Origin of the sequence: Rhodococcus sp. G-MC3 (assembly GCF_030063335.1) — a bacterium.
GTDB lineage: Bacteria > Actinomycetota > Actinomycetes > Mycobacteriales > Mycobacteriaceae > Rhodococcoides.
On record NZ_JASISW010000001.1, the window covers coordinates 173014 to 230684 of the forward strand.

General features: G+C 62.5%; 59 protein-coding genes (2 of these 59 only partly in view). 9 read left to right on the top strand and 50 right to left on the bottom strand.

Annotation, left to right across the window (positions count from 1 at the left end):
- The 14 genes from QMK17_RS00830 to mqo form a co-directional block, all read right to left on the bottom strand.
- Window positions 1–687: the 5' portion of an MFS transporter gene (locus tag QMK17_RS00830; RefSeq protein WP_442972664.1), read on the bottom strand. The gene continues 816 nt to the left of window position 1, outside the view; the window shows 687 of its 1503 coding nt (coding positions 1–687); its start codon is at window positions 685–687; its stop codon lies beyond the left edge, outside the window.
- 11 nt (window positions 688–698) lie between these two features.
- On the bottom strand, window positions 699–1931 hold the full coding sequence (gene cobA, locus QMK17_RS00835) for a uroporphyrinogen-III C-methyltransferase (RefSeq protein ID WP_283506447.1): 1233 nt from the start codon (window positions 1929–1931) through the stop codon (window positions 699–701).
- 10 nt (window positions 1932–1941) lie between these two features.
- A complete protein-coding gene (locus QMK17_RS00840) occupies window positions 1942–3624 on the bottom strand; it encodes an ABC-F family ATP-binding cassette domain-containing protein (protein WP_283506448.1) in 1683 nt (560 codons plus the stop codon).
- A 15-nt stretch (window positions 3625–3639) separates the two neighbouring features.
- The gene (locus QMK17_RS00845) at window positions 3640–5304 is read right to left on the bottom strand and encodes a DUF7800 domain-containing protein (RefSeq protein ID WP_283506449.1); all 1665 of its coding nucleotides are present in this window, start codon (window positions 5302–5304) and stop codon (window positions 3640–3642) included.
- 45 nt (window positions 5305–5349) lie between these two features.
- Window positions 5350–5550: a DUF3224 domain-containing protein gene (locus tag QMK17_RS00850; protein WP_283506450.1), complete on the bottom strand. Its 201-nt coding sequence runs from the start codon at window positions 5548–5550 to the stop codon at window positions 5350–5352.
- Between the two features lie 245 nt (window positions 5551–5795).
- Window positions 5796–7400, bottom strand: coding sequence for an ABC transporter permease (locus QMK17_RS00855; RefSeq protein WP_283506451.1), 1605 nt, complete (start codon window positions 7398–7400; stop codon window positions 5796–5798).
- Window positions 7385–8158: an ABC transporter ATP-binding protein gene (locus QMK17_RS00860; protein WP_283506452.1), complete on the bottom strand. Its 774-nt coding sequence runs from the start codon at window positions 8156–8158 to the stop codon at window positions 7385–7387. The genes QMK17_RS00855 and QMK17_RS00860 overlap by 16 nt, the downstream gene beginning before the upstream one ends.
- Window positions 8159–8192: 34 nt before the next feature.
- Entirely contained in the window at window positions 8193–9044 is an 852-nt protein-coding gene (locus QMK17_RS00865; RefSeq protein WP_283506453.1) for an LLM class F420-dependent oxidoreductase, read from the bottom strand.
- A gap of 18 nt (window positions 9045–9062) precedes the next feature.
- Complete coding sequence (locus QMK17_RS00870; RefSeq protein WP_283506454.1) at window positions 9063–9425, bottom strand: cobalamin biosynthesis protein; 363 nt, start codon at window positions 9423–9425, stop codon at window positions 9063–9065.
- The gene (locus tag QMK17_RS00875) at window positions 9418–10827 is read right to left on the bottom strand and encodes a cobyrinate a,c-diamide synthase (protein WP_283506455.1); all 1410 of its coding nucleotides are present in this window, start codon (window positions 10825–10827) and stop codon (window positions 9418–9420) included. Before QMK17_RS00875 ends, QMK17_RS00870 begins: the two co-directional genes overlap by 8 nt.
- Complete coding sequence (cobO, locus tag QMK17_RS00880) at window positions 10821–11441, bottom strand: cob(I)yrinic acid a,c-diamide adenosyltransferase (RefSeq protein ID WP_283506456.1); 621 nt, start codon at window positions 11439–11441, stop codon at window positions 10821–10823. The genes QMK17_RS00875 and cobO overlap by 7 nt, the downstream gene beginning before the upstream one ends.
- Before the next feature lie 10 nt (window positions 11442–11451).
- Window positions 11452–13422, bottom strand: a complete 1971-nt coding sequence (locus QMK17_RS00885; RefSeq protein ID WP_283506457.1) for a magnesium chelatase subunit D family protein — start codon at window positions 13420–13422, stop codon at window positions 11452–11454.
- Between the two features lie 202 nt (window positions 13423–13624).
- A complete protein-coding gene (locus QMK17_RS00890) occupies window positions 13625–14101 on the bottom strand; it encodes a GNAT family N-acetyltransferase (RefSeq protein WP_283506458.1) in 477 nt (158 codons plus the stop codon).
- Between the two features lie 12 nt (window positions 14102–14113).
- The gene (gene mqo / locus QMK17_RS00895) at window positions 14114–15718 is read right to left on the bottom strand and encodes a malate dehydrogenase (quinone) (RefSeq protein ID WP_283506459.1); all 1605 of its coding nucleotides are present in this window, start codon (window positions 15716–15718) and stop codon (window positions 14114–14116) included.
- 162 nt (window positions 15719–15880) lie between these two features.
- Here mqo and QMK17_RS00900 point away from each other — a divergent pair, with 162 nt between their 5' ends.
- Window positions 15881–16921 carry an alpha/beta hydrolase gene (locus QMK17_RS00900; RefSeq protein WP_283506460.1) on the top strand — a complete coding sequence of 347 codons (1041 nt, stop codon included), beginning with the start codon at window positions 15881–15883 and terminating at the stop codon, window positions 16919–16921.
- Window positions 16918–18306 carry a mycothione reductase gene (mtr, locus tag QMK17_RS00905; RefSeq protein ID WP_283506461.1) on the top strand — a complete coding sequence of 463 codons (1389 nt, stop codon included), beginning with the start codon at window positions 16918–16920 and terminating at the stop codon, window positions 18304–18306. The genes QMK17_RS00900 and mtr overlap by 4 nt, the downstream gene beginning before the upstream one ends.
- A 70-nt stretch (window positions 18307–18376) precedes the next feature.
- On the opposite strand, the gene QMK17_RS00910 is transcribed toward mtr, so the two are convergent.
- From QMK17_RS00910 to map, 3 genes are all read right to left on the bottom strand, one after another.
- Window positions 18377–18943 (bottom strand): alpha/beta hydrolase, encoded by a 567-nt coding sequence (locus QMK17_RS00910; protein ID WP_283506462.1) that lies wholly within the window; start codon window positions 18941–18943, stop codon window positions 18377–18379.
- Between the two features lie 82 nt (window positions 18944–19025).
- Window positions 19026–20534, bottom strand: a complete 1509-nt coding sequence (locus QMK17_RS00915; protein WP_283506463.1) for a cobyric acid synthase — start codon at window positions 20532–20534, stop codon at window positions 19026–19028.
- Window positions 20531–21406, bottom strand: coding sequence for a type I methionyl aminopeptidase (gene map, locus QMK17_RS00920; RefSeq protein WP_283506464.1), 876 nt, complete (start codon window positions 21404–21406; stop codon window positions 20531–20533). The genes QMK17_RS00915 and map overlap by 4 nt, the downstream gene beginning before the upstream one ends.
- Before the next feature lie 101 nt (window positions 21407–21507).
- Here map and QMK17_RS00925 point away from each other — a divergent pair, with 101 nt between their 5' ends.
- Window positions 21508–22389 (top strand): LuxR C-terminal-related transcriptional regulator, encoded by an 882-nt coding sequence (locus QMK17_RS00925; protein WP_442972669.1) that lies wholly within the window; start codon window positions 21508–21510, stop codon window positions 22387–22389.
- 13 nt (window positions 22390–22402) lie between these two features.
- Here the strand turns inward: QMK17_RS00925 and QMK17_RS00930 are convergent, their stop codons facing one another.
- The 5 genes from QMK17_RS00930 to dxr form a co-directional block, all read right to left on the bottom strand.
- Window positions 22403–24217: a penicillin-binding transpeptidase domain-containing protein gene (locus tag QMK17_RS00930; RefSeq protein WP_442972665.1), complete on the bottom strand. Its 1815-nt coding sequence runs from the start codon at window positions 24215–24217 to the stop codon at window positions 22403–22405.
- A 90-nt stretch (window positions 24218–24307) separates the two neighbouring features.
- Entirely contained in the window at window positions 24308–25144 is an 837-nt protein-coding gene (locus QMK17_RS00935) for a GNAT family N-acetyltransferase (RefSeq protein ID WP_283506467.1), read from the bottom strand.
- Between the two features lie 129 nt (window positions 25145–25273).
- On the bottom strand, window positions 25274–26413 hold the full coding sequence (gene ispG, locus QMK17_RS00940) for a flavodoxin-dependent (E)-4-hydroxy-3-methylbut-2-enyl-diphosphate synthase (protein WP_283506665.1): 1140 nt from the start codon (window positions 26411–26413) through the stop codon (window positions 25274–25276).
- A 62-nt stretch (window positions 26414–26475) separates the two neighbouring features.
- Entirely contained in the window at window positions 26476–27690 is a 1215-nt protein-coding gene (locus QMK17_RS00945) for a M50 family metallopeptidase (protein ID WP_283506468.1), read from the bottom strand.
- 7 nt (window positions 27691–27697) lie between these two features.
- Window positions 27698–28885, bottom strand: coding sequence for a 1-deoxy-D-xylulose-5-phosphate reductoisomerase (gene dxr, locus QMK17_RS00950; RefSeq protein ID WP_283506469.1), 1188 nt, complete (start codon window positions 28883–28885; stop codon window positions 27698–27700).
- A gap of 70 nt (window positions 28886–28955) precedes the next feature.
- Between dxr and QMK17_RS00955 the strand changes: the two genes are divergently transcribed.
- On the top strand, window positions 28956–29447 hold the full coding sequence (locus tag QMK17_RS00955) for a DUF1990 family protein (RefSeq protein WP_283506470.1): 492 nt from the start codon (window positions 28956–28958) through the stop codon (window positions 29445–29447).
- Here QMK17_RS00955 and puuE read toward each other — a convergent pair.
- Complete coding sequence (gene puuE, locus QMK17_RS00960) at window positions 29444–30346, bottom strand: allantoinase PuuE (protein ID WP_283506666.1); 903 nt, start codon at window positions 30344–30346, stop codon at window positions 29444–29446. The two genes, QMK17_RS00955 and puuE, sit on opposite strands and share 4 nt — an antisense overlap.
- Before the next feature lie 191 nt (window positions 30347–30537).
- On the opposite strand from puuE, the gene QMK17_RS00965 reads away from it, so the two are divergent.
- Complete coding sequence (locus QMK17_RS00965; protein ID WP_283506471.1) at window positions 30538–30807, top strand: DUF2631 domain-containing protein; 270 nt, start codon at window positions 30538–30540, stop codon at window positions 30805–30807.
- A 66-nt stretch (window positions 30808–30873) separates the two neighbouring features.
- On the opposite strand, the gene rlmN is transcribed toward QMK17_RS00965, so the two are convergent.
- On the bottom strand, window positions 30874–31938 hold the full coding sequence (gene rlmN / locus QMK17_RS00970) for a 23S rRNA (adenine(2503)-C(2))-methyltransferase RlmN (RefSeq protein ID WP_283506667.1): 1065 nt from the start codon (window positions 31936–31938) through the stop codon (window positions 30874–30876).
- Window positions 31939–32186: 248 nt separating this feature from the next.
- Between rlmN and QMK17_RS00975 the strand changes: the two genes are divergently transcribed.
- Together QMK17_RS00975 and QMK17_RS00980 are read left to right on the top strand one after the other, a co-directional pair.
- Window positions 32187–32609, top strand: a complete 423-nt coding sequence (locus QMK17_RS00975; protein ID WP_283506472.1) for a LapA family protein — start codon at window positions 32187–32189, stop codon at window positions 32607–32609.
- Window positions 32610–32714: 105 nt separating this feature from the next.
- Complete coding sequence (locus tag QMK17_RS00980; protein WP_442972666.1) at window positions 32715–33566, top strand: HpcH/HpaI aldolase/citrate lyase family protein; 852 nt, start codon at window positions 32715–32717, stop codon at window positions 33564–33566.
- On the opposite strand, the gene QMK17_RS00985 is transcribed toward QMK17_RS00980, so the two are convergent.
- The 6 genes from QMK17_RS00985 to rpsB form a co-directional block, all read right to left on the bottom strand.
- Entirely contained in the window at window positions 33563–34276 is a 714-nt protein-coding gene (locus QMK17_RS00985) for a class I SAM-dependent methyltransferase (protein ID WP_283506473.1), read from the bottom strand. The genes QMK17_RS00980 and QMK17_RS00985 overlap by 4 nt on opposite strands.
- Window positions 34273–35256, bottom strand: coding sequence for a phosphatidate cytidylyltransferase (locus QMK17_RS00990; RefSeq protein ID WP_283506474.1), 984 nt, complete (start codon window positions 35254–35256; stop codon window positions 34273–34275). Before QMK17_RS00990 ends, QMK17_RS00985 begins: the two co-directional genes overlap by 4 nt.
- Window positions 35257–35287: 31 nt before the next feature.
- Window positions 35288–35845: a ribosome recycling factor gene (gene frr, locus QMK17_RS00995; protein WP_283506475.1), complete on the bottom strand. Its 558-nt coding sequence runs from the start codon at window positions 35843–35845 to the stop codon at window positions 35288–35290.
- Window positions 35846–35921: 76 nt separating this feature from the next.
- Window positions 35922–36650, bottom strand: a complete 729-nt coding sequence (gene pyrH, locus QMK17_RS01000) for a UMP kinase (RefSeq protein WP_283506476.1) — start codon at window positions 36648–36650, stop codon at window positions 35922–35924.
- 212 nt (window positions 36651–36862) lie between these two features.
- Window positions 36863–37687 (bottom strand): translation elongation factor Ts, encoded by an 825-nt coding sequence (tsf, locus tag QMK17_RS01005; RefSeq protein WP_283506477.1) that lies wholly within the window; start codon window positions 37685–37687, stop codon window positions 36863–36865.
- A 107-nt stretch (window positions 37688–37794) separates the two neighbouring features.
- Complete coding sequence (rpsB, locus tag QMK17_RS01010; protein WP_283506478.1) at window positions 37795–38715, bottom strand: 30S ribosomal protein S2; 921 nt, start codon at window positions 38713–38715, stop codon at window positions 37795–37797.
- 336 nt (window positions 38716–39051) lie between these two features.
- Here rpsB and QMK17_RS01015 point away from each other — a divergent pair, with 336 nt between their 5' ends.
- Window positions 39052–39549 (top strand): M23 family metallopeptidase, encoded by a 498-nt coding sequence (locus tag QMK17_RS01015; RefSeq protein WP_283506479.1) that lies wholly within the window; start codon window positions 39052–39054, stop codon window positions 39547–39549.
- A 44-nt stretch (window positions 39550–39593) separates the two neighbouring features.
- Here QMK17_RS01015 and QMK17_RS01020 read toward each other — a convergent pair whose 3' ends face one another.
- The 15 genes from QMK17_RS01020 to QMK17_RS01090 all read right to left on the bottom strand — a co-directional run bounded on the left by QMK17_RS01020 (window position 39594) and on the right by QMK17_RS01090 (window position 54128).
- Window positions 39594–40874, bottom strand: a complete 1281-nt coding sequence (locus tag QMK17_RS01020) for a MinD/ParA family ATP-binding protein (RefSeq protein ID WP_283506480.1) — start codon at window positions 40872–40874, stop codon at window positions 39594–39596.
- A gap of 268 nt (window positions 40875–41142) precedes the next feature.
- Window positions 41143–42069 (bottom strand): tyrosine recombinase XerC, encoded by a 927-nt coding sequence (locus QMK17_RS01025; protein WP_283506481.1) that lies wholly within the window; start codon window positions 42067–42069, stop codon window positions 41143–41145.
- A gap of 67 nt (window positions 42070–42136) precedes the next feature.
- Window positions 42137–42913, bottom strand: coding sequence for a siderophore-interacting protein (locus QMK17_RS01030; protein ID WP_283506482.1), 777 nt, complete (start codon window positions 42911–42913; stop codon window positions 42137–42139).
- Window positions 42914–43063: 150 nt separating this feature from the next.
- Entirely contained in the window at window positions 43064–43963 is a 900-nt protein-coding gene (locus tag QMK17_RS01035) for a hypothetical protein (RefSeq protein ID WP_283506483.1), read from the bottom strand.
- A 318-nt stretch (window positions 43964–44281) separates the two neighbouring features.
- Window positions 44282–45403: a DNA-processing protein DprA gene (gene dprA, locus QMK17_RS01040; protein ID WP_283506484.1), complete on the bottom strand. Its 1122-nt coding sequence runs from the start codon at window positions 45401–45403 to the stop codon at window positions 44282–44284.
- Window positions 45403–46911: a YifB family Mg chelatase-like AAA ATPase gene (locus tag QMK17_RS01045; protein WP_283506485.1), complete on the bottom strand. Its 1509-nt coding sequence runs from the start codon at window positions 46909–46911 to the stop codon at window positions 45403–45405. Before QMK17_RS01045 ends, dprA begins: the two co-directional genes overlap by 1 nt.
- Window positions 46911–47264, bottom strand: coding sequence for a YraN family protein (locus QMK17_RS01050; protein ID WP_283506486.1), 354 nt, complete (start codon window positions 47262–47264; stop codon window positions 46911–46913). Before QMK17_RS01050 ends, QMK17_RS01045 begins: the two co-directional genes overlap by 1 nt.
- Window positions 47265–47518: 254 nt before the next feature.
- Window positions 47519–47857, bottom strand: coding sequence for a histone-like nucleoid-structuring protein Lsr2 (locus QMK17_RS01055; RefSeq protein ID WP_283506487.1), 339 nt, complete (start codon window positions 47855–47857; stop codon window positions 47519–47521).
- A gap of 202 nt (window positions 47858–48059) precedes the next feature.
- Window positions 48060–48218 carry a hypothetical protein gene (locus tag QMK17_RS01060; RefSeq protein ID WP_283506488.1) on the bottom strand — a complete coding sequence of 53 codons (159 nt, stop codon included), beginning with the start codon at window positions 48216–48218 and terminating at the stop codon, window positions 48060–48062.
- A 9-nt stretch (window positions 48219–48227) separates the two neighbouring features.
- Window positions 48228–48533 (bottom strand): DUF2469 domain-containing protein, encoded by a 306-nt coding sequence (locus QMK17_RS01065; protein ID WP_019664254.1) that lies wholly within the window; start codon window positions 48531–48533, stop codon window positions 48228–48230.
- A 41-nt stretch (window positions 48534–48574) separates the two neighbouring features.
- Window positions 48575–49315 (bottom strand): ribonuclease HII, encoded by a 741-nt coding sequence (locus tag QMK17_RS01070; RefSeq protein ID WP_283506489.1) that lies wholly within the window; start codon window positions 49313–49315, stop codon window positions 48575–48577.
- Between the two features lie 33 nt (window positions 49316–49348).
- On the bottom strand, window positions 49349–50131 hold the full coding sequence (gene lepB / locus QMK17_RS01075) for a signal peptidase I (protein WP_283506490.1): 783 nt from the start codon (window positions 50129–50131) through the stop codon (window positions 49349–49351).
- 145 nt (window positions 50132–50276) lie between these two features.
- Window positions 50277–50618 (bottom strand): 50S ribosomal protein L19, encoded by a 342-nt coding sequence (gene rplS / locus QMK17_RS01080; RefSeq protein WP_115960939.1) that lies wholly within the window; start codon window positions 50616–50618, stop codon window positions 50277–50279.
- 221 nt (window positions 50619–50839) lie between these two features.
- Window positions 50840–51670 (bottom strand): hypothetical protein, encoded by an 831-nt coding sequence (locus tag QMK17_RS01085; protein WP_442972667.1) that lies wholly within the window; start codon window positions 51668–51670, stop codon window positions 50840–50842.
- A 61-nt stretch (window positions 51671–51731) separates the two neighbouring features.
- Window positions 51732–54128, bottom strand: coding sequence for a Tex family protein (locus QMK17_RS01090; RefSeq protein ID WP_283506491.1), 2397 nt, complete (start codon window positions 54126–54128; stop codon window positions 51732–51734).
- A 79-nt stretch (window positions 54129–54207) separates the two neighbouring features.
- On the opposite strand from QMK17_RS01090, the gene QMK17_RS01095 reads away from it, so the two are divergent.
- Window positions 54208–55152, top strand: a complete 945-nt coding sequence (locus QMK17_RS01095; RefSeq protein WP_283506492.1) for a hypothetical protein — start codon at window positions 54208–54210, stop codon at window positions 55150–55152.
- A gap of 27 nt (window positions 55153–55179) precedes the next feature.
- Here the strand turns inward: QMK17_RS01095 and trmD are convergent, their stop codons facing one another.
- From trmD to QMK17_RS01120, 5 genes are all read right to left on the bottom strand, one after another.
- Entirely contained in the window at window positions 55180–55860 is a 681-nt protein-coding gene (trmD, locus tag QMK17_RS01100; RefSeq protein ID WP_283506670.1) for a tRNA (guanosine(37)-N1)-methyltransferase TrmD, read from the bottom strand.
- Between the two features lie 5 nt (window positions 55861–55865).
- The gene (gene rimM / locus QMK17_RS01105; RefSeq protein WP_283506493.1) at window positions 55866–56396 is read right to left on the bottom strand and encodes a ribosome maturation factor RimM; all 531 of its coding nucleotides are present in this window, start codon (window positions 56394–56396) and stop codon (window positions 55866–55868) included.
- A 20-nt stretch (window positions 56397–56416) separates the two neighbouring features.
- Window positions 56417–56659, bottom strand: a complete 243-nt coding sequence (locus QMK17_RS01110) for an RNA-binding protein (RefSeq protein ID WP_283506494.1) — start codon at window positions 56657–56659, stop codon at window positions 56417–56419.
- On the bottom strand, window positions 56656–57168 hold the full coding sequence (gene rpsP, locus QMK17_RS01115) for a 30S ribosomal protein S16 (RefSeq protein WP_283506495.1): 513 nt from the start codon (window positions 57166–57168) through the stop codon (window positions 56656–56658). The genes QMK17_RS01110 and rpsP overlap by 4 nt, the downstream gene beginning before the upstream one ends.
- A gap of 200 nt (window positions 57169–57368) precedes the next feature.
- Window positions 57369–57671: the 3' portion of a CPBP family intramembrane glutamic endopeptidase gene (locus QMK17_RS01120; protein WP_283506496.1), read on the bottom strand. 141 nt of this gene lie beyond the right edge of the window; 303 of the gene's 444 nt are visible here — the last part of the coding sequence; its start codon lies off the right edge, out of view — the gene reads right to left on this strand; it ends in the stop codon at window positions 57369–57371.

The window sequence follows — 57671 nt, forward strand, 5'->3', positions numbered from 1 at the left end:
CAGCGCGAGCACCACACCGGTACAGCCCAGCGTGCCGAGGATCGCCCCTGGAAAATCGAGCGCGAGGCGAAAGCTTCTGCTCTCCTCGAGCGATACGATAGCCAGAATCGCAATGATGATACCGATCGGAACGTTGATCAGAAAGATCCAACGCCACGACACCTGAGTCAGCGCACCGCCGATGATGAGGCCGGCAATGGAGCCGACTCCCGTCATCGCGGCATAGATCGCGATGGCTTGGTTCCTGACCGGACCGGGCGCGAAGGTCGTCGCCACGAGCGCGAAGGCCGTTGGCGACGCGACCGCAGCACCGACGCCTTGCAGAGCACGCGCGGCGATGAGGGTCGTTTCGTTGACCGCCAGCCCACAGAGCAGAGACGCCACCGTGAACACAACAACACCGCCGAGAAACATTCTTTTCCGGCCGAACGCGTCGCCCAGTCGCCCACCGAGCAACATCAGTCCGCCGAATGCCAACGCGTACGAAGTCAGCACCCAATTTCGGCCCGCGTCGCTGAGGCCGAGATCGGCCTGAAGCGGAGCCAACGCCAGGTTGGCGACGGTGCCGTCGAGGACCACCATGAGCTGAAGACCACTGAGCACGATGATGGCCAGGCCGAATGCCCTGGTCGTCACCGGGTAGACGATCTGCGTTGCGGGCGCTGAGGGCTGCGAGTGGTCAGGCACGGGGGTTCACGTTACCGAGAGTTCACAGAAAAACCAGCAACGGTTCCGATTACGATGATCGCCGGTGGACGTATTCCCTCGTCTTTCACTTTCTGCGCCACGGTGTCGAGGTCAGCACGCAATTCGCGTTGGGTTCGCATCGTGCCTTCCTGGACGACGAGAACGGGCGTCGTCGCCGGCCGACCTCCGTCGATCAGAACCTTCGCGAACTTGTCGATGCGCTCGACGGCCATGAGCAACACGATCGTGCCCTTGAGTCTGGCCAGTGCAGCCCAGTCGACGAGCGAGTCGGGATGATCCGGGGCAACGTGGCCGCTGACGACGACGAACTCGTGTGTCACGCCGCGGTGGGTGACCGGCACGCCTGCCGCGGATGGAACGGAAATCGCGCTGGTAATTCCCGGAACGACGGTGACCGGAACACCGGCGTCCGTCAGCGCCTCCAGTTCCTCGTAGCCTCGCCCGAACACGTAGGGGTCGCCTCCCTTGAGGCGGACGACGAATTTACCGGCCTTCGCGCCGTCGATGAGCGCCTGGTTGATCGCCTCTTGGGCCATCGCACGGCCATACGGAATCTTGGACGCGTCGATCACCTCGACATGCGGCCCGAGTTCTGCCAAAAGTTCCGGGGGTGCCAAACGGTCGGTGACGACCACATCGGCGTACGCGAGAAGTCGGCGGCCGCGGACGGTGATCAGATCGGGGTCGCCGGGCCCGCCGCCGACCAGCGCGACCCCGGTGAGTGGCGCATGGGCGGAATCGGTGATGACACCGGACTGCAGGGCCTCGACGACGGCGTTGCGCACCGCCGCCGAACGCCGGTGCGCGCCGCCTGCCAGCACACCGAGCGTCAAGCCGTCCCACTCGGCCGAGGCCGGAGTCACAGCGGTCCCGTCCCTGGCGACGTCGGCGCGAACACAGAAAATCCTGGAACGCTCCGCTTCAGCGACGATCGCTGCGTTGGTATCGGCCTCGTCGGTGCAGGCGATCGCGTACCAGGCGCCATCCACATCGCCGTCGCGATAATCACGCAGTTCCATGCTCACCTGGCCACCGGTGGCCATCGCTTCGACCGCAGGCGTCGCCTCTCGGGTGATGACGTGTACCAGCGCGCCCGACGAGATCAGCAATGGGAGTCGTCGCTGCGCTACCGTTCCGCCGCCGAAGACGACGACGCGTTTCCCGAGGAGGTTCAGACCGACGAGATACGGAGAATCAGTCGCATCGGACTCGTTTGAATACACGGGGGAAACGCTACCGCGCCCGCTTCACGCGCGTTTCGTCCCATACCGGCTCACCCGATTCGTACACCTGTCCATCGGATCCGAAGACCAGAAACCTGTCGAAACTCCTAGCGAACCAACGATCGTGCGTCACCGCAATCACCGTTCCTTCGAACGCTGCGATCGCATCCTGAAGCGCGTCCGCCGAAAGCAGATCGAGGTTGTCGGTCGGCTCATCCAAAAGAAGCACTGTCGCCCCCGACAGTTCGAGGAGAAGAATCTGCACCCTGGCCTGCTGACCACCGGACAGCACGTCATAGGACTGCTCGGCTGCACGGGCCAATCCATAACGATCGAGAGCCCTGCTTGCCGCCTCCCGGCCCATTCCGTCACGGTGTTCGTTGCCGAGATGCAGGATATCGAGCAAGGTCTTGCCCGCGAGATCGGGGCGAGTGTGTGTCTGGGCAAACAGCCCCGGCCGCACTCGCGCGCCCAGTACCGCCTTGCCGGTGTGCGGGACCGGATCGAGTGCCAACTCTTGAACTGGCAAGTGCTCACGTTCCGGATCGGTGCCGCCGCCCGCGAGCAACCTCAGGAAGTGCGACTTACCCGAGCCGTTGGATCCCAGCACCGCGACGCGGTCGCCGAACCAGACTTCGGCGTCGAACGGTTTCATCAATCCAGTCATTTCGAGGCCGGTGCAGACGAGCGCACGCTTGGCGGTGCGGCCACCATGCAATCGCACCGTGACGCTCTGCTTCACCGGCACTGCCTCCGGCGGACCTGCATCCTCGAAGCGAGCCAGCCGCGTCTGAGCCGCGTGGTACCGCGCGGCGACGCCGTCGTTGAACTTCGCCTTCTCACGTAGCCGCAGAACGAGCGCACGCAGCTTCACTCGCTCCTCGTCCCATCGGCGACGGAGTTCGTCGAGGCGAGCGTTTCGATCATCGCGAGCGTCGTAATAGCTGTCGAAGCGGCCACCGTGCACCCATGATGTCGCTCCGTTGTAGCCGGGCTCGAGCGTCACGATTCTGGTCGCGGCGTTGGCAATGAGTTCACGATCGTGACTGATGAACAGCACCGACTTGTCCGAGTCGCGAATGGTTCTCTCCAACCATCGTTTTCCCGGTACATCGAGATAGTTGTCGGGTTCGTCCAGAAGGAGCAGCTGATCGTTTCCCGCGAACAGTGCCTCCAGCACCAGGCGCTTCTGCTCGCCTCCGCTCAGCGTCGATGCTGCGCGCCACTTCGCGCGGTCGAATGGCATGCCGAGGGCCGACATCGTGACCTTGTCCCAGAACGGCTCCAGGTCATAACCACCGATGTCTCCCCAGTCCGACAAAGCCGTCGCATACTTCAGCTGGGTTTTCTCGTCGTCGGTCTCGATCATGGCGTTCTCGGCATCATCGAGCGCTGTGGCTGCCGTTCGCACCGCAGGCGCGGATACCGACAGTAAGAGATCGAGGACAGTCGAGTCGTCTCGGAGCTGGCCGACGAACTGGCGCATCACGCCGAGCGAACCCGACCGTGTGACGGATCCTTCGTCGGGCGTGATGTCGCCGGCAACGATTCGGGTGAGCGTGGTCTTGCCGGTTCCGTTCGGACCGATCAGGGCAGTCTTGACGCCGTCGCCCACCCGAAAACCGACGCCGCTCAGAAGCTGCCGCCCGTCGGGGAGGAAGTAGTCGATGTCGGTCAAGTCGAGGTGAGCCACACGCTCAAACCTATGTCAGTGCGTCAGGGTCATCTCGTGCGTGGTGGTCAACGTCTGCTTGCCTCCTTCGTCGACGTGCGCGTGCTCGACGCGAAGGTGTGCCGCATCTCCCTCCGTAGTCAGCAGCATCACTCCGTTGTCGAACCACGGACCCGCGTCGGCATCCCAGCTGAACCCGGCGGGCGCTACTTTCGCCGCCTTCGAGAGTCGAGAAAGAATCTTCGCGACGCGCTTCCTGATGGCGAGACGATTGACCGCGCGGATCGGCAGGTTCAGGGGATTACGGAAAGGTGACATCGTCAGCTGATAAGTGGCGGGCGTGTCGCCGCCGACCCCGAATTCTGCGCGGGCGACGTACGAGCAGTGCACGTCTCCCGAGAGCCACAAGATCGACGACGGTGATTTGGGAGAACGGGAGAGTTCGCGTGTCAGAGTGGCCATGTCCGCAAACGATTTACCAAAGGCTGCCCAATGTTCGAGATCGAGTTCGATGCGGAGCTTCTCCCCCACCTTGGACGCGAGCTTTCCCCAGCTTCCCTGTGCCACAGCCTCGTTCCACTGTTCGAGGTGATGCAGCGCGGGCAGCATGAGGTACGGCAACGAAGATCCGAACAACAGATGCCTCGGCGAGGATTCCAAGGCGCGCTCCCGAACCCACGTCCACTCGACGTCGTCGACCATTCTGCGGTCTTCTGGATCCAGGCGCCGTGAGCAGCGAGAATCGATCATGATCAGTCGGGTGTCACCGAAGTCGCGGTAGAAGCTCCATCTACCGGTGTCGGGGTCGGAGTCGATCCGGAGGGAGAAATCCGCGAGTATGCGCTCACGCTCGGCGTCGGTCGCCGCCTGTCGAACGGTCCTGTACAACTCATCGCCTGCAAGTTCCTTCGGCGACAGGTTGCCGAGATGCTGGTACACCCAGTACGACGAAAATGCCCCGACGACGCGGTCCTTCCACCACGGCCTGGTTTCGATGTCGGCTCGCCACGACGCCGATGAATTCCAGTCGTCCCGAAGATCGTGGTCATCCAGGATCATGCAGGAGGGCACGCTGGCCAGCAACGTCCGTACCGGTTCGACTCCCCACGACTCGTGGTAGAGCCAGGAGTACTCCTCGAAATCGCAGATCTCGTTCTCCGCGTCGGTCCCGCGTGCGGCCACCGGACCGTCTCCTGCTCGACGCCTCGACTGCAATCGCTCGACAATCTCCGGTGACGGATCGTCCGCGTACACCTGGTCGCCGAGCAACAACAGCGCCTGTGGCCATTCACCTGGATTCTGCTGAAGCATCCTAGTACCAAGTCCTGCGAGCGCGTCTGCGCCGATTCGCTGCAACGACTCGTCGCTGTAGTTGTCTCCCCGTCGACAGGACCCGAACGCGAATGTGACCAGGCCGTGCTCGTCGACGGTGTGGATCGCTGCAGTGGCGCCCGACTTCGGCCAGACGACTTCCTCACCGAACTGCACGTCGTAGGTGATCGACGTATTCGCCGGTAGACCGGTGAGTGCCACCAGGGCGTAGTGGTGGCCGTGCACTCCCCACGTCTCGGCCTGCCCGGACGGGCCCGCGTCCGTCTGTACGACCACCGTCCCCGGGGCGTCGAATTCGAACCAGAAGGTCGCATCGGTCGAGCCCACGTAGCGAACGAGCGGGCCGAGTACGAGAGAAGAAGACGTCACGTCCTCACCTTGCACTCCGAACCGCCGTAACGCCACTGTCGCCGGTCACGTGTCGTACATCAGCGTGATCCCGTAACGGTTGGGCGACTGACCCTGGATCGAAACGACGGCGTCGCCGGTCACCGTTTCCAGTGCACCGGCGCCGAGACCCTCGACTACAACCAATCTGGCATCGACGGAGTCTGCACCCTGTGTCCCCTCGCGGCGAAAGACGAGAGATCCCTCGTGTCCGTCGATCGATCCCACGAAGCGCAGGCGACGGTACCGGTCCCCGTGATCGCCCCCGCATAGCGGTAAGACACGTCCGCGCGGGTGAAGCCCCGAGCCGGAAAATACCTGTCGTCGTCCGGCTCTGGGTCCTTGTCCTCGTCGGAGAGGACGTGCTCTTCCCAGGAGGCGATGGTGAACTTGGCTGTTGTCCGGCGTGAATAGGTCGTGTGATCGCTGAATCGCTCGGATCTACTTCGATTGGGGATGTGCGCCAACACCGGCTATCGCGCGGTCACCGAAACGAGAACCCGGTCTGCTTCCATCTCGAAACGGCTGCCCGCGATACGACCTCCCCACCAGAAGCCCAATCCGGAAACGACGAGAGCGACCGGAATAGCTAGGTACGACAGCGCCCCTGGCAAGAGGAGACCCATCAGAAGCGCTGGGACTGCAGCCACGACAACCACCAGCAAGCCTGCCAGCGTCAACAGAAATGACGAGCCGTTGAACGATCCACGAAAGTTCATCGATAACGCATTCTTTTGCTCGGGCACCGGATACGGCGCGGAAACCGATATCCACGCAACGACGCCCGCACCTACTCCTAGCGAGGATGCGGTCACCGCGATCGGCACGGCGAGCCTGTCGGCGCCGAGGTCCCCGAAAATTCGAATTACCGCCACGGACGCCAGTGCGAACGGCAACACGATCACACACCATGCGATCTGCCTGCCACGAACGTCAGCGCGAGCCGCCTCGGGCGTCATGACCAGATGCCACATCGAACTTCCGTCGTATCCATACAGATTCACGCCAGATCCGACAGCGGTGACCAGGACGAACCACGCACCCCATGCTGCCGTGAACGGTATCGACGCGGACAGCAACGGACCGACCCCGGACAGGATCGCGCTCACCACAAGGGAGACGAGTTGTGTACGCCGGTTCAGTTCACCGCGCCAAAGCGACAGTTCACGGACGACGACAGCACCCGTCGGGCTCGTGCGCCAGCGCGTGTCCTCCACACCCCGACGACGTCGACGCTGCGTCGCAGCGACGTTCGAGGATCCATCCCCGCCGACGGGTGACCCGTCGAACTGCCGAATCACCAGACGTTTCCACGCCCACAACAACACCACGTCCAGCAGCAGCAGAGCTATCGACGCACCCGCTGCGATCGCCCACGCACCCCGGGCAGCGGCGTCCACGCCCGCGGCCCCCCAGGCGAACGGAACCGCATGCGCAAAGGTCGTCGGCCACGTGATGCCGCTGTCGACGACGAGATCGAGGTTGTTCAGGATGGGAAACTGAAGCATGTAGACGCCGGCGAACAAGGTTCCGAACATTAACACTGCGAGCTCCCGACGCTTACGCGTACGCAACAATCCCGACATCGTCAGCGTCGCTACGCGCGATGCGGCGATGAAGAGGAGAACTGTTGCAGGCCAGGCAATCAGAGCTACGGGTAGCGCTGCGAGCGATCGAGTTGCAGCGCTGATCGGAAGAACGGCAACGGCCACGATCGTGATCGGAACGACCATTCCGACGGTGGACGATACGAACAATGCGTGTGCGAGCTTGGTCGGCTCGATCGGAAGCAGCGTGAATTGACGGGGATGCAGATTCTCGTCGGAGATGCCCGAGAGCACCGGTCCGATCAACCAGAAAACACCGATCACCACGAGCACCACGGCCGTGACGCCCGGGTTACCCTCGCCGGATGCCGCCGCGAAGCACTGGGTGATGGCACACCCCAATCCGAGTAAACCCGCAATCGTCTTCACGGCCGCTCTGCCCCCGGTGAACTGTCTCTTGTACAGGGTCACCCGCATCGCGAGCACGGTGCGAAGCGTCGAATTGCCTCCAGATTTCACGAGCGCATCCACGATAGGCCCTGATTCCCTTTCGATTGCGTCCCAACGAGACGGACGAAGGCATCGTCGAGGCTGGTGCCGCCGCGGATCTCGTCCAACGTCCCTGCCGCCACGACCCGCCCGCCCGTTATGACGCCGATATGGGAACAGAGCTGTTCGACGAGAGTCATCACGTGGCTCGACATCACCACCGTCCCTCCCGACCGTACGAACTGCACGAGAATGCTTCGAATCCCGGCACCGGAGATCGGATCGACCGCTTCGAACGGCTCGTCGAGTACCAGTAGTCGCGGTCCGTGGAGGAGCGCGGCGGCCAGACCGATCTTCTTGGTCATTCCTGCTGAGTAGTCGGCGATGACGGCGTTCCCCGCGTCGGCGAGATCCAGCGCCCACAGCAACTCGTCGCGACGAAGCCCGATTGTCTGCTCGTCCATACCGCGCAGGCGCCCCAGATACGTCAGAAGCTCCGACCCGGTGAATTGCGAGGGCAAGGCCAGTCCGTCGGGAAGAACACCGAGGAGACGCTTGGCCCCGATTGGATCGGCCCACACATCCTGCCCGAGGACGAGGCTGCGTCCGTACTGCGGCCGAAGGAGCCCTACGGCCATCGACAGCGACGTCGTCTTGCCTGCGCCGTTGGGACCGACGAGCCCAAACATGGATCCGGTTGGTACGGCAAGGGAAAGGTCGTCGACGGCGGGTCTTCCCCCGAACGTCATACACAGGTGCTCGAGATGAAGTGCCCATGGGTATGTCGTCGACTGGTCCATACAAACAGACTATCCGGTACCAATCGACGAAGTGCTACACGGGCATCATCAGCTTCCCCGACAGCCGCTCGAGATATTCCAATACCTCTGCCTCTGATTTGTCCGGCATGCCGTACACCACCTCGGTCACTCCCAACCCCTCCCAGCGAGCCAACTTGTCGGCGTCCGGTTTGAAATCGAGTACCACCACTTCGGGATTCCCACCGCGACCGGCATCACGCCACAACTGCTGGAACCGGGCGACACGAGACTCGATGTTCCGCTCACCAGGCGTGGTGATCCATCCGTCGGCCGACCGGACGATCCAGGCGAAGTTCTTGTCGGTCCCTGCTGCGCCGACCAACGTCGGAATTGCACCTTTCTGAACAGGTTTCGGCCATGCCCAGCTCGGCCCGAAGTTGACGAACTCCCCGGCATACTCTGCCTGCTCCTCCGACCACAATGCACGCATGGCCTCCAGATACTCCCGCAACATCGTTCGACGTCTGCCCGCCGGAACGCCGTGATCGGTCAATTCGTCCACGTTCCAACCGAATCCGATTCCGAGGCTCACGCGGCCTCCGCTGAGATGATCGAGGGACGCGATGGACTTGGCCAAAGTGATCGGGTCGTGCTCGACGGGTATCGCCACCGCGGTACCGAGCCGTATCGAACTGGTGAGCGCAGCGGCCGTCGCGAGTGACACCCAGGGATCGAGAGTTCGTGCGTATCGATCGTCGGGCAGCGACGAATCACCGGTCTGCGGGTGCGCTGCTTCGCGCTTGACCGGAATGTGAGTGTGCTCGGGAACGTAGAACGAGTGAAATCCCAGGCGTTCGCCTTCGGCCGCCGCGGCGGCAGGGGTGATTCCGCGGTCGGAGGTGAACAGAACGAGACCGAAGCGCATGCGTTATTAGAACGTGTTCTAGTCCGCTTGGCAAGCAATCGCGACGGTCACTCCCCGTCGACTGGTCTTTCCCACCACCAGCGGGCCGCCGCCGCTCCCCCGGATCGCCGCCGCTTCTGCGACGCTCGACACACCCACCGCCGCACGAACACGGCTCGACGGATCGGGGACGACGATGGAGGCGAGTTCGTCGGCGGTGAACACCGAACACCGAACACCGAGCGCGTCTGCGACCGAGCCACCCAGCGTCCGCTTTGCCTCGATCGTTGCAACCGCACTTACCGTCCAGGACGAGCGGACTAGACTCCCGACCAGTTCAAGACACTCGAGGACCGTCGCCGCCGAACTCGCACCAATACCCACGACAACGCACTCAGACATGAGCAACGGAGAAGGCAGCACAGGCGTCGACGAAACGACTCACCGATCTCGGAATGCCTGCCGGGTGCGTGTGAAGATACGACGCGTGAACGCCGCCCTGGACGAATCCCTCGCGGATGACTCGTTGTTCGACCACTCTACTGGGATTGCGCCACCCCCACGCCGGAGCTGGATTTTCGATTCCACTCTCCACCAACATCGTTCGGTGGAACTCATGACCGGTCACCCGTGTACCCGCCTCGAACAGAACGGAATTCTCCAGCGCAACCGCATCTCGGTAGCCGAGCGTCAACGCGGACCCGAAGCGGGCTTCGACGTCGAGGACGCCTGCCATCGCATGGCCGTCGAGGCGGCGCCCGAGGTACAGCAGGCCTGCACATTCTGCGTGAATCGGAATGCCCTGGGCGGCAACCCGCCTCACATCCGCCAGCAATGCCGTGTTGGCCGCCAACTGCTCGGCGTGCTCCTCCGGAAATCCGCCGGGCACAACGACGCCCGCGACCCGATCCGGCAGTCCATCGCTCAATGGATCGAACACCGCGACCTCGGCGCCCGACGCACGTAGGAGTTCGACGTGTTCCGCGTAGCCGAACGTGAATGCTGCCCCGCCGGCGATCGCCACCACCGGAGCGCCGTCGGACCTCTCCCCTGCCTCCAGCTCTGCATCCCAGGCCGTCGCGGCGACCGACGAGTCTGCCAGTGACACGATCGCCTCGAGATCGACGTGCTCGCGAACGAGCGCAGCCATCGCGTCGACGGCTGCTTCGGCGCGAGTTCCGTGCTCGAGTGCGGTGATCAGTCCGAGATGACGAGAGGGAACAGCCAACTCGGTCATACGGGGAAGCGATCCCAGTACTGGCACACCCACGCGTTCGCACGCTTGCCGCAGTACCTCCTCGTGCCGAGGACTGCCCACGCGATTGAGGATCACGCCGCCGATACGCACGGACGTGTCGAACGTCGAGAACCCGTGCAGCACAGCAGCAAGGCTCTGACTGTGTCCCCTGGCATCGACCACCAACACGACCGGCGCACCGAGCATCGAGGCCACAGCGGCCGTCGATCCCTCCGCCGACGCCGCGCCCGCACCTGACATGTCGATCTTTCCGTCGAACAACCCCATGACACCTTCGACGATTGCGATGTCGCATCCAGCGCTGCCGTGCCGGTACAGCGGACCAATGCGCTCGGACCCGACCATCACCGCATCGAGATTGCGACCGGGCAAACCCGTCGCCAGTGCGTGATAGCCGGGGTCGATGTAGTCGGGACCGACTTTGAAGGGCGCGACTCTCGTGCCCGCAGCCCGCAACGCGCCCATCAAGCCGGTGGCGACGGTTGTCTTGCCGCTACCTGACGCGGGCGCGGCGATGACGACAGCGGGAACCGAGTAGGTCACCATTCGATGCCGCGTTGACCTTTACGGCCCGCATCCATCGGATGCTTGACCTTGGTCATCTCGGTGACGAGGTCGGCTGCCTCGATCAACGCCTGTGGTGCGTCGCGCCCGGTGATCACGACGTGCTGATTTCCCGGTCGATTCCTCAGGACCTCGACTACCTCGTCGACGTCCACCCACCCCCACTTGAGTGGGTAGGTGAATTCGTCGAGTACGTAGAAGCGATGCGTTTCTTCGGACAATCTTCGGGAGATCTCGGTCCACCCGTCCGCTGCAGCCGCGGCATGATCGACCTCTGAGCCCTTCTTACGCGTCCAGGACCAGCCTTCGCCCATCTTGTGCCATTCGACGGCTCCGCCGGTCCCCGACTCCTCGTGTAGCTCGCCGAGAATCTTGAACGTCGCCTCTTCGCCGACCTTCCACTTCGCACTCTTGACGAACTGGAACACCCCGACATCGAATCCTTGGTTCCACGCGCGCAGCGCCATACCGAACGCAGCAGTCGATTTTCCCTTGCCTGGCCCCGTGTGCACGGCGAGGACCGGCTGGTTGCGTCGTTGACGCGTCGTCAGACCGTCCTCGGGAACCGTCCCGGCCAGTGGCACTCCTTGTGGCACGACTCGCTCCCTACGCCGCTGCGCGGACGATGTCCGCGACACGCTCGGCCGACAGATCGCCCAGTCGAACGTAACCACCACCGAGGTGGCGAGCGAAATCTGCGGCGAGCCCGAGACGCACCATTCCCGACTCGCAGTCGACGACGACGGAGGCAATACCGTCGGAGGCGATCCTCGACGCCGCGATACGAGATCTGCCCACCGGGTCCACCCCTCCCGTCGCACGACCGTCCGTCAGCGCCACGACGAGTGCACGCCGCAGAGGATCGCGGACCTTCTCTCGCAGCACGACTTCACGTGCCTTCAAGAATCCTTGCGCAAGTGGCGATTTCCCGCCGGTCTTCATTCTGTGTAACCGCGTGACCGCGACATCGACACTCGACGTCGGAGGCAACACGAGCTCGGCGTCACGCCCTCGCACGGTGATGACGGCGACTTTGTCTCGTCGCTGATAGGCGTCGCGCAGCAGCGAGAGCACCGCACCGGTAACGGCGGACAGTCGATCCCGAGCCGACATCGACCCGGATGCATCGACGACGAAAACGATCAGATTCCCTTCGCGTCCTTCGCGCTGAGCACCGCGCAGATCGGCAGGCTCCAGCCGGAATCGGCCCGCAGTTCGCCCGCGAGCCACCTGCTGTTCGGCTGCCGCGAACAACGTCCCGATCAAGTGAAGGCCACTGCCACGTTCAATGGTTGCGCGTACGGCACGACCCTGCGCCGACCGCGAACGCGATCTCCGGCCCGGGGCACCTTCACCCACGCCGGGGACCTCCATCAGCCGCGCACGGAATTGAGATCCTGGAGTTCCTGCGTCGCGATCGTGGGAACCGTTGCCTGCAGGCTTTTCTGGAACCTGTTGGTCATCTTCCTCGGATCCTGAAGAGTCGGCATCCGCTTGTGCGCCGCCCCCATCGCCGTCAGGACCCGAGTCGGTGGGGTCAGGATCGGTGGGGTCGGGATCGGTGGGGTCAGGATCGGTGGGGTCGGGATCGGTGGGGTCGGGATCCGGTCGCTCGGCCTGTTCGGCGGCGTCGCGCATCGCATCGTCGAGAGCCTTCTCATTGATACCGGGCTCGTCGAACGGATCTCGCCGACGCCGATGCGGCAGAGCAAGCTCCGCTGCGACGCGCACATCGCTCTCCTCCACGGTCTTCGAGCCACGCCATGCCGCATGCGCCGAGGCCGTCCGGGCAACAACGAGGTCCCCTCGCATACCGTCGACGTCGAACGAGGCACACAGGGCGGCGATCCGGCGGAGTTCGATGTCGTCGAGGACAACGCCGTCCAACACATCCCGGGCTTCGAGAATTCTTCGAGCTATATCGGCGTCATCGTTCGCGTATCCCTCCGCGAACGCGTGCGGATCGCGCTCGTAGTTCAGGCGGCGCCGAACCACGTCCATCCGAACGTCGACGTCACGGGAGGCACGCACGTCCACAGCGAGCCCGAAGCGGTCCAACAACTGTGGCCGCAGTTCCCCTTCCTCGGGGTTCATGGTGCCGACGAGCACGAACTGCGCCGGATGCGAATGCGATACACCGTCGCGTTCGATGTGGACGCGTCCCATCGCGGCGGCATCGAGAAGCACATCGACGAGGTGGTCGTGCAGAAGGTTCACTTCGTCGACGTACAGAACACCGCGATGCGCGGCCGCCAACAGACCGGGCTGAAATGCGCGTTCACCGTCGCGCAGCACTTTCTCGAGATCGAGCGAGCCGACCACCCTGTCCTCGGTGGCGCCGACGGGCAGTTCGACCAGCCGAGCGGCGCGCGTGACACCCGCGTCCTCGACGGCCGGGAGCAAGGCAGCGAGCGCGCGAACCACGGTGGATTTAGCGGTCCCTTTCTCTCCGCGCACCAGCACGCCACCGATACCGGGGTGCACCGCGCAGAGGATCAGCGACAACCGAAGTTGATCCTGGCCGACGATCGCGGTGAACGGATACCCGGGCTGCGGCACCTCGATGTCCTGCTGCACGAGAAAATCTCCTTAGTTCCGCGGACTCCGCGCCGAGGATTCGAGATGCTCGCCGGGCAGGCGAGCGATGTTCGACGGTAACCGTGCGGTGATCTGGCTTCGGAGGAAACTTCTCCTCGTACACAGTGGCGGGACCGCGCCTGATTCTCACAGGACTTCCCCGCATCAGCTCCGTTGGTGAAACACTACTGCCGGTGTGGTTCTACCCCTCGCTCCACGGCGTACCGCCGCCGCGGCGCATAGGTGTATGAGGAATACCGTCCTCGAGAACTTCCTCGCCATCGGGAAGGAACCCGTGCTTGGCGTACATGTCGACGAGGTAGCTCTGCGCGTTGATACGGCACGGCGCAGATCCGACCTCGGCCAGAGCCGCACGCAAAATTCGCGTCGTGTGCCCCTGACCCCGCGCCGAACGCTGAGTGCACAGTCGTCCGATCCGGAACGCCTTTTCGCCGTCGTCGTGCTCTTCCATCAAACGAAGCGTGCACACAACCTCGCCGTCACGTTCGAGCCAGAAGTGCCGGGTCTCGGCGAGAAGATCCCGACCGTCCAACTCGGGGTACGCGCACGCCTGCTCAACGACGAATACCTCTACACGCAGCTTCAACAGGTCATACAGAGTGTTGTTGGACAGGTCAAGAGCCCAGGATCGCTTGAGGGCAGCTGCTTGCGTAGTCATCTGCTGTTGCTATCACACGCCGCTGGGCTGTGCACGATGGGACGCCTCGGCACGATGGGACGGCTCGGCACGATGGGACGGCTCGGCGAGCAGCGTCGTATCGTCCAACTGGAGTCCACGAGCGGTCCAGTCGAACATCTCACGGAACAGAGCCGGATCCTCGGCGAGCTTCTTGCCCAAGGACGGAACCATCTCCTTCAGCTTCGGCTGCCAACCCTGGTAGCGATCGCCGAAGCAGCGCTGAAGCACGTCGAGCATCGCGGGGACAGCGGTGGACGCACCGGGCGACGCACCGAGCAGACCAGCGATGGTGCCATCGGCAGCGTTGATGACCGCCGTGCCGAATTCGAGTACGCCGCCGCGGCCCTTCTTCCTGATGACCTGGACACGCTGGCCTGCCGTGACCAGTTCCCAGTCCTTGCCGACGACATCGGGGGCGAATTCCCGCAGAGTCTCGACGCGGTCTGCTTCGGACTGAGCAAGTTCACTCACCAAGTACTTCACCAAACCGAGTTCGGTGACGCCCACTCCGAGCATCGACATGAGGTTGCCGGGCTTGACGGAACTCGGCAGATCCGTCAACTTTCCCTGCTTGAGGAACTTCGGCGACCAGCCTGCGTACGGACCGAACAGCAGGCCGGGCTTGCCGCCGATGACGCGGGTGTCGAGGTGCGGCACGGACATCGGCGGAGCACCGACCGATGCCTTGCCGTAGACCTTCGCCGAGTGCTGACCGATGAGGTCGGGGTTGGTGCATCGCAGCCATTCGCCGCTGACCGGGAAGCCGCCGAATCCCTTGATCTCCTCGATGCCGGACTTCTGCAGCAGGTGTAGCGCGCCGCCGCCTGCCCCGACGAAGACGAACTTGGCGTTGACGGTCTTTTTCGACCCGGTCCGCAGGTTCGCGATCTTGATGTCCCACGTGCCGTCGGACTGCTGCGAGATGTTGCGCACGTCGCTGCCGAAGTGAACGGTGCCGCCGGAGCCGGAGATGTAGTTCAGCAACTGACGTGTGAGAGCTCCGAAGTCGACGTCGGTGCCCGAGTCACTCCAGTTCAGCGCAACGGGATCGGAGAAGTCCCGACCCTTGCCCATCAGAGGCAGACGCCTGGTGAACTCGTCGGCGGTATCGATGTACTCCATCCCTTCGAACAGCGGGTTCGCTGAAAGCGCGTCGTAACGCGCGCGCAGGTACTTCACGTTGTCCGCGCCGTGAACGAAGCTCACGTGCGGGATCGGATTGATGAAATTCTTCGGGTCGCTGAGAACTCCGGACTCGATGCTGTGGGCCCAGAACTGACGCGACACCTGAAACTGCTCGTTGACGTTGAGCGCCTTCGAGATGTCGACCGAACCATCTTGGTTCTGCGGGGTGTAATTGAGCTCACACAGCGCGGAGTGGCCGGTACCTGCGTTGTTCCATGCGTCACTGCTTTCGGCAGCAGCAGCATCGAGTCGCTCGTACACGTCGATGGACCATTCGGGTTCGAGCTGCTTGAGCAGCGCACCGAGTGTGGCACTCATGATTCCTGCGCCGACGAGAACCACGTCGGTCTTGTACCGCTTGACCTGCTTATCGTTCGACCGCTGTTCGTTTGACCGCTTTTCGTTTGACACTGGAGAATCGACTTCCTTGTCCGTGAGTTCTCGTTACCGAGTTCTGCTTCAGGTGGCGGTTACGTTACCCGCCCGTATGTACCCAGCCCGACGCGCTTGAAAAGCCTGTACTCGATTGTGCTCCGCGTGACGTCTTTACAGGGCCTACTACAGTTGTGATCTGTGACTACCTGGGAGCCCGATGTCCTCGGCGACGGCTACGAACAGACCACCATCGCTCTCGGTGACGATCCGGACGGTGAGGGGAAGGTCGAGGCCACCCTTGTCCGGTATTCGCCACACGATTCCCCTGCTCCCGAGCGCGCGGTCATCTACGTGCACGGGTTCACCGACTACTTCTTCCAACAACACATGGCCGAGCACTTCGCTGCGAAGGGCTTCGCCTTCTATGCCCTCGACCTACGCAAATGCGGCCGCTCGCTCCGCGAGGGACAGACGCCTCACTTCGTGACCGATCTCGCGTTCTACGACGCAGAACTGAACGAGGCTCTTGCGCTGGTGAGCAGCGACTCCGGCGGTGCGTCGGTCGTGTTGGCAGGACACTCCACCGGCGGTTTGATTCTCCCGCTGTGGTTGGACCGCCTCAACCGCCAGCAGGGCGGAACGGCAGGCCTGGGCATCGACGGTGTCATCCTCAACAGCCCATGGTTCGACCTACAGGGTCCGGCCGCGATCCGCAGCGTCGGGACTACCGCAATCGACCTGATCGGCAGAGTCAAGGGTAAGACTCCGGTACCGGGCAACGGCCTCGATACCTACGGTTTGTCACTCGCAAAATCCGAACACGGTGAGTGGGAGTACAACCTGGATTGGAAGCCACTCTCCGGTTTTCCCGTTACCTTCGGATGGATCCGAGCGATCAGGCACGGCCACGCAAAACTGCACCGCGGACTCGACATCGGCGTCCCCTCGTTGATCTTGCGGTCCAAAGTGACACATTTCTCACGGAAGTACAGCTCCGAGATCGATGTCTCCGATGCAGTGCTCGACGTACGTCAGATCGCTCGGTGGGCAGGATGCTTGGGAGACCGCACCACCATCGTTCCGATCGAGGGCGCACGCCACGACGTGTTCCTGTCCACGGAGGAACCGCGCACACGGGCATTCGCCGAAGTCGACGAATGGCTGGATTGGCTGTATCGAAGTGCCCACATCGATCACGAGTCGGGTAGCAACCACCACGAGATCGGCACCATTTCATGACCGAACCGACACACTTCGATATCGCGATCATCGGATCCGGATCCGGAAACTCGATCGCGGATTCGAAATTCGACAATCTGAAGATTGCTCTCTTCGAGGAACATTCACCGTTCGGTGGGACGTGCCTCAACGTCGGATGCATCCCGACGAAGATGTTCGTTTACGCTGCCGAGGTCGCACAGACGATTCGCGACTCGGCCAAGTACGGCATCGACTCCTCGATCGACCGTGTCCGCTGGACCGACATCGTCGATCGCGTATTCGGCCGGATCGACCCGATCGCCGCGGGCGGCAAGCAGTATCGCCAAACGGGAAGCCCCAACGTAACCCTGTTCTCCGGGCATGCGACGTTTGTCGGACCGAGGACCATCGACACAGGTACCGGCAGCGTGATCACCGCCGACCAGGTCGTCGTCGCAGCGGGCTCGCGGCCGATCATTCCGCAGCAGATCCGCGACAGCGGAGTGCCATTCCACACGAACGACGACGTGATGCGTCTGACCGAACTGCCGGAACACTTGGTGATCCTCGGATCTGGTTACATCGCCGCAGAATTTGCGCATGTGTTCGGAGCCCTCGGGTCGAAGGTTTCAATCGTCGCACGCAAGGACAAGCTTCTGCGCGCGCTCGACGCCGAGGTCTCCGATCGTTTCACCGAGTTGGCACAGAAGAACTGGGACGTGTACCTCGATTCCGGTGAGGTCGAGGCGATCTCCGAGGGCGACCGCGTCGGCGTCGAGATCCCCGGCGGCACGAAAGTTCTGGGCGACGCGCTTCTCGTCGCCGTCGGACGCGTGCCCAACGGCGACCATGTCGGCGCGGACGCCGGCGGCATCGAACTCGACGACGAGGGGCGAATCGTCGTCGACGAATTCGGACGAACCACAGCAGACGGGGTGTTCGCCCTGGGTGACGTGTCCTCGGATTACCAGCTCAAGCACGTCGCCAACCATGAAGCGCGCACCGTGGCCTACAACCTGCTGCAAAACCGCTGGGAAGACACGAGTGCCTTCCGCGCGTTCGATCATCGGTTCGTCCCCGCTGCGGTGTTCACTCACCCGCAGATCGCCGAGGTCGGCATGACCGAGGCACAGGCACGCGATGCCGGGCTCGACATCACCGTGAAAGTCCAGAATTACGGCGACGTCGCCTACGGCTGGGCAATGGAGGACCAGGAAGGATTTTGCAAGGTCATCGCGGAAAAGAGCACCGGAAGAATTCTCGGTGCACACGTCATCGGCGCTCAGGCGCCAACAGTCATCCAGCCGTTGATTCAGGCGATGAGTTTCGGAGTCTCCGCGCAGGACATGGCCAGTGGACAGTATTGGATTCACCCGGGATTGCCCGAGGTTGTCGAGAACGCGCTGCTCGGCCTCGATATCTAGCGCGGCTTCGCCGCCCGTGAGTGAACGGTACGCCCCTCTGGTACCTGCGCACTTACGGGCGGAAGCCGCTCTACCAGGGACTGGTGCGCAGCACGATCTCGGTGGCAAGTTCGGACGTGGCTCCAGAAGGAATATCGTCCACTCCGTCGAGTTCAACGACGCGAAAGTCGCCGTACACAAGTCTGCCGGTGCCGTCCGCCGCTGCGCGGCGTAGCGAACTCCCGATCATCAAGGTCGTTGGCAACTCCACCGCTGGACAGCCTGCCTCCAGCACCGTTCCCGTCTCGTCCGCGATTGCCGGATGCGGGCGGTCGCATACGACAAGACTTGTGAATTTCCCGAAGGTTCGCGCCGCCATACTCCACGCCAGTTCTGCGCCCTCCTTGCTGCCGACGAGATGAACCCACGGCAGTGAGAGTTCGTCGAGAATTTCGAGCACCGCAGCTTGGTCGAGGCCTGCAACATCTTCTACTGCAATCGTTTTCAGATCCGAGTTGTGCAGTTTTTCCGCGACACCGTCGTATACATCGGGTAGGTCACCGACGCCGGGCAGCAGCAGCACAACGTGTCTCGACTCCGGCCCGGCGATGCGCAACATCGAGCTCCCGCCGCGGGCAGACACTTGCTTGTGATCCATGGGATATGACGCTACTGCACCGTCCGCCCGCCTAGTTCCAACCTTCGCACTATTGCGCTCGAATCCATGCGGTTATGGTTGGTTACCGCGGCCCCGCCTCTTCGATGATTTCCAGTACTGCGTCGACGTCGAGGTTGTTCTCGACGAGGTCGGCCAACAAATCGAGTTGACCCTCGCGCATCGCGGCAACGGATGTGTCGGGTGCTACGTCGAATCCGGTGCGGCCGGCCTGAGCGGCCGCCCAAGTGAGAAATTCCCTTCGGAAAGCGTTGGACTCGAGAACGCCGTGCCAATGCGTCCCGACGACTCCGCCTCGGACACTGCCTTCGGCCGCCCCGTCGGCATAGCTCAACAACGACGCATCGCCGTTGTGCACGACACGCCCGTGGTGAATCTCGTACCCGGAAACATCGTTCTCGCCGAAGTGCCGCGAGGTTCCCACCACTCGTTCCAGCACTTTCTCCGAATGGAACTCGATCTCCAGATCCAGCACACCGAGACCGTCGGACCTGCTTGTTGCGGATTCGACGCCGTCCGTGATCGATCGCCCGAGCATCTGGTAGCCGCCACAGATCCCCAGAGTGGGACGCCCCTCCGCGGCACGCTGCACTACGGCTTCCGCAAGGCCAGTTCGCCGCAACCACTCCAGATCGGAGATTGTCGCTTTGCTGCCCGGAATCACGACGAGGTCTGCATCGGTGAGCCGCGAGGGTTCGGTCACCCAATTGACCGCGACTCCCGGTTCACATGCCAGTGCTTCGACGTCGGTCGTGTTGGAGATGCGCGGCAGCCGAATCGCCGACACTCTGAGCCACTGCGACCCAGCCGGCCGACGAGGCCGGCCTACGGGAGCATCGGCAACGGTTCCGAGCGAATCCTCGGCATCCATCCACAATTCGTCGGAATACGGAATTACCCCGTATGTCGGTCTTCCGGTGAGACTTTCGAGTTGATCGAGGCCGGGCGCCAACAGTGCAGGGTCGCCGCGAAACTTGTTGATCACAAAACCTCTGATCAAGGCCTGGTCTTCGGGCGACATGATCGCCGTCGTGCCGTAGAGATGAGCGAGCACTCCCCCGCGGTCGATGTCACCGACGACGATCACCGGCAGGCCGGCAGCCGTGGCCAAGCCCATGTTCGCCAGATCCGTTGCACGGAGGTTGATTTCGGCCGGAGAGCCTGCTCCCTCGCAGATCACGACGTCGTACTGCGCCCGCAGTGATTCGAGTTCCTCGGCGACAACGGCGCGTAACGCCTGCCGATGTTCGATGTAGTTCGACGCCGATACATTCGCCACGGCACGACCGCGCACCACCAACTGGGAAGTGCGGTCGCTCCCGGGCTTGAGCAGTACCGGATTGAACTGCACACTGGGTTCGAGTCCACATGCGGCAGCCTGGAACGCCTGTGCGCGCCCGATCTCACCGCCGTCGAGGGTGACGACCGAGTTGTTGGACATGTTCTGCGCCTTGAACGGCGCAACGGACACACCCCGCCGGGCCAGCATTCTGCACAGGCCTGCGACGAGAACGCTTTTGCCTGCATCCGACGTGGTCCCGGCTACCAACAACGCACCTCGCGTGGGAGTCACGGGAGAGTCAGGATCTCACTGCCCGTATCCGTGACCAATAGAGTGTGTTCGAACTGCGCCGTCCACTTGCGATCGTGTGTGACGACAGTCCAACCGTCGTCCCACATCTCGGCATTGATGCCACCGAGATTGATCATCGGCTCGATGGTGAACGTCATGCCGGGCTCGATGATGGTGTCGACCGAGGGCTGGTCGTAGTGCAGTACAACGAGACCGTTATGGAAGGTGGTGCCGATACCGTGGCCGGTGAAGTCCTCGACGACGCCATACCCGAAGCGGTGTGCGTAGGACTCGATGACCCGGCCGACCACATTGAGAGCGCGCCCCGGTTTGACGGCTTTGATCGCGCGCATCGTCGCCTCGTGAGTACGTTCAACGAGCAGGCGTGCCTCTTCGGAGACGTTGCCCGCGAGGAATGTCGCGTTGGTGTCGCCGTGGACACCGTCGATGTAGGCGGTGACGTCGATGTTGACGATGTCTCCGTCCTCGATGACTGTGGAGTCCGGGATGCCATGGCAGATCACCTCGTTGAGCGAGGTGCAGCACGATTTCGGAAAACCTCGATATCCCAGAGTCGACGGGTAGGCACCATGGTCGATCATGTACGCGTGCGCGATACGGTCCAGCTCGTCGGTGGTCACTCCCGGCGCGACGGCCTTTCCCGCTTCCTGGAGTGCCCGGGCGGCGATGGTGGAGGCAACTCGCATCTTCTCGATTACTTCGGAGGTCTGGACCCACGGCTCGTTGCCTTCGACTGCGGTCGACTTCCAAGCGTATTCCGGCCGTTCGATCGACTTCGGCACATCGAGCGTTGGCGATACGACGCCCGGCACGAGTGGCTGACGGGGCGTGCTCTCGGCGATCACAGACATGGGTATCAGGGTAGTCGCTGCCTACCGCGGCGAACGTCCTGGCCGGTTCGGGTGCCGGTGATGGAACCCGCGGGGAACGCGGCGGCACCTTCACATCTATGATGCAAGTCACATGCGATGGAAGGACTGCCGTGTCGAGCAATGACCTCCTCCGTCCACGCGACGGAGATGCCCTCAGAGCTGAGCTGCGTGTGATCGTTGGCTCGTCCGGTGTGCCTGTGGTCTTCGGCGGCGAGGTTGCCGAACGTGGTTTACATCTGAGCGAGTTCCACGGCACCCGCACTCGTGGGCTGGACGGCCTGATCATCGCGAACCGCTTTGGACTCGGCGGACGCGTCATGGATCGACGCCGACCGGCCGCAGTCAGTGACTACAGCAACTCGCAGCACATCACCCACGACTACGACAGGCCCGTTCTCGGCGAGGGACTGTGCTCGATACTTGCCGTACCGGTGGTCGTGGCAGGTATCTCCCGTGCGGTGATGTACGCAGCGATCCGCGAACGTGGCCCGATGGGAACGAGAGTCGCGGACACCATGATCCAGGCGTCCAAACGGCTCTCCCACGAAATGGCAGTACGCGACGAGGTCGATCAACGATTGAGGATGCTCGACGCCCGTGCAGCACAACCCGAATCGACGGCGACTACGGGAGTGCTCAGGGATGTCTACGCCGAACTCCGCACGCTGAGCCAATCCTGCGATGACGACGAGTTGCAATCGAAGCTCAGAGCACTGTCGGATCGAATTTCGCTGGCGCTTCACCCTTCGGAACGAAGTGATACAGATCCGACCCTATCCGCTCGCGAGACCGACGTCCTCGCTCAGATCGCGCTCGGATGCACCAATGCCGAAGCAGCACAGCGCCTCTCGCTCAAACCCGAAACCGTGAAATCCTACCTGCGCACGGTGATGAGCAAAACGGGGACCCGTTCTCGCCACGAGGCGGTAGTGGCCGCGCGGCGCCTCGGCTTACTTCCCTGATCGGTACCCGGCGCTAGCTGTATCCCTCGGGCAACTGCTCGAACATTTCGCGGGTGACCGCAACCGCATTGTCCGACGACCCACCGCGCACGACGAGCGTGGCGAACGCAAGATCACCTCGGTATCCCGCGAACCACGCGTGCGAGCCTCCTTCGACCTCTGCCTCACCGGTCTTGCCGTATACCTCGCCCTGGTCTGCGATGCGCTCGGCGGTGCCGCTGGTGACCACCGACCTCATCATTCCGCGAAGGCCATCGACCATCGCCGGGTCGATCGGCGGATGATCACCGTCGATGGTGGTCTCGCGGCCGACGATCAGATTCGGCACCGGCGTCGATCCGTGCGCCACCGTCGCGGCGGCGAGTGCCATTCCGAAGGTGGAGACCACGACCTTGCCCTGACCGAACCCGTCCTCGGTCCGCTGTACCAATTCCGCAGAAGGAGGGACGGATCCGGAGTCGGTGGGCAACCCGACGACGTCATAGTCGGGACCGACACCGAACTGCGACGCCGCGACCGTCAGAGCGTCGGGCTGCATTTCGCTTGCCAGCTTGGCGAACGCGGTGTTGCACGAGCGGGTGAACGCAGTTCCCATCGACACGTCACCGAGCGAGAACTCGTTGTAGTTGGGGATGCTTCGTTCGCCGATCTCGATACGGCCGGGACACGGAACCGTTGTATCGGGCCCGGCGAGACCGGTCGAGATCGCCGCCCCCGCAGTGATGATCTTGAACGTCGAACCGGGCGGATAAAGACCCGACGATGCCACGGGCCCGTCACGATCGGCCTGCTTGTTCTGAGCCACCGCCAGAATCGCACCCGTCGACGGCGCAATAACCACCATCATCGCTTGTTCGACCCTCGCGTTCACCGCGTTCTGTGCAGCGACCTGGATGTTGCGGTCGAGACTGATCGAGACCGACGGTGCAGGTTCGGGCGGGGTATCGGTCAGCACGTCGATGTCGACACCGTTCCGGTTGACGGTTACCACGCTCCACCCTGCCTTGCCGTCCACATCGTCGACGACCGTTTTCTTGACCTGAGAAACCAGGTCCGGAGCGAAGGTTCGATCGGTGGACACCAGATCGGATTCGTCCGATGCCGTGACGCCGGGCAGTGCCGCCAAGGTTGCTGCGACGCTCTGATAGTCCTCGTCCCGAAGCAGCGCAACGGGATATGCACCGTCGGTCGAGGTGGCCGATTCGACTATTCCCTGCGCGGTGATCGCCCCGTCGAACGGCGCAAGAATCGACGCGAGACCGGTGGCCGAAGCCACGATGTTGTTCGTCTCGTGGGCGTCCACCGTTATCCGGTGCACGACGCCGGGGACCAGAACATCCGATCCAGAACGCTCGTTCACTCGCGCACGGGGAGGCGCTGTCGAGCGAAGAGCCATCGTCTGAGTGTCGCCGAGTTCGGGGTGAATGTCGGTGGACGTCCACCGCACTACCCATTGCCCGTCCGTCCGGCCCATCTGAAGTTCACCGTCGTACGTCCAGACGCGGTCTTTGGGCAGATGCCATTCGTAGGAGTAACCGACCCGTGCCGTGTCTCCGTCAACTTGTACCGAAGTGGTGGACGCCGTCAGAGATTCGGCCTGCAGGTGGTCCCAGGCATCGGTCATCGCGGTCGCAGCCGAATCGGGCCGATCGGTGTCGGCGGACGCTGTGTCGATGTCGCGTTCGGCGAATGCCGCAAGAAAAGCTTGGGCCGCAGGCTCGGGACCGTCCGGACTCGGCGTGCACGCGACGACCGATCCGGCGAACAGCACAAAGGCGACTGATGTTGCAGCACTTCGGCGCACACGCCGGACGTCCGAGAATGTCATCGCGCTCATCGTAGTTGGCGACTGCCCACGAGCCCTCGACGAATCGCAGTCTTTCGGTGCCGGAAGTGCATCGGTCCACCCGAAGGACCGTCAGTCCAACAGGACGGTCGTGAAGGTGGCCACCTGGCTCAGCCCGATCCGCGCGTACGCACGACGCGCGGGAAGGTTGAAACTGTTGACGTACAAGCTGGCGATTCTTCCGTTACGCACTACCGAGTCCACCACAGCCGCGGTGCCCGAGGAACCGAGACCGTGTCCACGGTAGAGCGGATGCACCCACACGCCCTGGATCTGACCAACGGTAGAGGACTGCGAACCGATTTCGGCCTTGTAGATCACCTGGCCGTCTTCGAACCGTGCCCACGCACGACCCGCAGCGATCAGACTGGCGATCCTGCGACGGTACCCGCGGCCGCCGTCGTTTGCCCGTGGGTCCACGCCCACCTCTTCGATGAACATGGCCACAGCGGCGGTCAAGTAGGTGTCGAGTTCGTCGGGGCGTACGAGACGCACGCCCGGATCGGGTGGATGGACCGAATATTGTGAGGTTGCCAGCAGAGGTTGCTCGCTCCGCAGTTCACGGGCCGCACCCCAGTCGGCTTCGAGCATCTCCCACAGCGGCAGGGTCAACTCGGCGCGTCCGACCAACGACGAACACATCCGGGGACCGCGGCACGCACGATCCGCAAACGACCGCAGATCGTCGACCGAACCGAGCAGTGGGACCAGGTTGGCACCGTAGAAACACAGAGATTCGTCGGGACCACCGCGACTCCACATTTCCCCGTGGAACGTGCGCGGATCGAGTCCGGATTCCTGGACGCGCGCAGCGATCATGCACGAAGCAATGGGGTCGGCGTCGAGCACACGAAGGACGTTCGCAGTGTCCCTACTGCTCAGCGGTTTCGCACCGAGAAGTTTGAGCAACTGGGCTCACCTCCGTCCAATGCAGCCTCGGTCGTCCACGACACCCGTCATGAGAGACAGATTGCCAGACTCACAGCGGGATGTGGGTCGTTCGGTTCCAGCACGGCCGCCGCGCTCGTCCCGACGTCGTCACGACACCGTGACGACCGGTGCTCCTGCCTCCGCTCCCCCATCATCCTCGAACTCCTCCGCAATGCGCATTGCTTCCTCGATCAAGGTCTCCACGATCTGAGCCTCGGGCACGGTCTTGATCACCTTGCCCTTGACAAAGATCTGGCCCTTGCCGTTCCCGGAGGCGACGCCGATGTCGGCATCCCGCGCCTCACCGGGACCGTTCACCACGCAACCCATGACAGCCACGCGCAGCGGAATATCCATTCCTTCGAGGCCCGCACTGACCTCGTCGGCCAGCGTGTACACGTCTACCTGTGCACGGCCGCACGACGGACACGAGACGATCTCGAGTTTGCGGGGCCGCAGGTTGAGCGACTGCAGAATCTGATTGCCGACCTTGATCTCCTCGGCCGGCGGTGCCGACAGGGATACTCGGATGGTGTCTCCGATGCCACGCGCCAGCAACGAACCGAATGCGACGGCCGACTTGATGGTCCCTTGAAACGCGGGACCAGCTTCCGTGACGCCGAGGTGAAGTGGGTAATCGCACTGCGCCGCGAGCTGTTCGTAGGCCGCGACCATGATCACGGGGTCGTTGTGCTTGACCGAAATCTTGATGTCGCCGAAACCGTGCTCTTCGAACAGACCGGCTTCCCACAGCGCCGATTCCACGAGCGCTTCGGGCGTCGCCTTGCCGTACTTGTCCATCATTCGCTTGTCGAGCGAACCTGCATTGACGCCGATTCGGATCGGGATGTTCGCGTCCCCGGCAGCTTTTGCGACCTCTTTGACGCGTCCGTCGAACTCCTTGATGTTGCCGGGGTTCACGCGCACTGCGGCGCACCCGGCGTCGATCGCCGCGAAGATGTACTTCGGTTGGAAGTGGATGTCCGCGATCACCGGGATCTGGCTCTTCCTGGCAATGATCGCCAACGCGTCCGCGTCGTCCTGTGTGGGGCATGCCACACGCACGATGTCGCAACCCGACGCTGTCAGCTCTGCGATCTGCTGCAGGGTGGCGTTGATGTCGTGCGTCTTCGTGGTGGTCATCGACTGCACCGAAATCGGGTGGTCGCTGCCGACACCGACGGTGCCGACCTGCAGTTGACGCGTCTTACGGCGAGGAGCGAGTACGGGAACCGGCGGCGCCGGCATTCCCAATCCGACTGAGACAGTCACTTCGTTGCCTTCTTCCCTAGCTACGAACACGAGTCTAGCTAGAACAATTGGATGGGGTTCACGATGTCCGCTGTGAGAGTGAGCAGCATGTACGCGCCGCCGAGCACGATCACGACATAGGTGACCGGCATCAGCTTCATGTAGTCCACTGGACCACCGTTGGGCAATCCGCGCCGGTTGCGGAAGAAGTTCCTGATTCGCTCATAGATCGTCACCGCCATATGACCGCCGTCCAGAGGCAGCAGCGGCAGAAGATTGAAGATTCCGAGGAAGAAATTCAGACTCGCGAGAAGGAGCACGAACACCTGCCACATCGACCGCTCCACCAACTGACCGCCGATCACGCTGGCACCGACCACACTGATCGGAGTGTCGACGTCGCGCGCGCCACCGGTGACGGAGGTCCACAAATCGGCAACCTTGCTCGGCATCTGCACCAGCCGATGGGCAGTCTCGGCGAACATGTCACCGGTGAACGCCACCGAGGCGGGGATGGCGGCAAGCGGGTTGTACTGCGTTGGTTCGAATCTCTCGAGCTGTACACCCACTGCGCCGACCGTCTCGGATCGACGACCGGTCTCGGTGCCGTCGCTCACGAAACGCTGCACCCTCTGTACCTGGACCGGGAAGGTCAATTCCTTGCCGTCACGTTCGACGACGAAATCGATTGTGCCCGAAAGCGGCTGGGTGGCCGCGACGACGTCGGCGAATTCCGGCGTTTCAGTTCCGTTCACGGACGTGATGACATCACCTTGACGAATACCGGCGATGAAGGCGGGACCCTCCCCGACGCATTTCGGAAAGCTCAGGTTGTCATTCTGCGTCGGCGTCACGCACGGCATCTCTCCGACCATCGCACCGGTCGGCGGGTTCAGATTCGGCAGACCCCACCCGACGGCGAGCGTGAAAATGAGCAAGAATCCGAGAACGAAGTTCATGCCGATACCGCCCAGCATCACCACCAGGCGCTTCCACGTCTTCTGCCGATACATCGCACGGTCGATCTCGTCGGGCTCGAGCTCGTCGATGGCGGTCATACCTGCGATGTCGCAGAATCCACCTGCTGGAATTGCCTTGAGGCCATATTCGGTCTCACCGCGACGGAACGAGAACACTTTGGGGCCGAATCCGATGAAGAATCGACGCACCTTCATCCCGGTCGCACGGGCCGTCCACATATGACCCGCCTCGTGGAGCGCGATCGACACCGTGATGCCCAGTGCGAAGAGGATGACGCCGAGTACGAACACCATCTCTGGTCTAGTCCTTCCGATTCAACAATGTGTGGGCGTGCCGGCGCGCCCAGGAATCGGCAGCGAGTACGTCGTCGACGCCGGTCGGAGCGGCGGCCCACTCGTCGCTACCCGACTCGACCACCGCCTTCACCGTCTCGACTATCTGAGGGAAGTCGATGCGGCCCGCGAGAAACGCTTCGGCGGCGACCTCGTTGGACGCGTTGTAGACAGCGGTCGTGCAACCACCCAGAATACCTGCCTCGCGGGCAAGCTGGACGGCAGGAAAGACACGATCGTCGAGCGGTTCGAAGTCCCAGGTGAAGCCGGCGGTGAAGTCGAGAGCCCGCGCTGCGTCGCGAACCCGGTTCGGCCAACCCAGCGCCAGCGCGATCGGTAGCTTCATGTCGGGAGGACTGGCCTGGGCGATAGTGGATCCGTCGAAGAACGTGACCATCGAGTGCACGATCGATTGACGGTGAACAGTGACGTCGATTCGGTCGTATGGCACTCCGAACAGCAAGTGCGTCTCGATCAGTTCGAGCCCCTTGTTCACGAGCGTCGCCGAGTTGAGAGTATTCATCGGGCCCATGGACCATGTCGGGTGGGCGGCCGCCTGTTCGGGGGTGACCGACTTCAATTCGGCCTCCGACCAACCGCGAAACGGCCCGCCCGACGCCGTGAGAATCAGCCGCTCGACTTCCTCGCCTCGTCCGCCGCGGAGGCACTGCGCCAATGCGGAGTGTTCGGAGTCGACGGGGACGATCTGACCAGGAGACGCAGCGGCAAGAACCAGCTCACCGCCCGCTACCAGCGATTCCTTGTTGGCAAGGGCAAGGGTGGCCCCGGTCTTCAGCGCGGCGAGCGTCGGTTCGAGTCCGCGCGAGCCCACCAGCGCATTGAGCACGATGTCCGCAGGCGTGGATTCGATCAGATCGACGACGGCGCGGTCCCCGGTCAGCACGTTCAGCAGGCCGAGCTCGCCGCCTGCGTTCGGATTCGCCACCGCTACTGCCGAGACACCGGTGTCTTGAATCTGCCGACTCAACAGCTCGATGTTGCCGCCACCGGCAGCCATTCCCACCAGTTCGAAGAGGTCGGGATTGGCGGCGATGACGTCGAGCGCCTGAGTGCCGATCGAACCGGTGCTGCCCAGCAGGAGGACCCGCTTGCGCGCGTTCGACGATGAATCGACGGGTGTTCGGGGCTCGTGCACCAGTCCATTGTTGCTGATCGAATCTGAGAGTCACCTATGCGGCCGCAATCTCGTGGCAAGCTCGGGTCTCATGGACCTCTCTTATCCCGAGATCGGTGCCACTCGCGGCCCGCTTCCCCGTGGCTATCACCACATCGACCGCCGCGTCCCGATCGGACACGGTCGGGCAGCTTTTGAGGCCGCGGTAACGGCGCTACTCGGTTGGGAGATGCACCGACGATCAGGGCTGGGCGTGAAGGCCGACACTGCGACGGCGGCGACCGGATCGACGGTCGTCCTGACGCTCGGACCCGTCCGCATCCCCTGCCGGGTGGTGTACGTCGTCGACGAGGGCTCCCGTGCCGGCTTCGCGTACGGGACCCTCGACGGGCATCCTGAGCAGGGTGAAGAGCGCTTCGTCATCGAATACGACGAGTCCGACGCGACCGTCTTTGCCCACATCACTGCATTTTCGAGGCCGGGGCGATGGTTCACCAAGCTCGGTGGCCCTGCCGGTCGAGTTGTGCAAAAACTGTTCACGGACAGGTACTTCGCCGCATTGAGGGCGGCCGTGCGTACCTAGCCCCTGGTAGGCGGATGGGTGTCGATCCAGTGCCGAGCGATGTCGACCCGCCTGGTGATCCACACCTTCTCGTGCGACTGAACGTGGTCGAGGAACCGCTCCAGCGCCGCAATTCGGGCCGGACGCCCGACAAGACGGCAGTGAAGTCCGACCGAGAGCATCTTCGGAGCGCCGGCCTCACCCTCGGAATACAGAACATCGAACGCATCACGTAGGTGTGCGAAGAACTCCTCGCCCGTCGAGAAGCCGCCGGGCGAGGAGAATTTCATGTCGTTGGTGTCCAGCGTGTACGGAATGACCAGGTGATCGACAGTCTCCGAACCACTCTGCACTCGATCCCAATAGGGCAGATCGTCCGCGTAGGAATCCGAGTCGTAGAGGAAGCCGCCGTGCTCGACAACGAGGGATCGAGTGTTCGGTGAATCACGACCTGTGTACCAACCGAGTGGCGTGCTGCCGGTCAGCTCGGTCAAGATGTCGACGGCCTCGGCCATGTGCTCCCGCTCGACGTGTTCGTCGATCAACTGGTAATTCAGCCACCGAAGACCGTGGCAGGCTATTTCGTGGCCCTGCTCGACGAACGCGGCCACCACCTCCGGATTTCTCTGCATCGCTCGTGCGACCGCAAACACTGTCAGAGGAAGTCCGCGACGTTCGAATGCACGCAGAACTCTCCACACCCCGGCGCGGGACCCGTACTCGTACAGCGACTCCATGCTCATATGACGGTTGGGGAAAGCCTGTGCTCCGATCATCTCGGACAGGAAGGTTTCCGATTTCGTGTCGCCGTCGAGAACGTTGTTCTCCGACCCTTCCTCGTAGTTCAGCACGAACTGCAGTGCAATTCGTGCCCCGCCCGGCCACTGCGGATCCGGCGGAGTGGCGCCGTAGCCGACCATGTCGCGCGGATAGGGGGTGAGAGGGTGCGAAAGGCGTTCCGTGGTCACGCTGTGAGTCTCCCAGCAATCGACGTGCGACGCCCGGTTCGGGGCAGACCCTGCTGGCTACGACGGTCGGTCGTATGCGAATATTGTCCCCACGCAACGCACGCCAACCGACGGCGTGGCTTTTGACCCGAGAGGATCGACCGGTGGCACAAACCGAGCTGAACCCCGCTTCGTACGACCCGGTCGAGTACACGCACGAGGACATTGCCGAGGTCCCGTCGGCGAACTGGGGGTGGAGCGGGGAGTCGAACAAGGCAGCACGCATCGCTGCCATCGTCATTGCTGTGTTCCTGCTCTTCATGATCCATGGCAACCACACCGGTCTTGTCGAAGACCTGTGGCTCATTGGATTCGCCGTCGCTCTGGTCGCCATCGTGGTACGAGACATCATCGTCAGGCGCAGGCCCCGCTGATACTTCGAACATCGAGAAGAGCCCGGTGCGACATGCGCACCGGGCTTTACTCGATCCTGGGGACGTTCAGTTCTCCGCCGCCAACTGTCCACATGCTGCTGCGATCTCCTGGCCGCGAGTGTCTCGGACCGTACACGAAACACCCTGTGCAATAACTCTTCTCACAAATTCCCGCTCGACATCCTTTGGGCTGGCGTCCCATTCGCTTCCCGGCGTGGGGTTGAGCGGAATCAGATTGACGTGCACGCGCGAGCCGAGGGCCTTGTGCAGTTTCTTTCCGAGCAAGTCCGCCCGCCACGGCTGATCGTTGACGTTCTTGATCATCGCGTACTCGATGGACACCCGCCGACCCGTCTGATCGGCGTAATAGCGCGCCGCAGACAGGACCTCGGCGATGGACCACCGGTTGTTGACGGGCACCAGCGTGTCGCGTAATTCGTCGTCGGGCGTGTGGAGCGAGACCGCCAACGTCACCGAAAGTCCTTCGTCGGCAAGCTTGCGGATAGCAGGCGCCAGCCCGACGGTCGATACCGTCACCGAACGCTGGGACAAACCGAGACCGTCCGGTGCAGGCGAGACGATTTTGCGGACCGCTGCAACGACGCGCTTGTAATTGGCAAGCGGTTCACCCATCCCCATGAACACCACGTTCGAGAGGCGGCCTTCTCCGCCCGCCACAGCGCCATCACGTAAATCTGCGGCGGCGGAACGCACCTGATCGACGATCTCGGCCGTCGAGAGATTTCGATCGAGACCACCCTGGCCCGTCGCGCAGAAGGGACACGCCATCCCGCAGCCTGCCTGACTGGAAATACAGAGTGTCGCGCGATCCGGGTAACGCATCAAAACGCTCTCGAGCAGCGTGCCGTCGTTCGCCTTCCACAACGTTTTGCGAGTCTCTCCGTCGTCGCAGCTCAGGTGCTTGATCGCCGTCAGCAACGGAGGGAACAGGTCTGCGCCCACCTTCTCGCGTACGGACGCCGGAAGATCCGTCATCTTCGTCGTGTCGGCCTCGAGCCTGCCGTAGTAGTGCCGTGCAAGCTGATCCGCACGGAATGCGGGAAGTCCGAGTTCTTGGACGGCAGCCTTGAGACCCTCACGATCGAGATCGGCCAGGTGACGACGGGGCATACCGCGTCGCTTGTCCTCGAACACCAAGGGGAGGGCAACCCGGCCCTTCTGCGAGGGGTTCTCGGCTGCTGGTGCGTCGGATGCAGTAACGGAGTCGCTCATAATATCTCCCAGTGTCCCACTAGTACGCGATCTGTCCTATTCAACAGATCGGATCGTCGAAGCTGTTTCCAGTCCGATGCGCGGGGGTAACCGAATCGACAGCAGATGCGCGTGCATTCGACGCCCGCGTGCGAAAGGATAAGACAATGTCCACACCAGCAGGCGGTCGCCACGACGGCTCTCCGCTCGAGCCGTCGAGTGTTCCCGCAACGTATGACGATTCGGCCCATTCGCCGATCACCACACCGGATTCAGACGATCACAGCGCCCCCGATCCAGAAGCCGTGCGCGACACCAGGCGGCCCGCCGGACAGTCGCCCGCAGGTATCGCACATACCAAAGCGGCGGCTACCTGGACAGGACTGGTCGTCGGCGCGATCGTTCTGGTCATCCTTCTGGTGTTCATTCTGCAGAATCTCGATGCCGTTCCGGTGAGCATTTTCGTGTGGACATTCCAGTTGCCCTTGGGCGTTTCCATGTTGCTGGCGGCGATCGCGGGCGCGCTCGTGATGGCGTTGGCCGGCGGGGTACGAATCCTTCAGATCCGACGGGCAGCAAAGCTTAAGTAATGTCCAAGTAATCATTGAACCGGTGAACACTATGCACAGAAGCTGGCGGTGTCGAACTGAATCGATCACGCTAGTGGTGCCCTACCTCACCGCAAGGAGCCTGACGTGACCACTTTCATGGAGACCCCAGTGACATCTGGAGTGGCGCCCGAGCGCGCACGCTCGTGGTTGTTGGTCCCAGCGACCAAGCCCGAGACTTTCTCGACTGCAACCGAATCCGATGTCGACGCAGTAATCCTCGACATCGAGGATGCCGTGGCCCCCGGCGCAAAGCCTGCCGCGCGCAACGCCGTCGTGGCCTGGCTCGAAGCCGGCAACTCTGCATGGGTCAGGGTCAACGACGCAACCACATCGTTCTGGGCCGACGATTTGGCAGCACTGTCCGGCCTCGCGGGGCTCGCGGGAATCATGCTGGCGAAGACTGAAAGCGGAAGCCAGGTCGAGGCCACTGCCGCACGCCTCGCCAAGGGCACCCGCATCCTCGCACTCGTCGAATCCGCGATGGGGCTCGAAGCCACTCCCGAGATTGCACGGGCCGACTCGACATTCCGTCTCGCCTTCGGAAGCGGGGACTTTCGACGCGACACCGGCATGAGCGACGAGCCACTTGCGATGGCGTACCCGCGCTCCCGACTGGTCGTGTCGAGCCGAGCCGCTCGGCTACCTGGACCGATCGACGGCCCGACACTGACGGCCAACGAGAGCATCCTCGCTCGCGACTCGGCCCTCACTCTGTCGATGGGCATGACCGGCAAGCTGTGTATGCACAGCGAGCAGGCTCCGACCGTCAACCGCGAACTCGCGCCCGCACCGAGCGACGTCACATGGGCCGACGATGTCGTCGACGCCTTGGGCGCCGATGGTTCCAGAGTCAAGGATGGAAGCGACCTACCGCGACTGGCGAAGGCACTCAAGATTCGTGAAGCCGCCGTGATCTTCGGCGTCAACGCAGGCTAGATCAGTTCGAGTCCGGTCGGCTTGCGGCGCCAATGGATTCTGTATCGCACATCGATGTCGAGGCCAGGGATGCTCCGAGCAGCCCTGGCCGCCGTGCGTTCGGTGAACTCGATGCCGAGCACGTCCCGCAGAATGCGGCGGCTGCCGAATCTCCACACCGTCTCGACACGTTCGAGATCGAAACCCTGGGCTGAGAAGAATGCTTCCACCGCGGCACAGTCGTACTGCGGCAGATCGGAGCGCATCCAGTCTCCGTAAGGAGATGCCGACACATCGAGGTCCACGACCATCAAAATTCCGCCGGGCTCGAGAACGCGCATGGCCTCGGTGATGCCAGGGCCGCACCCGACACCGAAGAAGTACGCGGTCCTCGCGTGGACGATGTTTACCGACGAGTCCTCCAGCGGCAGCGACTCTGCGTGACCCGGACGAACGTCGACATTGGCGAGGGTGGCCGTGCGCCTTCGAGCGGCCCGCACCAACGGCGCATGAGGCTCTACACCCACGACCTGAGCAGCTTTCGCTGCAAACGTGGGTAGGTGGTAACCGGTCCCGCACCCGACGTCCACGATCGTGCGACCGTGCCACGGGGCAATCCGGTTCAACGCGGTGGGGATCCGGCCGTCTACGTCCTGGGCGTCGTTCTCCGCCTCGTACAGCCGTGGCCAGTGCCAGATATTGGGACTGGGAATTGTTCTCGCGTCGGTCACAGCAGGATGGTGAAGACCAACCAGGCGACGAACGCGGACGGGAGCAGCGAATCGAGACGATCCATGATGCCACCGTGCCCCGGAAGCAAAGTCCCCATGTCCTTGATTCGAAGATCTCGTTTGACCTGCGACTCGATCAGGTCACCGAGAGTTCCCGTCACGACGAGCACGACGCCGAGCAGGACACCGATCATCGAGTTCGCTTCGAGAATGAGGGTGACCGTGAGAAGTGACCCGATGATGCAGAAAAGCAGAGAACCTGCGAGTCCCTCCCAGGACTTCTTAGGGCTGATCGCAGGCGCCATCGGATGCTTGCCGAACAGCACCCCGGCGACGTACCCACCGACGTCGGAGCACACCACTGCAATCAGGAACACCAACACACGGCCGGCCCCCTGGTCGTCCAGGACCATCAAGACCGCGAACGAGGCAAGCAGCGGTAGCCAGCAGGCAACGAGGATGGTCACTGCGAGTTCGCGAAGATAGTTTTTGGGAGCAGATCCGAGTCCCTGCTGCAGCAGCAACCACACCATGCAGACCAGAACCGTTGCGGCTGTGGCGCTCAACACACCCGTAGTCCCCCACGGCCATGCCAGCCAGATGATTGCCTGTCCACCGAGGATGAGCGGTATCCGTGGGACGAGCACACCGGCCTCACGAAGCCGCTTGGACACCTCGTAAGTGGCGACGGCCAACGCAACTGCAACGACGCCGATCCAGACCAGAGGCGCGAACACCATGATGAGGATCAGCGAAATTCCCAGTCCGCCGCCCACTCCGATGGCCGCCGGCAGGTTGCGTCCGGCCTTGCCCGTTGCAGGCGTGCTTTCGGGCCGAGTCGTTGTGTCGGGAGCCGAATCGCGCAGCTGGGTCGAATCAGTGCCTTCGGCCGAATCGGAACCATCCGACCCCGACGAATCGGGTACGGCCGAATCAGCTGGTCGTTCCGATCCCACCACGACGCCATCTCCTTGCTTCATTCTTGCTCCCCGGACGCTTCTCTGAACGAGGTCAGACCTCCATCAGATCGGCTTCTTTGCGCTTGACGAGTTCGTCGATCGACGCGGTGTACTTCGAGGTGGTCTTGTCGAGATCGTTCTCGGCGCGTACCACCTCGTCCTCACCGGCCTCGCCGTCCTTCTGGATGCGCTTGAGCTCCTCCATGGTCTTGCGACGCACACTGCGGATGGAGACCTTGGCGTCCTCGCCTTTTCCCTTGGCCTGCTTGACGAATTCGCGACGCCGCTCCTCTGTCAGTTGAGGGACGCCGATTCGGATCAGGTTGCCGTCGTTCGTTGGGTTCACACCCAGGTCCGAATTGCGGATCGCAGTCTCGATCGGCCCTAGTTGAGCGGGCTCGTACGGCTTGATGACGACGAGCCTGGCTTCGGGAACGCTGATACTCGAGATCTGCGTGATCGGCGTCGGGGCACCGTAGTACTCGATGACGATGCGATTGAACATGCCGGGGTTTGCTCGTCCCGTTCGGATGGACGACAGGTCGTCACGTGCGACGGAGACCGCCTTCTCCATTTTTTCTTCTGCGTCGAAGAGCGCTTCGTCGATCACGGTCTGTCCTCCATCGTCTTCGCTGGTGTTCCAGCATCTGCACGGTCGTTCGCTGCTGTGGTCGGCATTCGCACGGTCACGAGGTGACCAGGGTTCCGATACTTTCCCCCGCCACCGCGCGCGCGATGTTTCCTTGTGTCAGGAGGTTGAACACCATGATCGGCATTTGATTGTCCATACACAGACTGAACGCGGTTGCGTCGGCAACCTTCAGTCCCTTCTCGATCACCTGACGATGGGTGATGGAGTCGTACATCGTGGCGTCGGGATCCACTTTGGGATCCGCCGAGTACACACCGTCGACGGCCTTGGCCATCAGAAGTACCTCGGCCCCGATCTCCAGGGCCCTCTGTGCGGCGGTCGTATCGGTGGAGAAGTACGGCATTCCCATGCCTGCACCGAAAATTACGACGCGCCCCTTTTCGAGATGTCTACGGGCACGAAGGGGAAGATAGGGTTCGGCGACCTGGCCCATGGTGATGGCGGTCTGCACGCGGGTGGCGACGCCTTGCTTCTCGAGGAAATCCTGCAATGCCAGACAGTTCATGACTGTTCCGAGCATGCCCATGTAATCGGACCGGGAACGGTCCATTCCTCGCTGCTGCAGTTCGGCGCCACGGAAGAAGTTGCCACCGCCGATGACGACGGCAACCTGAACACCAGTGGCGACTACCTCCGCGATCTGCTCAGCCACGTTGTTGACGACGTCCGGATCGAGGCCTACCTGGCCTCCACCGAACATCTCACCACCCAGCTTGAGCATCACACGCTTGAAGCCGGGGCGGTCGGTGGCGGGATCGGTCATTGCTCTCCTCGGTTCTCGCCTGTCGAATGCGCACGGTGAATCTCGGGGCGCTTGAAAACACCCTCACCCTCATCCTGCCTTATCGGAGTCGCGATGGACGAAACCGCCCACGACGCGCCCGAAAAGGAACTTCCTTCGCTTACGACGATGCCGTCCGCTCGACCCGAGGTCGCGCGGACGGCATCGTCACCAGCTGTGTTCAGCTCGAAAAATCAGCTTGCGCCGACCTCGAACCGCGAGAAACGGGTGATCTTCACACCTGCATTGTCGAGGATCGCCTTGACGGTCTTCTTCGAATCCTGCACGGAAGACTGCTCGGTGAGCACGACGTCCTTGAAGAACCCGTTGACACGGCCTTCGATGATCTTCGGCAGAGCCTGCTCGGGCTTGCCTTCCTCGCGGGCGGTCTCTTCGGCGATACGACGCTCGGTGGCGACGACCTCTTCGGGGACCTCGTCACGAGTGACGTACTTCGCCTTGAGTGCAGCCACCTGCATCGCGGCAGCGCGAGCGGCCTCCGCAGCGGCATCGCCCTCACCGGTGTACTCGACGAGCACGCCGACGGCAGGAGGAAGATCCGCGCTGCGCTTGTGCAGGTAGGTGGCCACCGGTCCGTCGTAGGACACGACGCGACGAAGCTCCAGCTTCTCGCCGATCTTGGCCGACAACTCACCGAGTGCGACCTCGACAGTCTTGCCACCGAGATCGAGCGCGCTCAGCGCTGCCACGTCGGCCGGCTTCCCCTCGGCTGCAACTGCGGCAACCGAATCGGCGAAGGCCTGGAACTCTTCGTTCTTGGCAACGAAGTCGGTCTCGGAGTTGATCTCGAGCAGGACGCCACCCTTGGCGACGACCAGACCCTCGGCGGTGGACCGCTCGGCACGCTTGCCGACGTCCTTCGCGCCCTTGATGCGCAGCTGCTCGACGGCCTTGTCGAAATCTCCGTCGCTCTCTGCGAGCGCGTTCTTGCAATCCATCATTCCGGAGCCGGTGAGCTCACGGAGCCGCTTGACGTCAGCGGCGGTGTAGTTCGCCATGTTGAGCGAGCCTCCTCGAATGCTGTTGGTGGGCAGAGCTGGAAAGGGTCGATTCGCAGAAAAGGCCCCGACCGGATCGATTTCTGCTCCGGTCGGGACCTGTTCGATCAAGCCTGTGTTGCAGGTGCTTCCGCGGCAGGCGCTTCTGCTGCTGCAGCATCGGCGGGAGCCTCGACTGCGGGAGCCTCGACTGCGGGAGCCTCGGCTGCGGGAGCCTCGGCTGCGGCTTCCTGCGTGGCCTCGGCTGCGGGCGATGCCTGAGCGAGCTGCTCGAGCTCCCACTCGGCGAGAGGCTCGCCTGCGCCGACCTCGGGCTTGGCGTCGGATGCGGTGTTGAGTCCCGCACGAGCCTGAACGCCTTCGGCGACAGCCGATGCGACAACCTTGGTCAGCAACGCAGCGGAACGAATCGCGTCGTCGTTACCCGGGATCGGGTAGTCGACGAGGTCGGGGTCGCAGTTGGTGTCCAGGATCGCAATGACCGGGATCTTCAGCTTGCGAGCCTCGCCGACGGCGATGTGCTCCTTGTTGGTGTCGACGATCCAGATGGCCGAAGGAACCTTGGCCATGTCACGGATACCACCGAGGGTGCGATCCAACTTGGTCATCTCACGCGTGAGCATGAGGATTTCCTTCTTGGTGCGTCCCTCGAAGCCACCGGTCTGCTCCATTGCCTCGAGCTCCTTGAGGCGGAGAAGGCGCTTGTGGACCGTCTGGAAGTTGGTGAGCATTCCACCGAGCCAGCGCTGGTTCACGTACGGCATGCCGACGCGGGTTGCCTCAGCGGCGATGGACTCCTGCGCCTGCTTCTTGGTGCCGACGAACAGGACCGTTCCGCCGTGGGCAACAGTCTCCTTGACAAACTCGTAGGCCTTGTCGATGAAGGTCAGAGTCTGCTGCAAGTCGATGATGTAGATGCCGTTGCGGTCGGTGAAGATGAATCGCTTCATCTTCGGGTTCCAGCGACGGGTCTGGTGTCCGAAGTGTGTGCCGCTGTCAAGCAGCTGCTTCATGGTTACTACAGCCATGGCTGAATAACTCGCTTTCGTTGCCGGTTGATGCAGGATGCCGGTGTGACACCTCTGCCCTGGCGGCCGCTGGCTGCCGGACCCACTTCGGTGAAGCGGGACCGCCGACAACCGGACACAAAGCGAATACCACGTGTGGTGGACGCTTCGTTGCGCGGACGCGCGAAGTCGACCCGTGCGGACACAGGTCGCCCGCTCAGTGTACGACCTCACGATGCCAGCGCCTAACCAGGCCCTTTGCCACAGGACTTTCTCCACCTGTGGATGAATCTGCCGGTTGTCCACAGTTGCTGATTCGTGACCTCATAGCGACCAGATCCCGGGAACACTGCACACATGAATAGATTGCCGGCATTGCTTGCTGCGGCGTTGATTTCAACATCGTCCGTCGCAACAGCTCATGCGGCACCCCCGACCACCGGTCGATTTCTGTGGCCACTGATTCCTCGACCAGCGATATCGAACGCGTTCGATCCGCCGGAACGCGACTGGCTTCCCGGGCACCGCGGTGTCGACCTGGCCGGCGCCGAAGGTCAGGCCGTTCACGCCGTCGGCGACGGTGTCGTCGTATTCGCCGGCACCGTTGCGGGCAAACCCGTCGTATCGGTCGAGCACTCCAACGGCCTGCGGTCCACCTACGAACCGGTTCTTGCGACGCTGACTGCCGGGGCGCGCATCAGAGCCGGTGACGTACTCGGGCTGCTGCAGGCAGGCCACCCCGGATGCGCAGAGCCGTGTCTTCACTGGGGCCTGCGGCGTGATCGCGTCTACCTCGACCCACTGGGCCTGCTCGGGGCAACACCGATTCGACTCAAACCGTTGACAGCAGACTGACCGAACTCGCAGACGACCGAGAAACGATGCACCCACGCCGCTGGTCACCGCCAGTTTTGGCCGGAATGCCTGCCGGAGGCTGCCGGGAAATCGTCGGCGACCATGGCTGCCAGCTCGACGAACGCCCGCCGAGTCTGCGGGCGGAGCAAATCGAGATCGACGACGGCGCCCTCCGCAAGATGCTCGTCGAACGGCACAACGAGTACTGCCCGGCAGCGCTCGAGAAAGTGCTGCGTCAGCAAATTCATGTCCACCGCGGACGAGCCGGGGCGTACCGAGCTGATCACCACGACAGTTCGTTCGACCAAGTGGCCGTATCCATGCAACTGCAGCCAATCCAGGGTCGCCGCGGCACTGCGTGCACCGTCGACGGCAGGCGAGGACACCAGCACCAAGGCATTGGCCAGTTGGAGAACACCGTTCATCGCCGAATGCATGATGCCGGTGCCGCAGTCGGTGAGGATGAGGTTGTAGTACACCTGCAACATCTCGATCACCGAGCGGTAGTCCTGCTCGCCGAACATTTCAGATGCGGCGGGATCTCGTTCGCCTGCAAGCACTTCCAGCCGACTCGGCGCTTGTGAAGTGTGCGCGCGTATGTCGGAATAGCGCCGGATGTTGTCGGCGTCCGCAAGCAGATCCCGTACGGTGGACGACGTCTGACGTGGTACCCGCTCCCCCAGTGTGCCGAAGTCCGGGTTCGCATCGACCGCGATGACGCAATCTCCTCGTAGCGACGCGAACGTCGACCCGAGACCGAGTGTGGTGGTGGTCTTACCGACACCACCCTTCAAAGACAGGAACGCGATTCGGTAGTCACCGAGAACGGGTTGCCGAATACGCTCGACCTGGTTCCGAAAGCGTTCCTCGGCTGTCGACTCCCCCGGATTGATCACACCACCCGTCAGCCGATGGACACCACGGCGCCAACCGTTCGTCGACGCACGCTTGGGCCGACGCAACAAACTGTCAGGGGCCAGATCCTGGCTCGTCGGCTGGTACTGAGAACCATGCGGGGCCACATCGTATGCGCCTGGGCCGTGGGAGCCGGGTGTGGACGGCACCGAGTTGTTTCGATGCGGACTGTTGGAACCCGGATTGTTGGAACCTGGACTGTACGGCCCCTGGCTGTTCGGAGTGGAGTTCGATCGGTCGGTCGCTGCCACCTGATCTGACGGTCGCTGCACCGGAGCCAGAGCCCACGGCGCGGTCCACTCCTCGTCGGGTGCCTTGACCGGTTCGGACGGCGCAGAATATCCCGTCGGGGGTTGCCTGTCGGTCGATCGGGGCGTCTGCCACGGCGGTGACTGGCGGTCACCGTTCATGGATGCTCCCCTCGGATCCAAAGCGGCGTTCCGGACGGGTTCTACCGGGGTAGAACCGTGGCGCATCGGCTGGCTCGAATCCGGTTGCGGTTGGATCGACCACGCCCCCGACGTGACCTGTGGTTGCTCGCGGTCCACGGTCCCCCCGTATCCGGCATTCTGGCGAAAATATTCGGACTTCACGATAGTTCGAGTCGACAATACTTCGCCTGTGGTCTGTTTCCACCACGACGCTACCAAACACCGTCGCGGGGGAACGTGGCGCAGCTCACGCTCGCGGGTGTGCGCGGTCGTGAACTGCCCGAAGTCGATCCACCGAAACATGCGTATAGATCTGAGTTGTCGCGAGCGACGAGTGCCCGAGCAATTCCTGGACGATACGCAGGTCTGCGCCGCCCTCGAGCAGATGAGTTGCTGCAGAGTGCCGCAATCCGTGCGGACCCATGTCGGGAGCTCCTGGTACCGATTCGAGCACCTCATGCACTGCAGTTCTGGCCTGTCGCGGATCGAGACGACCTCCGCGACGCCCTACCAACAACGCAGAACCTGTTCGTTCCGTCGCCAGCGCAGGACGCCCATGGCTCATCCACATATCCAGCGCTGCCGCTGCCGGACTTCCGTACGGTGCGCTGCGCTGCTTGTCTCCTTTGCCGGTGACCCTCACGAGTCGACGGTCGGTATCGACATCGTCCACGTCGAGTCCACAGAGCTCACCGACGCGAATGCCGGTCGCGTACAACAACTCCACAATCGTCCGATCCCGAAGCGCCACCGGATCCAGCTCCGCTGCACCGACCTCGGCCCACGCCAACGCCTCGGCGGCCTGACTCTGTTTCAGCACGGCCGGCAGTGCGCGACGCGCTTTGGGTGACGCCAACCGTAGTGCCGGGTCACTGTCGATCCTGTCCGTGCGGGTCAGCCACGCGGTAAGCGTTCGCGCCGAAGAGGTCCGGCGGGCCATCGAGGTCCGCGCCGCACCGCTTCGAGCCTGCTGCGCCAGCCAGGATCGGAGAACACGTAGATCGAGGGCATCCAATTCGGCGGTTTCCGCCGTCGTGATGAGGTGACCGAGCAGCGATTCCGCGTCCTTCAGATACGCGCGCACAGTGTTGATCGACCGCGCACGCCCCAGTGTCAGGTATTCCGAGTACTCGTCGAGGTGCACTCGAAGAGTCGGTGGCAATGGGTCGTCCATGTGACCAGCCTTACGCGAGCGGACGCGGCGAGCAACATGACGCGCCGCCCATGACACCGGGGATGGATCAGGATCCGGATTCGGCCTCGGCGAGTTCCCGCTTCCAGACGCGGAAATTCTCTTCCGTGCGTCCACGACGCCAGTAGCCGGAGATCGACGCCCATTCGGCGGGAACGCCGCGTTCCTTGCGGACGTAGCTGCGAAGATTGTGCATCACTGCTTGCGCCTCGCCGTGAATGAACACTTGAGCTTGGCCGGGTAGCCACTCGGTGTTGCGGACGGCGTCGATCAGCGGAGCGTGGTTTCCTGCCTTGTCTTCGCCGATCTCGTTGGAGCCGGCCCCGCGATGGATCCATGTCACGTCGACGACCGCGAGCGTTTCCATGTAAATCTCGTCGTTGCGGTCGGCGACCTCGACGAACACCTTTGCGATGGCATCTTCAGGGAGCGCTTCGACTGCGGCGGAGATAGCCGGAACGGCGGACTCGTCACCTGCAAAAAGATGCCAGTCCGCGTCCGGACGCGGCTTGTACGCACCACTCGGACCGAAGAACGAAATGTGTGCGCCGGGTTCGACCGTTGCAGCCCACGGACCGGCCACACCCTCGTCGCCGTGGACCACGAAGTCGATCGCAATCTCACGGGCATCGGTATCGACCGATCGCACGGTGTACGTGCGCTTCACCTCGTCGTCCTCGGGACCGAAAATCAGCTTCACATACGAGTCGGTGAAGTCCGACGGCGTGAAAGCGTCGAATCCAGGATCGCCCAAGTAGACCCGCTGCATGTGAGGGGTCAGCGCCTCCGTACGGAGGACGGTCAATGTCGTCTTGCTACGTGCCACGTGGTTTCTGCCTTTCCAAACTGTCCGAGAGACTGTCGAGAATCATCGAGTAAGCGTTACCTAAATACTGTACCGGCAACCTTGGACCAGCAGTCGTGACAGCGTCATCGGGTAAAGCCTGATGTTGTTCGAACGGCCGCGCGGAGCTTGCTACGCGAAAACGTTGCGACGCAGATAGCTACGCCGGATAGCGAACCTGAGCGCCTTTTCCAAGTCAGCGTCGCGCCGACCGGTCGCAACGACAGCGGTCAAAGCTTCACGCAAAAATTTCCGCTCGCCCGGCGAAACGAACATCCGACGTACCGTGTTCGGGTCTATCGGGCCTGGAAGCATCGGGCTCTCCGCGCCTGCCACCATGAGGCCGAGCTTCGTTCTGATGCACTTCGCGCAGTGTCCACAGTTGTAGCTACCGTTCGTGTTGTGCCAGCACACCCGCAGATGGGCCATCGCCGTTTCAGAATCACCCAGTCGCCTGATCTTTCCGATCCGACCAACGTCCAGTTCATGATGCTCGACCGCCATCTCACTACTGGACCAGCACGGGTCAAGATCCGGATGCGAGCCCCAGGGAGACAATTGGTCACGGCTGTTCGACGACGGGACGAGCACGCGCTTGATGTGCGGCGCCAACGCCAGACCGACATGGGCGAGAGATGGGCCGTGATACACATTGCCCCATGCCATCCGCAGAGGGTCGCCAAAAGCCGAGCGGATGGTGGTGGTGACCTCGACGAGCGGTTTGCCGAGATCAGCCGCGGCCTCCCTCGCCGCAGCTTGTGCTGCATCAGCCAAGGCCCCATCGGAAATTTTGATGTCGAACCCGTGAACAAAGATTAGATGGGTGATGCGATCGGATTGCGTGATGGCGGTATAAAAGCTGTCCACACCACCGCTGAAGAAACTACCCACCCCTGACGCCCCGCTGTGCTGCGCAAATCCTTGTTCAGTTGCGACCGGAACGACGCTGAATCGTCTCGGCCACCAGCCGTTGATCACCTGCTGCGCGGACAGCGCCCCAGACAGAGCGATTGCGTCGACCGGGCCCTCCATCGAAAGGTCCCAACCGTGCTGCATTGCGACCGGCACAGCCACGGGCAACCATGGGGTCGTTGACTGATCCAGAGCGTAGTTCGACTGGGTGACCGCCCGATATTCGCCCTTCGGCGTCTCGATGATCGCCTCGATGCACTTCGGGTCCGCGGATCGAACACGCACGTGCATACGGTCGATCATGCGGTCATGCTTTCATAGCTGGAGCCGCCAACACCCCGGTATCGACTCATCCATCCGTCCATCGACGGTGTGGAATTTCTGTTGCAACGCCGCTTTGATGCAAGGCCCTTGGACAGAACGTCGCAACAACCACGCTCATCCCGTCACAACTCGGAACCATCCGGTCTCGTCGCTCGCAACGAACCCGTCCATCTCGAGAAGAGGGAGTACCGAGCGCACCTTGGCCAGGGGCAGCGATGCGCGTTCCGAGAGTTCCCGCGGTGAGAGCGCACCCGATGCAGGTAACGCGTCGTAAACGAGTAATGCGTTCGGGGACAGCGCGTCGAGATCCCTGAACATCGACGGACGACCTTCACCAACATCGCCCACCGGTCCGCATTCGGCGACGACGTCGTGGGCGTCGGCGACCAACCTCGCTTCACCGTCGCGGATCATGCGATGGCATCCTTTCGAGGACGCAGAAGTGACCGGTCCTGGCACAGCCAACACCGGTCTGCCGAGCTTGTGCGCCCACGCCGCAGTGTTCCTTGCACCGCTGCGCCATCCGGCTTCGACGACCACCACCGACGATCCGATGCCCGCGACGATGCGGTTTCGCGCCAGAAATCTGTGCTTGGCCGGCGGGGTGCCCGGTGCGTATTCACTGACGACCGCACCGTTGTCTGCGATTCGTTGCAACAACCTGAGATGTCCTGCCGGATAGGCGCGGTCGATACCGCACGCCAGCACCGCCATCGTTGATCCGCCGACCCCCAATGCAGCCCGGTGTGCGGCCGCGTCGATCCCGAACGCGCCTCCGGAGACGATCGTCCAACCGTCGACAGAAAGGTCACCGGCGATCTCCGCCGTCACGTGCTCGCCATAAGCGCTGGCGGCGCGCGTCCCGACGATCGAGACAGCTCGATCGGTCAAATCGGACACCGAAGTGCGTCCGAGAACCCACAGCGAAAGAGGAGCACATTGATCGACGCCTTCCGGCATGCCTGGCCCGTCGAACGCGAGGAAGCGCCACTGCGGCCAGTCGTCGTCGTCCGGAGTAACCAACCGTCCATTCAGTGCCGCAACAAGATCCAGATCCGCAGACGCGGTATCGATGTGCGATCTCACTTGTAGACGTTCACCGAGCGTTCCGGCTGCAACAGCTGCCGCTGCCGCCTCGGGACCTTCCTTTGCAGCGAACTGCGAAAGGGGACGATGAGGCCCCTGCGCGACTCGCGAGAGGTATGCCCACGCACGGCGCCGAGTATCGGAAGTCATCACATCATCCCCTTGTCGCGGAAGTCCAATGCGGCTCCCACCTCGTCGATTCCTGGTGTGTCTCCCCCGGCCAAGTCGCAGAGAGTCCACGACACCCGAAGCGCTCTATCGGCGCCCCTAGCCGTAAGAGAGCCGTTCTGGAGCGCCCGCTCTAGCGGCCTCAAAGTGTCCCGGGAGAGCCGAAACCTCTGGCGCAGAGCCGGTCCGGGAACCTCCGCGTTCGTTGTCCATCCGTACTCGCGCCACCGCTCGACAGCGGCTTCGCGGGCGCCCGTCACTCGCGCGCGCACTTGCTCGGTCGTTTCGCCGATCTCGTCCGACAGAGCCCCGGTCGCGGCCGACACCATTGCGATGCGTAGATCAACACGGTCGAGAAGCGGCCCCGATAGCTTGCCCAGATACTTTCTGCGCGCCGTGGGTGCGCAGACACAGTCCGCGTTCCGCGCAGGAGCACATGGGCACGGATTTGCTGCCAGTATCAATTGGAAGCGAGCAGGGTATCGTGCGACACCGTCCCGCCGAGCGATCCTGATCTCACCGTCTTCGAGCGGAGTCCTCAGTGCCTCCAGTACTTTCGGGCCCATCTCGGCGCATTCGTCGAGAAACAACACGCCCCGATGTGCGCGGCTGACCGCACCCGGTTTCGCCATTCCAGTCCCACCGCCCACCATCGCACTGACCGTCGTCGAATGATGAGGAGCGATGAACGGCGGCGACGAAATCAACGGACGATCGCCCGTCAACATCCCAGCCACCGAATGAATCGCCGTCACCTCCAACGCCTCTGCCTCCGTCAACGGCGGAAGAATTCCTGGAAGTCGCTGAGCCAGCATCGTTTTACCTATACCCGGCGGCCCCGTCAACATGATGTGATGCGCCCCAGCCGCCGCAACCTCGAGCGCCCACCTTGCCTCCGACTGACCCACCACCTCACACATGTCCGGATACGACACATCGTCGCGCAGCGACGACGGCGGCGGGGACGCAAGCATTGTTTCCCCCCGAAGCCACTTGACCACCTCCGCCAGCGACTCCGCCCCCAGCACCTCGATACCCTCGACCAACCCCGCCTCCGTCAACGACGCCACCGGCACTACGATTCGGCCCCATCCTGCACGCTTGATCGCCAACACCGCGGGCAATACCCCACGCACCGCCCGCAACCGGCCGTCCAACGCCAACTCTCCGACGAAAATCGATTTCAGCAGCGACCGCCGTGGAATCTGTTTGTCCGCATCCAATACGGAAAGAGCAAGTGCAAGATCGTAAACGGAACCAACCTTGGGCAACGTCGCAGGCGACAACGCAAGAATCACCCGCGAATCCGGCCAACTACCTCCCGAGTTGGTTACCGCGGCCTTCACTCGATCCCGCGACTCGTTCAACGCCGTATCCGGCAACCCCACCAGATGCACTCCCGGAAGCCCACGCCCGATGTCCGCCTCGATCTCCACGACCTGACCGTCGACACCACTCACCGCAACCGAGAACGCACGTCCGAGCGCCATCAGAACGCGCCGCGCAGATGCGACACCACAGGGTCACCGTCACGCGTCATCAGGACGCCGATGACATCGAAACGTAAACGAACCCAAGGACTTCCGCGCTCATCCAGCCACGCCAACGCCAACCGACGAATCCGCTGCTGTTTCGCATACGTCACCGATTCCGCGGGAGTGCCGTAACCGGTGCCCGACCGAGTTTTCACCTCCACGAACACCACGACATCCCCGTCACGGGCGACTATATCGAGCTCACCGTATCGGCACCGCCAGTTGCGATCGACCACTTCCATCCCACTGTCGACCAACTGCAACGCCGCCAACGCCTCGCCGCGCGCACCCAATTCCGAATTCGACACCGTCGCCCCCTATGGTCATCGGTCCGCCGACTGCCGAACCAGATAACCGACGGTGCACCACACCCCACCCCCAGCCGTCGCACGATCCCAGGTCGACAATTGCCCTGTGGATGACACCGCGCCCTGTGGAGAACCAATCGATCTCCATCAATCAACAGCCAGGAATTGTCAGACCCCTGTGCTGACAAACCCACCCACGCACAACAATGCCCCCACCGCATCGGCAGGGGCATCGACGAGGAAGATTCGGGAGATCAGTGCGCGGCCTCGTAGGCCGTCTGCACATCCTGACTGATACGACCACGAGCACTGACGTCGTGACCGTTCTCCCGCGCCCACGTACGAATATCCTGCAAATCGGCCTTCCCCCGAGCCTGGCCGGATACAGACTTGCGCGCCTTTCGGCCAGACACCTTTTCGGCGTGCTCGATCCAGAACGCGAGTTGCTCGTGCAATTCGTTTGCATGCTTCAGGTTCAGGTCGATCCGATACTGATTACCTCCGATACCGAATTCGATGGTCTCCCCCTGCCCCTCTTTGATGACGGAACCGTCGACGTCATCGATCATCTGGACGAGAGTCTTGCGCGCCATGTCCGAACCTCTAACAGTGAAGGGAAATATCTATGATTAAGTTGTTTCTACCACCAGAAACGGGCCCAACACAAAAGAATCAACAAATCCACAGCCAAGTTTCAGGAAATAACAAAAACATACCGCGACAGCGAATAGAAGTTCGAATTACCAAAATTACTGTGGCTCCGAGTATTTCACCGAGCAACTAACAGGCAACAGATCACTGTTGCAGAATCGCCCACACAACTTGTCCGACCACCAGGCACACCGCCGCGGCGCCGATCAGCTGAGCACACATGACGAGGTTTCGACGCGATCGACGTCTGCCGACGGCGTACAGGGCCACAGAAATCAACAGCAACCACAGGGTGAATGACATCGAGACAAGCTATTCGGGTAGGCGAAGGTCGGGTTTTTCAAGTTCTTCGATGTTGACGTCCTTGAACGTGATCACTCGCACGTGCTTGACGAACCGTGCGGGGCGATACATGTCCCACACCCACGCGTCGGACATGCGCAGCTCGAAATAGATCTCACCGTCCGCGTTGTGTGGAATGAGTTCCACAGAATTTGCCAGGTAGAACCGTCGTTCGGTTTCGACGACGTAGTTGAATTGACCGACGATATCCCGGTACTCCCGGTACAGCGAAAGTTCCATCTCGGTTTCGTACTTTTCGAGATCTTCGGCACTCATCGGTTGTTACTCATCCTCTTCTTCGCTGACATGAACGGCAATCATTGCGCACTGCGATCCTCGCAGTCCATTCTTCCGAGAACCGATGCCACAGCATCGGTTCTTCCGGCAGCCGCTGCCGACACATTGGCATACGACATGCGGTGCTCGGCGCACGGTCCCAATCGAAGCATCGCAGCGGCATGAATTTTGGTGCTGTACCCCTTGTGCACGGCGAAACCGTAGCCAGGAAAAAGGCCGTCCATCTCCACCATCACTCGATCCCTCGATACCTTCGCAAGCACGCTCGCAGCGGCAATACACGCAGCCGTCGCGTCTCCTCCGATCACCGGAAGGGATGGAGCAGGTAATCCAGGAACCCTGAATCCGTCGGTCAGCACGTATCCCGGAGTCGCGCCAAGGCCGGCCACGGCACGCCGCATGCCTTCGATATTGGCCACATGCACGCCGATACGGTCGATCTCTTCGGCCTCGATGAACACCACGCTCCAGGCGAGAGCCAGCTTCTGAATCTTGGGAAACAACTCCTCGCGCCGACGTTCGGTGAGCTTCTTGGAGTCGTCGAGGTCCGCCAACGATGCATAAGGCTTCGGCCCGAGTATGCATGCTGCCACGGTCAACGGACCCGCGCACGCGCCTCGGCCCGCTTCGTCGACACCGGCAACGGGTCCGAGTCCATTCCGGTCGAGAGCCGACTCCATCGTCCGCAGACCGGAGGATCTGCGAATCACGGGACGCGGTGGCCACGGTGGACGCCCGCGTGAACGGCTTGTACTGACCATCGGAACTACGCAGCTCTTCGATTCTGTTGCACGCTACTGACCCTGAATGTTCGGTGAATCGATCGATCCCCAACGAGACGGCGGCAATGCGATCAAAAAGGCCTTCCCGATGACGTTGTCCACCGGGACCGTACCCATCAACTCGTCGGAGACGTGAAAACGCGAATCCGCAGAATTACTCCGGTTGTCGCCCATCACCCAAATATTTCCCTCGGGCACGGTTACCGGCGAGAAGCATCGTCCCGATTTCAGTTCGGTGTCGCATGTCAGAGTCCCCGGCGTGAAGGGAAAGTCCATTGTGATGTAGGTCTCGTCGAGCGGCTTGCCATCGACCAGCACACGTCCTTGATCGTCGCAGCATTCGACCGTCTGACCGCCTGTCGCGATAACGCGCTTGACCAGATCGTTCTCGTCCGGAGCCACTACTCCGATCAACGACCCGATCTCCTGTGCTCCTCGCGCGATGGTGTTCGAGGATCGCGTCGAGACGAACTCGCTGTTCCATGAATCGGGACCACGGAACACCACTACGTCTCCTGGCTCCGGTTCACCGAACCGATAACCGATTTTCTCGACGACGATGCGGTCGCCGGTGCACCCCGCACAACCGTGCAAGGTCGGCTCCATCGACTCCGATGGGATCAGGTAGACGCGTGCAACAAAGGTTTGCAGCAGAAAGCTCAGAAGCAACGCGACGATGATCAGAATAGGCAGCTCACGCCAAAAAGAACGCTGCTTCTTCTCGCGTGGTTTTCGCTTCGGATCGTCTCCGTTCGGGTCGGACCGATCGGAAGGATCCTGCGGGGAATCTGACACCGCACCAGATTAGCCGCACATACGCTGTGCCATGGACAGTGCACCACATCGACGCGCAGGAATCATCGGACCCACATACGAAGACAGCGCCGCACTGCCCAAATCGGACGATGCGGCGCTGTCGAAATACTTGGGGACGCTACATTCAGCGCTTTTCTTTGATCTTGGCCTTCTTGCCACGCAGATCGCGGAGGTAGTAGAGCTTCGCGCGACGAACGTCACCACGGGTGAGTACGTCGATTTCTGCAATGTTCGGGCTGTGAACCGGGAAGGTGCGCTCGACACCGACGCCGAATGAGACCTTACGAACGGTGAACGTCTCGCGGACGCCACCACCCTGGCGACGAATCACGACGCCCTTGAAGATCTGTACGCGCTCCTTCGAGCCTTCGATAACCTTGACGTGCACGTTGAGCGTGTCGCCGGGGCGGAAATCAGGAATGTCGCTACGGAGCGACTGCTTGTCCAAGAAGTCGAGAGTGTTCATCGGTGGGGCCATCCTTGCGTTCTTCGCACGAGTAGAGGAACCGAGCGGTGCCGTGGTTGCGTCGAACTGGTGAAACTGGTTCAACGCACACATGAAACTCGGCTGGTTCGTACTCCGATTAGGTCTGTGCCTGGTACAGGCAACCCGCCTATTGTGCCAGATCAACGACCCAGTTGTGAAATCACCGCTGAGCGGTAGCTCTAGTCTGCTGAGCGATAGGTCTAGTCCGCTGAGATGGGCGCCGCTGCAGGCTGCACAATTCGGTCGAGGACGTCCTCGGTTGCCGACATGGCGTGGTCGACGCTCGGCTTCCCTGCGATCAGATCCTGGAGATAGATCTTGGCCCTGACCGCCGGGCGCCTCACGTTTCGCTCCCGCCGCAACGCACGCTCCATCTTCTTCGGATGTGAGGTGTATCGCCAGCGTGCCCAGGGCGAGCCAGGTCGGGACAGACGCAGCGAACCGATCAGAAGAATCGGCGCGAAGAACAATCCGATCAGCCCGGTCCAAATCTTCCCCTTGGCCAACACGACGGCACATACAGCCAGGTGCAGAAGCGCAACTACCACGAAGCCGACTCGGACCCACGTATCGGGTGCGTGCCTTATGTCTGTCACGTTCAGCATTTCGAGCGGATGAAAACCAAGCAGTAGGAGTCCGGTCGCCGCGACGGCAGCGAAGACCGCGTCCACCGACGCTCGGCCCTGCTCGGCCCAGTAGACGTCCTTCAAATAGAAAATCAGGGCGAATTCGTCGAGAACGAGTGCAGAACCGATCCCGAACAGTGCCGCCAGTGCCGCGCCGGTATCGCGTGAGCCGTCCTCGTACACCGCGATCAGCGAAATTCCCGACACGACCATGAGGACGATTCCGAACACCACATGGTGAATGTGCCGGCCGCCCGGTGTGACGTTGCCCGGCCACCATTTCACCTGAGCACGAATCATTCTCACGCTCAATCGGATCAGAACGAAACCGCCGAGGAAGCCGAGCAGGAAGCACAGCAAGGGCAGGTGACCGTGTTCGATGATCTCGTGGTTCAACCACCTCACGCCGGTAACCCTTCTCGAGAACTGCGCTGGTCCGACTCATCCTGGCCGAACCAGCGCGACGTTACTTGCCGAATCCGGCTTTCCGCAGCGCGTCGGCCATCGAACCACCTGCAGGCGTACCCGCCTGGCGTCCTCCGCCTTGATTGTCGCGGCTCTGACCACCTTGGCCGCGACCCTTGCCCTGCTGACCACCCTGACCCTGCTGACCGCTCTGGGCCTGCTGACCGCCCTGGCCCTGCTGACGTCGATCCGATCCCCCGCGGGGCCCGCCACCGGACACGCTGCGTGGTTTCTCCTTGGCCGTGTCGCCTGGCTCGTCATCGAGTCGCAGGCTCAATCCGATGCGCTGGCGTGGAATGTCGACCTCCATCACCTTCACCCTCACGACGTCACCCGACTTCACCACCTCGCGCGGATCTTTGACGAAGTTGTGCGACATCGCGGAGACGTGCACCAGGCCGTCCTGATGCACGCCGACGTCGACGAACGCACCGAAGGCAGCGACATTGGTGACCACGCCTTCGAGCGTCATACCCGGTTTCAGGTGGGCGACCTTCTCGATGCCGACAGCGAAGGTGGCCGTCTTGAACTCCGGGCGTGGATCTCGGCCAGGCTTCTCGAGTTCCGCAATGATGTCGGTGACCGTTGGGATACCGAATCGTTCGTCGGCGAACTTCTGCGGTTGCAGAGCACGGAGCAGCGAAGTGTTTCCGATGACCTCACGCACACCGACGGCAGCGGAATCGGCGATCCGGCGAACTACCGGATACGCCTCGGGGTGCACGCTGGATCGGTCGAGAGGATCGTCGCCGTCGACGATCCGGAGGAAGCCTGCACACTGTTCGAAAGCCTTGGGCCCCAACCTCGCGACGTCCTTGAGCTTCGACCGGCTGACGAACGGCCCGTGCTGATCCCGGTGCGCGACGATACTTTCGGCAAGGGATCCCGCGACGCCGGAGACTCTCGACAGCAAGGGCACCGACGCGGTGTTGACGTCCACTCCGACAGCGTTGACGGCATCTTCGACCACTGCCGCCAGCGACCTCGCGAGCAGCGACTCGGACACATCGTGCTGGTACTGCCCAACGCCGATCGACTTCGGATCGATCTTCACCAGTTCGGCAAGCGGATCCTGCAGTCGACGGGCGATCGAGACCGCGCCGCGGATGGACACGTCGAGATCGGGCAGCTCACTCGATGCGTACGCCGATGCCGAGTACACCGATGCCCCCGCCTCCGACACGACGATCTTGGTGAGGCCTGCTGCTGGATATTTGGCGATCAGTTCAGCGGCGAGTGCGTCGGTCTCGCGCGACGCGGTTCCGTTGCCGATCGCGACCAGCTGGACCGAATGCTTGGCGGCTAGACCAGCCAGGGTCGCCAGCGCCTGATCCCACTTGCCCTGTGGCATGTGCGGGTAGATCGTGTCGTAGTCGACGACTTTGCCGGTCGAATCGACGACGGCCACCTTGGTGCCGGTTCGAAAACCAGGATCGAGGCCCATCGTGGTGCGGTTGCCTGCAGGAGCCGCCAACAGCAAGTCCTTGAGGTTCGACGCGAAAATGTCGACGGCGTCCTTCTCCGCGGACTGTCGCAGGCGCATCCGGACGTCGATCGCCAGCGTCACGAGAAGCTTGGTTCGCCACGCCCACCGCACGGTGTCGAGCAGCCAACGGTCCGCCGGGCGACCTCGATCCGCGATGTCGAATTTGGTGGCGATACGTCCCTCGTAGACCGTGGGAACTCCACGCGGGGTCTCTTCCTGCTCGGGTTCGAGCCCGAGGGAGAGCACGTCCTCCTTCTCACCGCGAAGTGTCGCCAGAATTCGATGCGACGGCAGCGAGGTGAAGGACTCTGAGAATTCGAAGTAGTCCGCGAACTTGGAACCCTCTTCTTCTTTGCCTTTTCGCACCGTGGAAGTCAACTTGCCACGCGTCCACATCAGTTCCCGAAGCTCGCCGACCAGGTCCGCATCCTCGGCGAACTTTTCGACGAGGATTGCGCGAGCGCCGTCGAGCTGTTCGGTGTCGTACTTCGCAGGGTCGGTCGAGGGATCGGAGAACAACGCGTCGGCGACGGGCTCGTGTCCGGCCTCGCGGGCGATCTGCGCTTTGGTACGACGCTTGGGCTTGAAGGGCAGGTAGATGTCCTCGACGCGGGCCTTCGTCTCGGCGAGCATCAGCGACTGCTCCAGCGGCTCGTCGAGTTTGCCCTGGGATCTAATCGATTCGATGACCGCTTCACGTCGTTCGTCCAGCTCGCGAAGGTAGCGCAGCCGCTCTTCGAGCTGACGCAGCTGCGCGTCGTCGAGCATCCCGGTGACCTCCTTGCGGTACCGGGCGATGAACGGCACGGTGGAACCGCCGTCGAGTAACTCCACGGCGGCACGAACCTGGTCCTCACGAACATCGAGTTCCTCGGCTATGCGCTTGTTCACAGATTTCAGAGCAGTCGTCACGGCGCACGACCCTACAGCTAGTCTGAGACAAGTAGTTCGACGGACCAAGTGTGGGAGTGCTTCGAAATTGTCCAGGCCGATGCAAGTCCTGGCTCTATCGTGCGCGACTCTCGTCGCAGCAGTAGCCGTTCTTTTCTCCGGGTGCAGCATCCCCGAGGAGTCGGAAGCCGCCGAATCGATCTCGACGTCCGAATCACCATTTCCCGACACGGTCTCCGTCCAGGAACTCAACCTGGAAATGCGTGTGCCGGAAGCAATTCAGTCGGCAGCCGAACGCGGAGCCGACGTCGATTTCACCTTGCTCGACCGCGAGACCGGCGCGTTCTACTCCAACGGCGACACCCAGCAGGTCGAGACCGCTTCGGTGTCCAAACTCTTCATAGCCGACGAGGTTTTCCACGGCGCCGACGTCGCACAGGTTCCGGTGTCCGCCGACGATATGGCGTCCTTGACCACCATGCTCGAATCCTCGGACGACTTCGCCGCAAACTACCTGTGGGACGAGTACGGCGGCAACGACATCGTGATCGCGGTCGCTCAGCGCTACAATCTCACCGGCACCGGTGCGCCGTGGGACGGCCAATGGTGGAACACCACCACGACTACGGGCGACATCGTCGCGTACTACACGAGAATGCTCGACGGAACCGGCGGTCTGTCCGCCTCATCGACGTCGGCGATGATCGGGCTCCTTCGTGAATCGAAGCCGGTCGCGACAGACGGCTACCACCAGCACTTCGGTGTCGTCGACGGCCTTCCGGGCGAACCGGTCCGGGCTGTGAAGCAAGGGTGGATGTGCTGCATCGCGGATCGGTGGATTCATTGGTCGACGGGGACAACCGGAGTGAACAATCGCTATGTCCTGGCGCTGGTGTCCCGCGAGGAGATTTACTACGAGGACGACATGGAGCACTATCCCGATACGGCTGTCGTCGATGTGACCGACGACAGCAGTGCTCAGCATGCCAGGGACACTCTCACCGGTTTCGTGAGCATGCTCTTTCCCGATGGTCGGATCGAGTAGTTCCACACCGCTAGTGGTCCAACAGGACTAGTCGTCGAGCAGATCGGGTCGACGATCGGCCGTACGACGACGAGACTGATCGAGACGCCATGCAGCGATCTTGGCGTGATCTCCGGAGAGCAGAATGTCCGGTACGACCCGGCCGCGCCAGCTCACCGGCCTGGTGTAGCTCGGGCCTTCGAGCAATCCGTCGGAGAACGAATCTTCTTGATGCGACTGCTGATTGCCCAGCACACCGGGCAGCAGGCGAACGACCGCCTCGCTCATCACGAGGACAGCGGCTTCGCCCCCGATGAGCACGTAGTCGCCGATGCTGACCTCTTCGACGCGAACCCGGGTGGAGGCATCGTCGAACACCCGTTGATCGATGCCCTCGTATCGTCCGCACGCGAACACGAGATGCCGCTCCTGCGACCATCTTTCGGCTGTGCGCTGAGTGAAGGGGACACCGGCGGGAGTGGGCACCACCAGTAGCGAGTCCTCGGTGAGCACGTCGTCGAGTGCATCGCCCCAGACGGTGGGCTTCATCACCATCCCCGGCCCGCCGCCGTAGGGCGAATCGTCGACGGCCTTGTGGACATCGTGCGTCCATGCGCGCAGATCATGCACACCGACGGACACCAGCCCCTTGTCGATGGCTTTGCCCAACAGAGCAGTTCGAAGCGGCGCAAGGTACTCGGGGAAAATCGTGATCACGTCGAGTTTCACGGCGGTCATTCCGGGTCCAGCAGGCCCTCGGGAGGATCGATCTCGATGACCTTGTCGGCCAACGACACCGACGTTACGATCGCCGCCACGAACGGAACGAGAAGTTCCGCGCGCGATCCGTCGGCGGGGCGGATGGACAGCAACTCCCCCGCTGCCGAGTGGAGAACTTCACGCACGGTTCCGACGATCTCGCCGTCGACCAGTCGAACCGACAGGCCTTCGAGTTCGTGGTCGTAAAATTCGTCAGGATCGTCCGACGGAGGTAGATCGTTCGACTCGACGAAGAACAACGTGCCCCGCAGCGCATCCGAAGAGGTGCGGTCGTTCACGCCGGTCAAGCGCAGCAGAAGCCGCCCGGAGTGTTCCCGGGCGGCTTCGACCGTGTAAGGAAGCGTGTCGGTTTGGGTACGCGGCTTGCGACCGTGAAGGACCACACCAACGGCGAAGCGGTCGTCGGGTTCGTCGGTGCGAACCTCGACGACGACCTCACCTTTGACGCCGTGCGACTTTGCGACACGACCGATCACGAGCTCCATATTTGCTGTCCCACGTACTTCTACTGGTCGGTATCGACGACGTCGACGCGGATACCGCGTCCACCGATACCCGACACGACAGTACGAAGAGCAGTTGCCGTTCGACCTCCGCGACCGATCACTTTGCCAAGGTCTTCGGGATGCACGTGCACCTCGACAGTGCGGCCCTTTCGGCCGGTGATCAGTTCGACGCGAACGTCGTCAGGATTGGCGACGATGCCGCGAACGAGGTGTTCCACAGCGTCGGCGACAACGGCACTCACTTCTCAGCAGCCTCGGCGGCCGGCGCCTCTGCCGTTTCGGTGGCAGCAGCAGCGTCATCGGTCTTGGCAGCGTCGTCAGCCTTGGGAGCGTCGTCAGCCTTGGGAGCGTCGTCGGTCTTGGCAGCCTTCTTCTTCTTGGCCGTGGTGGCGTCACCGAGCGGCTCGGCGTCGGCCTGAGCCAGCGCAGCGTTGAACAGGTCCAGCTTGGACGTCTTGGGCTCGGCGAGGCGGAGGGTGCCCTCGGTGCCCGGAAGGCCCTTGTACTTCTGCCAGTCACCGGTGATCTTCAGCAGAGCTTCGACAGGCTCGGTCGGCTGTGCGCCGACGTTCAGCCAGTACTGGGCACGCTCGGAATCGATGTCGATGATCGACGGATCCTGCTTGGGCTCGTACTTGCCGATGGTCTCGATCGCACGGCCGTTACGGCGGGTGCGTGAGTCCGCGATGACGACGCGGTAGTGCGGGGTGCGAATCTTACCGATACGCATGAGTTTGATCTTGACAGCCATGAAAAATAGACCCTTTCGAAGTGGTCACGTCGCAATTCTGCGGTGCGCATGGACCGCGCACCCGGTTTTGCGTTGATGAGGTGTTGTGACCGCCGTTCGGTACGTAACCGGTGGACGGGCGAACAGCAGCCTATTGTGCCAGACGATGCGCACGAGCAGTTAATCGCCTGTACACCGGCCGGTCCATTCTCGTAGAGATTTTACGGCGCAAGCAGGATCGCGAGGGCCGGAAGTGTGTTGTCGACCGAATGGGCTATCGCCGACGCTGCGACGGACCCACTGCGCATCCGCGCAACTCTTACTGCGAGACCACCACAGAGCAGGACCATCGATCGCCGCCCCTTCCAATGCCACAGCGCGAACAGCGCAGCGGACACGACCAACACCACCCAGCGGTTAGCACCACCAGGGCAAGGGCGAGTCCATCGGCGAGCGCGGCAGCGCCCCACGCAAAACCCGATCGCAGTTGGCAACCGAACTCCGACTATGACGTCGGCAATCCG

Excerpts from the sequence above, each read along its gene's own strand:
- QMK17_RS00860 (WP_283506452.1), bottom strand. The coding sequence starts at position 8,158 with ATGGACCAGTCGACGACATACCCATGGGCACTTCATCTCGAGCACCTG.
- QMK17_RS00865 (WP_283506453.1), bottom strand. The coding sequence starts at position 9,044 with ATGCGCTTCGGTCTCGTTCTGTTCACCTCCGACCGCGGAATCACCCCT.
- QMK17_RS00870 (WP_283506454.1), bottom strand. The coding sequence starts at position 9,425 with ATGTCTGAGTGCGTTGTCGTGGGTATTGGTGCGAGTTCGGCGGCGACG.
- QMK17_RS00875 (WP_283506455.1), bottom strand. The coding sequence starts at position 10,827 with ATGGTGACCTACTCGGTTCCCGCTGTCGTCATCGCCGCGCCCGCGTCA.
- QMK17_RS00890 (WP_283506458.1), bottom strand. The coding sequence starts at position 14,101 with ATGACTACGCAAGCAGCTGCCCTCAAGCGATCCTGGGCTCTTGACCTG.
- mtr (WP_283506461.1), top strand. The coding sequence starts at position 16,918 with ATGACCGAACCGACACACTTCGATATCGCGATCATCGGATCCGGATCC.
- QMK17_RS00910 (WP_283506462.1), bottom strand. The coding sequence starts at position 18,943 with ATGGATCACAAGCAAGTGTCTGCCCGCGGCGGGAGCTCGATGTTGCGC.
- map (WP_283506464.1), bottom strand. The coding sequence starts at position 21,406 with ATGTCTGTGATCGCCGAGAGCACGCCCCGTCAGCCACTCGTGCCGGGC.
- QMK17_RS00925 (WP_442972669.1), top strand. The coding sequence starts at position 21,508 with ATGCAAGTCACATGCGATGGAAGGACTGCCGTGTCGAGCAATGACCTC.
- QMK17_RS00930 (WP_442972665.1), bottom strand. The coding sequence starts at position 24,217 with ATGACATTCTCGGACGTCCGGCGTGTGCGCCGAAGTGCTGCAACATCA.
- ispG (WP_283506665.1), bottom strand. The coding sequence starts at position 26,413 with ATGCCGGCGCCGCCGGTTCCCGTACTCGCTCCTCGCCGTAAGACGCGT.
- QMK17_RS00945 (WP_283506468.1), bottom strand. The coding sequence starts at position 27,690 with ATGGTGTTCGTACTCGGCGTCATCCTCTTCGCACTGGGCATCACGGTG.
- QMK17_RS00955 (WP_283506470.1), top strand. The coding sequence starts at position 28,956 with ATGGACCTCTCTTATCCCGAGATCGGTGCCACTCGCGGCCCGCTTCCC.
- puuE (WP_283506666.1), bottom strand. The coding sequence starts at position 30,346 with ATGGTCGGCTACGGCGCCACTCCGCCGGATCCGCAGTGGCCGGGCGGG.
- rlmN (WP_283506667.1), bottom strand. The coding sequence starts at position 31,938 with ATGCCCCGTCGTCACCTGGCCGATCTCGATCGTGAGGGTCTCAAGGCT.
- QMK17_RS00975 (WP_283506472.1), top strand. The coding sequence starts at position 32,187 with ATGTCCACACCAGCAGGCGGTCGCCACGACGGCTCTCCGCTCGAGCCG.
- QMK17_RS00990 (WP_283506474.1), bottom strand. The coding sequence starts at position 35,256 with ATGAAGCAAGGAGATGGCGTCGTGGTGGGATCGGAACGACCAGCTGAT.
- pyrH (WP_283506476.1), bottom strand. The coding sequence starts at position 36,650 with ATGACCGATCCCGCCACCGACCGCCCCGGCTTCAAGCGTGTGATGCTC.
- tsf (WP_283506477.1), bottom strand. The coding sequence starts at position 37,687 with ATGGCGAACTACACCGCCGCTGACGTCAAGCGGCTCCGTGAGCTCACC.
- rpsB (WP_283506478.1), bottom strand. The coding sequence starts at position 38,715 with ATGGCTGTAGTAACCATGAAGCAGCTGCTTGACAGCGGCACACACTTC.
- QMK17_RS01015 (WP_283506479.1), top strand. The coding sequence starts at position 39,052 with ATGAATAGATTGCCGGCATTGCTTGCTGCGGCGTTGATTTCAACATCG.
- QMK17_RS01020 (WP_283506480.1), bottom strand. The coding sequence starts at position 40,874 with ATGAACGGTGACCGCCAGTCACCGCCGTGGCAGACGCCCCGATCGACC.
- QMK17_RS01025 (WP_283506481.1), bottom strand. The coding sequence starts at position 42,069 with ATGGACGACCCATTGCCACCGACTCTTCGAGTGCACCTCGACGAGTAC.
- QMK17_RS01035 (WP_283506483.1), bottom strand. The coding sequence starts at position 43,963 with ATGGAGGGCCCGGTCGACGCAATCGCTCTGTCTGGGGCGCTGTCCGCG.
- dprA (WP_283506484.1), bottom strand. The coding sequence starts at position 45,403 with ATGACTTCCGATACTCGGCGCCGTGCGTGGGCATACCTCTCGCGAGTC.
- QMK17_RS01045 (WP_283506485.1), bottom strand. The coding sequence starts at position 46,911 with ATGGCGCTCGGACGTGCGTTCTCGGTTGCGGTGAGTGGTGTCGACGGT.
- QMK17_RS01055 (WP_283506487.1), bottom strand. The coding sequence starts at position 47,857 with ATGGCGCGCAAGACTCTCGTCCAGATGATCGATGACGTCGACGGTTCC.
- QMK17_RS01060 (WP_283506488.1), bottom strand. The coding sequence starts at position 48,218 with ATGTCATTCACCCTGTGGTTGCTGTTGATTTCTGTGGCCCTGTACGCC.
- QMK17_RS01065 (WP_019664254.1), bottom strand. The coding sequence starts at position 48,533 with ATGAGTGCCGAAGATCTCGAAAAGTACGAAACCGAGATGGAACTTTCG.
- QMK17_RS01070 (WP_283506489.1), bottom strand. The coding sequence starts at position 49,315 with ATGGTCAGTACAAGCCGTTCACGCGGGCGTCCACCGTGGCCACCGCGT.
- rplS (WP_115960939.1), bottom strand. The coding sequence starts at position 50,618 with ATGAACACTCTCGACTTCTTGGACAAGCAGTCGCTCCGTAGCGACATT.
- QMK17_RS01095 (WP_283506492.1), top strand. The coding sequence starts at position 54,208 with ATGCAAGTCCTGGCTCTATCGTGCGCGACTCTCGTCGCAGCAGTAGCC.
- rimM (WP_283506493.1), bottom strand. The coding sequence starts at position 56,396 with ATGGAGCTCGTGATCGGTCGTGTCGCAAAGTCGCACGGCGTCAAAGGT.
- rpsP (WP_283506495.1), bottom strand. The coding sequence starts at position 57,168 with ATGGCTGTCAAGATCAAACTCATGCGTATCGGTAAGATTCGCACCCCG.